Source organism: Butyrivibrio sp. MB2005 (assembly GCF_000424285.1).
In the GTDB taxonomy this organism is placed as follows: Bacteria; Bacillota; Clostridia; order Lachnospirales; family Lachnospiraceae; genus Butyrivibrio.
In genome coordinates, this window is sequence record NZ_AUJP01000022.1 from 1 (window position 1) to 57,671 (window position 57,671).

A 57,671-nucleotide genomic window follows, 5' to 3' on the forward strand; every position below is an offset into this window, starting at 1 on the left:
TGAGGCGCACAGATATCCTTGATCTGCTTGACTACAGAATATCTGTCAGGAAATATCTGTCAACCCTGCGCACGGCGCACCGCAAAGCGGCTTTGGGGTTGACTGATATTTCCTGGCAGATAAAGTAGTCAACAAGCAGACCAAGGAATATAAGCGGAACACAAGGTTCCGCAGGGAACAAACGGCTAGGGGCTGGTAACGGGGGCTTCAGTGCTGTATAATAACGGAGACAAAGTCTGATCTTAAATGATTCCGGGTGTATTCCACCCTTTTGTTTCCGAATATCAATTTACGCTATCCTTCGTTAGAATTTCTTTGACACTTTTGCACAAAATATAGTAGAATACTGATATCTGAGGGGACAGTTTCCATAATTTTTTGTGAAAGGGTTTGTTGGGGAAATCATTATGTATCAAAATTGTCGCAGGTTGTTACTTTCTGTAACAGCCATCTTCTGTTCGCTCATCTTTTTTTATCCAATTCATGTAAATGCATACAATAATATAATGCATGTTGTAGACGCTACCGATACTACCATAACTATAGACTGGAGCATGGCTGCTGATGATGCCTTTGAAGATCAGAAGGCTGACGGCAATACGAAATACAAGTATGATTATTTCAAAGTTGGCTATATGGCTAATCCCTGTGACAGAAATAAAATGAAACATAATATTTCTGTTGATACCAAAAAGCGACAGTATACAATAAAGGGGCTTAAGCCTGATACCGAATATTCAATCGAGGTGGATTGGAAAATATCTCATTCCAGCCCCAAGACAACAGGAAGTACTGTACATAATTTTCAAGTGCTTGATGCTGCCACAACAAGCGGTTCCAACAAGACTGCAAAGTTTGTAGGCTCCACCGGAACAACGGCTACTGTTGAATTTGGCGAAGCTTTAAAAGAGATTGAAAGCGAATGTCGTGAGAAAAATTACACCCCCGGTACATATACAGTCAGTGTTGGATATGCAGATCAGGCAGAGGGCACGGATGCAGCTCTTAAGAAGGCAAAGGAGATTGCAGGAAAGAAATATTACAAGATAGGTAATAAGCAGGCCTTTTACAACATGAGAGGTCTTAAGCCAAAGCATAGCTATACATTTGTTGCAGCTGTGTGGCTTGGTGCCAGTAATGGAAATACCGGTAGTTACAAGAAATTCTTTAAATATGTTCAGTTATCAGATATAAAAACAAAAGACATGGATGACTCTGCAATCTATAACAGTGTTGAGCCGCAGACTAAGTTTGATTCCCGCAAAGACAGTGATGCTGCCGGAAGATATCTTTCTTCTACCTACGACTCCTATGGCGTTACATTAGCAACTACGGTTACTGCAAATACCATTACCATAGACTGGTCTAAACAGAAACAGTCAGATAGGAAGATTAAAGCTGCTAAAGATGAGAAAAAGCTCTGTTTTGCCATAGTTGAGGATGAGCAATACGATGCGGATGCGGACAGACAAAAGTATGGTCCAAACTATAATTACGGACCTAATGTCAGAAAGGCAGCAAAAAAGGCAGATGCGCATCAGTTTCAGGCTGATGTATCCACTAAAAGCTTTACTTTTTCCGGTCTAAAACCTGCTACCAGTTACACAGTTATAATGAAATGCGGCTGGGAGAACAAGTCCGGTTTCAGTGAAAAGATTTATCCTTTCCTCACTCACATCTGTACTGAAGGCGCAAAAACTGATGATGAAATTCAAAGTCATGTGACCAAGGACAAGGTTATCGCATATATGTATGACGGTGTTGTTAAGCATCAGGGTACCGAGGCCCATCTTGATTGGACAAATGCCATCAAGAATTATTGCGGTCAGACCGTGCTTAGTGAATACTGCGCAAGACCCGGAATCGACTCAGTAACTGATATAGGCTATGCCAAGCTTCCGGCTGACTTAAAGAATGCCAATGCTGTAAAGGCAAGCTACAAGGCAGCTGAGAAAATGCTAAAAAATACTGATTACAATGCGCTTGCGGTCAACTATCCATACTCAAATACCAGAATATATAATCTGGACCCCAGTGCTAAGTATGTATTTGCTGTCAGATTCACAACCTACTGGTATTTATGCGGCACAAGGCGCAGCTTTACAGATATTTTTTATGTAGATGAAACAGGAATCAATTATTATAAAGCAAGTAAGATAGGCGCTTCTTATGGCGTCACAAGCAGTGAATCCGGTCAGGGTGGTTCAGGAAGCAGCGGTGAAAGTACCGGCGCTGGTAGCAGTTCCGGTTCGGGTAAGAGTTCCGGCAGTAATGTAAATGCTGAAAATGCTAAGGCAAAAGATCTTGCCCAGATTAGCTGCAGTAGTAATAAAGTATCCCATAAGAAGCTGAAGAAAAAGGCCCAGACTGTAACAATTAAAGTAGATAATTCAAAGGGAAAAATTACTGTTAAGGACGTTTCCTCCAAAAAGAACAGGAAGGTCGCAACGGTCAGTGTTAAGGGAAGAAAGGTTACTGTAAAGTTTAAGAAGGGTACATCCAAAGGCGTTTATAAGTTCAAGGTAACAGTTGGCGCTAAGGATGGTATCAAAAAGACCACCGAGACATTTAAGATTAAGGTCGGCTGATAAGGTGCACAAAAGGCACACCAATAGCAAAGAGTGGTCCTAAGTTTTATTGAATGCCACTAAGCGTCATTTTAGCGAGCTTTAAAATCTTTGCTGCGATTTGTTCCTCAGATTCTGCAAAGCCTGATTTATTCCAATAATCTATTACTCCGGCGCTGCCTGCAGAGATATATGCAAAAAGCACTTCTTTGTTAAGGTCAGGGGCGGAGTCAGCATAAACACTTAGTGCTTCTGAAAAATGATCATAAAACAGAAGCACTAATTTTTTTGAAAATTCTGAGCCGTTTTGGGACATAAAGGACATCAGACTAAGATCATCTTTCATGCTTTCCCTCATATATTTCAGGGTATTGGTTACGAATTCATCGATATTCTCATAGCTTGCAGCTTCCAATTTTGCTGTGATTTCATCTATTACAGCTTCTTGGAGCTTGTCTACCAGATCCGGAACATCCAGATAATGCTTATAGAAAGTCGCTCTGTTTATCTCTGCACGGCTGCAGATAGCTGTGACTGAGATTTTTTCATATCCGATTTCCCGCAATAATTCATAGAAGGCTGTGCGAATGCGCATTTTTGTATAACGTATTCTGCCGTCTTCTTTTTTCTTTGTATCAGTATTGCTTTTCAGTGAATAATTCTTAATTTTCTCTGACATAATCGACACTTTCCTCCAATGTGTTTATTAACTAACAGTTTTGAAAATATTGATGGTTGCCAGCGTTTATGCGGCTTTCTATAATCAACATAAAAATAATAAACAATTGTTGAATAATTTACAAGTGTCAAATATTTGCAGAATGGCATTAGCTATTTGTTGCAAATTGCATTAGGACGGAGATGAGTATATGAAAGATAAGAGAAATAAGATTTATGAAAGTGACAACCTGTGGTGGTCGATCCTTGGAATGGTAATGCCGGCGCTTTTAACCATACTGGTGATCCTCATTTATAACATTGCGGACATGGTATTTGTGGGACAAACCGGAGAAACAGCCCAGGTGGCTGCAGTTTCAATCGTTGGCCCTGTGTTTAACCTCATAATGGCGGTGGCCATGCTTTTGTCATCGGGAGGTACGGTTCTGATTTCCAGGGATCTCGGAGCAAAAGATGAGGAACATGCAAAGCAGGTTTCAGCGGTCTGCATGTGGGGAGCGATTATTCTTGGAATAGCTTCAGCGATACTCATAATTGCGGCACACAAGCCGCTTCTTGGGCTTCTTGGAACTACTGCAGATACCTACGAATATGCAAGAACCTACATGATAATTCTGGCTGTTGGTGCACCGTTTCTGCTTCTAAGCAATATGCTTGGGCAGCTAATGAGAGCAGAAGGAGCGGTAAAATATGGCCTTATCGCAAATTTGTCAGGAACATTTATAAATATAGTGCTTGATCCCGTTTTTATCCTGACTTTGAAAATGGGCGTGACCGGGGCAGCAATAGCAACGGTTATCGGAAATTTCATAGCTACAATGATCAGCCTGTATTACATGAAGAGGAAAGCGGTTGTACTTAATATGAAGCTTTCAAATGCCCTTATCAGACCGCAGCTGGTTTTCTCGGTGATGGCGCTTGGAATTCCAAATGCTGTAAGTACGTTCCTTTCTGGCTTTGCCGGCACTTTTTCAAACAGACTCCTGTCAGGCTATGGGTCTGATTCCATTGCAGCAAACGCAGCGGCGGGTCGTGTGAACATGATAATCGTAATGATTCTTATGGGAATCTGTATGGGAGCTCAGCCGCTTATTTCCTACAACTACGGTGCAAGAAATCTTAAGAAGCTATCAGGCGTCATGAAAAGAATTCTGATCATGTGCGTGACAGTAGGCACGGTAACAACGGCTCTGGTAATTATGTTCAGGCAGACAGCAATTGGGCTTTTCCTGAAGGATGCATCTGTGGCAGCCATGGCGGAATCCATAGTCGTACTTTTGATGATAAGCTCGCCATTCCTTGGCTTTTTCTTTCTTGCGACCAATTTCCTTCAGTCCACAGGAAAGGCCATGTCAGCAACAGTTATGTCTACCCTGCAAAAAGGAGTACTGCTCATCCCGTTACTGTTTATTTTGGAGTATTTCTTCGGCTTTTACGGAATTATTTATGCTTATGTAGTGGCGGATTTTGCCTCCAGTGCAATAGCGGTAGTATTCCTGATCATCAACTGGAAATCAGTAAAGAAGGAACTGAAAAAGGATACGACAGAAAAGAAATTAACCTTTTTGAACTCAGATAATAAAGAGATAAATGCTCGCGCAGTGTGATGCAAGATAATATATGGAGGAGAATTGAAAATGCACGAAATTATTGTAGATATGTTTGTTGGACTTAAGTATTTCCTGATTTATATGTTTTCCCTGGCGGGAGCCGTATTTATTGTCAATAAGGTTGTCCCGTTGCCCAAAGAGTTATTCAGAAAACTACTTCACTTTATAGCCTTTTCGTCTGTGATAGTTATGATATATACAGCAAAAAACTGGATCGCGGCATCACTTGTTCCGATAATGATAATCGTTCTTATGTATCCCGGATTGTTGCATGCAGAAAAAGATAAGCGTTTTACGCAGATGGTTTCACAGAGAAGAGAGGGTGAATTAAAATCCAGCTTATTTCAGCTTTTTCTGACAATAGCGGTCATTATTGCTGTTAGCTGGGGACTTTTGGGACATAAAGAATTTGCTGTTGCGTCGATACTTATGTGGGGCTTTGGAGACGCTGCAGCAGCTCTTATAGGTAAAAGATTTGGCAAACACAAAGTGCTTCGATTTAAGCACGTTGATCATAAAAAGAGCTGGGAAGGAACCGCTGCAATGTCGGTCGTAGCTTTTGCTTTTGGACTGGCAAGCCTTATGATAGTCGGAAATATTCCCATTGAAAACTGCCTTCCGGCAGTTATTATAGCGGCTCCTTTGGCTGCAATTACAGAACTGTTTACTAAAAATGGTTATGATACAGTAACGGTTCCCTTTGTAAGTGTGGCAGCCCTGTTTCTTTTCCTGTAACCTGATGGAGTCATACCATACACTTTTTTAAAGACCTTTACAAAATAATTATTATCTGAGTAACCCACATAGCTGCTGATTTCCTGAATTTCATTATCTGTATCACGAAGGAAACCGGCGGCTTTTTCACATCTTTTGCCGGCTATATATTCAGTTATGGTCTTGCCTGTTTCCTTTTTGAATACCTTAGATAGATGAGAGGCAGAGACGTTTGCTGTGCGGGATAGTTCGTCTATAAGAATTTCTTCACTGAGATGAAAATCTATATATTCAATGACTTTCTGAATTGACGCAGAATAGCCACCCATGGAGAGCTTGTACTCATGCACGGCAGATGTAAGCTCCACTATCATGCTTTCAATGTAACTATGCTGCATTATTGCCTCCTTTACGGAGTCCAGAAGCTGCACATATTTTTGGGTTATAGCATTTATGGTTATAACAGAAAGTCCGGAATCCTCAGCGGCTTTTCTGGCAAGAACTCTGATTATAGCAAAAGAGATTTCGGGTTTTGAGTAGGAAGGATTGTCCTTCATAAGCTCCTCATTGCCCTTGATGTTGGCCATGGTAGAATACGCCTGTTTTACGTTTTCTACATCTCCGTTTTTTATCATGGACAAAAAGCGCCTTTCATTGTCGTAGCGTCTGTAAATATTGCTGAAATTTGTGTTTTCAATCGCAGTTCCATGGGAAACCTCGGAGGATTCCTGAATGAAACCCGACAATTTTCTGTAGTTATAGGCAAGGATACCGGGCTCGAAGGACTGCATTATGGATGTAATTAGCGCCTGTAGCTGACTTGAATAGATTATCTGAAAAGAGGTGTAGTACAGTCTTAAAGCTATGGTGCTGGAGGATGGAACATTATTTTTTATTAAGATCTGTTCAGTTTTTGACTCTGAATACTCGCTTTGTACGTATGGGCCAACCAGTATCATCCTGTCACCAAAGACAAAAAAGCAGGTGCAAACACCAAGCTGGTCAACGATTTCATAGATGGTGGAAGGATCTGCTGAGTTCATCAAAAGTGACAGCGCTTCACGGGTAAACATGGGCTGCAGTGAATTGTTAAAGCAGTATTTTTCTTCAAAGCTGCGAAGATCCTTGTCGTAGTCTGTTATTTCCAAAACCGGAACGTTCGCAATATTTCTGATAAGTCTCAGGAATAATTCAGTATTCATAATAACCTCTTTGATTCAAATATCTTGCATATTATAGTAAAAATCTATTATAAAAATCAAATAATACTATATTTAAAATAAATTATAGCACAAAAATTCTGATACGGAGTAAATAACGAACATATTAATACTATTTTGAACAGGAATATTCTAATGATGCGAAAGGCAAAGTGCTATCATTATTTTGCAAACACATAATTATCATTTGAATTGGAGAAAAGTTAAATGCGTAGCACTTTTTTATGGAACGACAATTGGACTTTTATCAAAGAGAATAACAAAGAGCAGGTGGTGATTCCTCACACCTGGAATGCCGAGGATGGTCAAACAGGACCGCAGCAATATTATAGAGGCACCTGTTTTTATAAGAAGTCATTTGGTAAACCTGTCATGGAAGAAAATCAGAGGTGCTATCTGGAGTTCAGAGGCGTTAATTCTTCCTGTAAGGTTGCAATAAACGGAAGTGACATCTGCTCTCATGACGGAGGATATTCCACCTTTAGATGCGATATTACTGATTTTTTGTCTGATGAAAATGAGATAGAAGTGAGTGTATCCAATGAGCCAAATGATAGGGTATATCCTCAGAGAGCTGACTTCACATTCTATGGCGGAATTTACAGAGATGTATATCTGATAATAGTAGATAACGAGCACTTTGACCTTGATTATTTTGGAGGAAACGGACTGTATGTTACACCTTCAATAGATGGAAAAAATGCAGTAATAGATGTAAAAACCTACATTACTGGCAATCCGGACAGAATTCTGATATCAATCGACGGCATCGGTGAAAAAGAAATTGAGATCTCGGAAGAAAACGGCAAAAAAGTGGCTAAGGGTAGTTTGAAAATAGAGAATGCTCATCTCTGGAACGGATTGGAAGATCCCTATTTATATAAGATCACAGCAACGATGTTCAAGGAATCTGAGCAGGTGGACAGACTCTATGACAGATTTGGAGTCAGAGAGTTTTCCTTTAATCCTGAAAAGGGATTTTTCTTAAATGGAGAAAGCTATCCGCTTCATGGTGTTTCAAGACATCAGGACAGAGCCGGGGTTGGAAATGCTCTTACAAAAGAGATGCATGATGAAGATATGGAGCTGATCCTGTCCATGGGTGCCAATTCTATAAGACTTGCCCATTATCAGCACGATCAGTACTTCTATGATCTTTGTGACGAGAAGGGAATCGTTGCCTGGGCAGAGATTCCATATATCACAGTGCACATGGATGGTGGCCGTGAAAACACCATTTCACAGATGAAGGAGCTCATAACTCAGAATTATAACCATGCATCCATCATGTGCTGGGCTCTTTCCAATGAGATAACACTTCAGGGCGTTACCGAGGATCTTATGGAAAATCACAGGATTCTCAACAATCTGGTTCACGAGATGGATCCCGGCAGAGTATCCGCAATGGCAAATCTTTTCATGCTTGAGACGGATTCACCCCTTGTGGAGCTTCCTGATATCAGAGGCTATAACCTGTATTACGGCTGGTATGTGGGCGATATGGAGGATAATGATAAGTGGTTTGATGATTTCCACAAGGAACATCCAAATACAGTTATCGGCCTTACGGAATACGGTGCGGATTCAGTTATATCGCTGCAGTCGCCAAAGCCTGAAAAGGGCGATTTTACTGAAAGCTATCAGGCAATTTATCACGAGCACATGCTTGAAATGTTCAGCACAAGACCCTATATCTGGGGAACCTATTGCTGGAACATGTTTGAATTTGCAGCAGCCGGCAGAGAGGATGCAGGGGATCCCGGGAAAAATCATAAAGGACTTATCACTTTTGACAGGAAAACAAAGAAGGATGCCTATTACATCTACAAAGCATGGTGGTCAGATGAGCCTTTCGTTCATCTGTGCGGAAGAAGGTATCACGATCGGATAGAAGAAAACACAGAGATTAAAGTGTATTCCAATCTGAATAAGGTGACTCTTTACGTGGATGACAGAGAAGTGGAGACCAAAGAAGGAAAACATATATTTAAATTCATGGTTCCGATTTCTGCAGTACATAGAATCAAAGCTGTGGCAGAGGAACAGAGTGATGAGATGGAAATAGTAAAGGTTTCAGAGCCAAATCCCTCATATTTTATTTCGGCAGACAAGGTTAGAAACTGGTTTGACGAAAAGGATGAGGAAGTGTCGAATGACAGCGAATATCTCTCACTTTCCAGTACCATGGCAGAAGTAAATGCTGTCCCTGAAGGGAAGGCGATACTTGATAATATGATGGCTGCCATGAATTCCAGAACAGCAGGTGGTATGGGAGAAGGAGTGAAAATTCCTAAAGCAATGCAGGCAATAATCGCAAGACAGCCGATTAATAAGCTGCTTAAACAAGGCGGATTTGATGCAGATTCTCCTGAGGTTAAGGCTCTTGAAAAAGCACTTTCTCAGATTAAAAAAGCAAAATAATAACGGGGGTAATTTAGATAAACGGAGGGTAACATGGAAAACTTAAATGTAAATAATTCAGATAAAAATAATGTATATCACAAGGCCAAAACCTGGCAGATAATTCTTTTTGCCTGCAACGGACTTGTGGGTATGAGCCTATATTCACTGATCGGCCTCGCCAGCTATTCAGCCAATGTGGGCTATGGAATCGCAACTGTAGCGGTTGGCGGAATCCTAACATTTACCAGAATTTTAGATGCTATAACAGATCCTCTACTGGCATTTGTCTACGACAGAGTTAATACCAGATGGGGAAAAATCAGGATACTTATCGTCGCAGGCTGGATTATTGAGGCTATCGCACTTTTCTGCATGTTCAGCGGCTTTTCCAGTAAGGGTCACGGCCTTGCAACCTTTGTGGGATTTTACATACTTTATGTAATCGGCTATACCATGACTAACATGACAGCGCTTACGGTACCGAATTTACTTACCAATGATCCCAAGCAAAGACCTACTATCGGTGTATGGCAGACAGTATTTAATTATCTTGTTCCTATTACACTTAGTATTGCCCTCAATGTAATACTTCTTCCGAAATTCGGCGGAACCTACAACCAGGCCTATCTCTCAGCTGCATGCATTCTAACTCTTGCAGTATCAGCACTTGGAGTGGTGCTTGTATGTATCGGTGTGTCTGAATACGATAAACCTGAAAACTTTAAAAACATTACAGCAAACAAAGAAGAAAAGCTCAGTATTAAGGATATGGTCAGTGCAGTTAAGGAAAATAAACCTTTTCAGTGCTATATAGTTGCTGCAGCATCAGATAAAATTGCGCAGCAGGTTGCAAGTCAGTCAATTGTGGGAACACTACTTGCAGGAATCGTAATCGGAAATATGGGACTGTCAACAATACTTAATATGATAGCTATTTTGCCTGCAATTTTATTTGCCGTATTTGGCGCTCGATATGCAGGAAATCACGGAAATAAAGAATCCATTACAACCTGGACCTGGGCATGCATGGGAATTTCTGCGGGACTTATAGCTTTCTTTGGAGTAATTGATCCTCATCACATCGCAACCTTTGGACCCATGATGATAATTTACGTTGCTTTAACACTTATTCTTAACGGAGCAAAGATGTGCGTAACCACAGCAAATTCGGCATTTGTATCAGACCTTATTGATTATGAGCTGGACAGAACCGGTAAATTTATCCCTGCTGTAATGACAGGAACCTACAACTTAATTGATAAGATTGTTTCTGCTTTTTCAGTAGTTATCGCAACAGGCGCAGTTGCTCTTGTGGGTTACACACAGACTCTACCTCAGCCGGGAGACCCGCTGACAAGATCAATTTTTTGGATGACAATGTTTTTGCAGTACGGCCTTGCCATGATCGGCTGGATCTGTACCATCGTTGCCATGAGAAAATGCGACCTCACAAAGGAAGAAATGGTTAAGGTACAGCACAGGATTTCTGAGAAAAAGAAGGCAGCAAAAGAGTGTGCCTGATATTGAAAATTTAAAAGGATTTTTATGACAGAAAAGATTTTTAAAAATGCAAAATGGATAACGCCGGAGAAGAAGACAGAGCCTGATGTAAGGAAAGGCGCAGGATATTTAAGGAAAATCCTGATACTTGAATCCGTTCCGGAAAATGCATTGCTTTTTGCCACGGCCCACGGCCTTTATGAAATATCAGTTAACGGAAAAGCTGTTACGAATGCCAGGCTCACACCGGGATGTACAGAGTATAACGACAGACTTATGTACCAGCAATACGACATTGCAGACCTTTTAAAAGAAGGTGAAAATGAGATTTTCGTTACCTTAGGTGATGGCTGGTACAGAGGCTGCATAGGAATTGACGGAACCAGGAATTTCTTTGGAGAGGATATTTCTTTTATCTGCGAGGCTATAGACGGAGTAGGAAAAGAGCTCTTTGTAACAGATGAATCCTGGGAAGGCTCAGGGCAGGGGCCCATACTTCTTACAGACTTAGAGCTTGGCGAAAACTATGATGCAAGACTTGAGGATATACAGGAATGGAGCCCTGTGAGGACCTTGGATTTTGATATGGAAAATCTGGTTCCGCAGGACGCTCCCTACATTCTGGAGCATGAGATTTTTGAAGGAAAACTCATAAAAACATCTGCCGGTGAGGACGTTTATGACTTTTCACAGAACCTGGCAGGATACACGGAAATTATGATTGAGAATGCTGTGGCCGGCCAGACTATTACTCTAATCCATGGCGAAACGCTGGATGAAAACGGAAATTTTACCATAGCGAATTTTCAGCCGGGAGACCGAAATAAAGCAGGCGGAATCAAGCAGGAAATTAACTATATCTGCAAGGATGGTAGAAACGAGTTTAAGCCTCATTTTTCAATATTTGGATTTCGTTATGCAAAAATCGTAACGGATATTCCTCTCCAAAACATAAGCATTCGAAGCATCGCTGTTTACTCTGATATGAGAGAAACAGCGGACTTTGAGTGCTCAGATGAAGCTGTAAACAAGCTTTTTAAAAACAGCAAATGGAGCATGAAATCCAACTTCTGCGATATTCCAACGGACTGTCCCACCAGGGAAAGAGCCGGCTGGACCGGTGATGCCGGAGTTTTTGTAAAGACCGGATCCTATCTTATGGACTGCGAGGGTGTTTATCGCAACTGGCTTTCCAGTGTCAGGTTTAACCAGCATTCTGACGGCAAGATGGCATATATCAGTCCAAGAAATGGTGTGCCCGGGAGAATTGCAGAAATGTTCTCCGCATCGGTGGGCTGGGGCGATGCTTCGGTCATTGTTCCTTACTTTTTATATAAGAAATCGGGAGATGTATCTATCCTTTCAGAAAACTACGAAATGATGAAGGCATGGGTAGGCTTTCTTGAGAAAAGAGCCGGCAAAAGCAAGCTAAAGAACCGTTTTGGCAAAAATCCCTACAGAAAATTCATCATAGATACAGGCATGGATTACGGTGAATGGTGCGAGCCCGGAACGGATGTTATGAAGACCCTGGCAGCGGCATTTAGAGATGGCCAGCCGGAAGTGGCAACAGCATATTTTTCATATTCATCAAGATTGTTATCAGAGATTGCATGTACCCTCGGTAAGACAAATGACGCAGGCTATTACAGGGATTTGTCTGATAAGGCAAGAGATGCGTACAGGTATCTTGTTTTAAAGGATGGTCATATTCACTCAGAGAGACAGTGTGAATATGTAAGACCCCTGGCTTTTGGACTTCTTGGAGAGGACGAAGAGAAAAATGCAGCGGAGGATTTAAACAGGCTGGTAATTGATAATGGATATCATTTAAACACCGGTTTTCTTTCCACGCCTTTCCTCTGCGAAGTTTTGGCAAAGCATGGATACGTGGATACTGCATATAAGCTTCTTTTACAGCGCACATATCCATCCTGGCTTTATTCCGTTGAAAAAGGTGCAACGACCATCTGGGAGACCTGGGATGGCATAAGAGAAGATGGCACCGTTCACGATTCGCTAAATCATTATTCCTACGGAGCAATTTCCGGGTGGCTGATATCAGGAGTTTTGGGAATAAATTACGCACATGATGCAGTAATTATCGAACCTTTTCCCAGTAAACAATTATCCTTTGCGAAGGGATATTTTGATTCACCTAAAGGCATGATAAGAGTAGAATGGAAGTATAATGATAATGATTGTTCTTTTCATATAGAAATTCCTGACGGAGTAACAGCGAAAATCAGAATACACGGCATGGAAGAAACAGCAGTCTGCGGCGGAAAGTATGACTATACCATCAGTTTAGGTAATTAGTTACGAGCCCCGTATTCGAACGAACTCAGTTAGAAATAGCAAGCAATTATAGAGGAGAAAATGAAATGAGCTACGTTTGCAACCCGATAAACATCAACTACAGATATCAGTTTAATGCTGACCCCAGAAAGGGCGGAGAAATCCAGATTTGCAGAGAAGCTGCGGATCCGTCCATGATCCTTTTCAAGGGCAGATACTATATTTTTGCATCCATGACACTGGGAGTATGGGTGTCTGATGATCTTGTAAAGTGGGAAAATCACAGACTTCCTGATGAGCTTCCTTTATACGATTATGCTCCGGATGTACGAGTAATGGGAGATTACGTATATTTTTGCGCATCAAAAAGAGATGAAAACTGCGACCGCTTCAGAACGAAGGATATTCTGAACGGACCCTATGAGAAAATTCCCGGCAACTTCCCTTACTGGGATCCCAATCTTTTCATAGATGATGATGGAAAAGTGTATTTTTACTGGGGCTGCTCCAATACAGAGCCCATTTACGGATGCGAGCTTGACCCTGAAACCATGCTTCCAAAGGGCGAGAAAGTGCCTATGCTTGAGGGACATCCCACAGAGTATGGCTATGAGAGAGTTGGAGAGGATAATTCTATTTTTCCTGCTTCACAAGAGGAAATTGAGAAGGGATTTCAGGGCTTTCTTGCTATGCAGAACACCACGGAAGATCAGATTCCCGATGACCTTAAGCCACTAATCAAGGGTATGTTCTCCAATATGCCCTATATCGAAGGCGCCTGGGTGGATAAGCATAACGGAAAATACTATCTGCAATATGCATTTGCAGGAACTCAGTTCAATACCTATGGTGATGGCGTTTACGTATCGGATTCGCCCCTTGGCCCCTATAAGCTGGCTGAGAACAATCCTTATTCCTACAATCCCGGCGGATTTTTACCGGGAGCAGGCCACGGCTCAACCATGGAGGATAAAAGCGGAAATCTCTGGCACACCGCTACCATGAGAATAAGTGTAAATCACGACTTTGAGAGACGAGTAGGACTTTGGCCTGCAGGCTTTGATAAGGACGGAGAACTGTTCTGCAATCAGAGATACGGTAACTGGCCCTTTAAAATAAGCGGTGCAAAGCAGGATCCCTGGAAAAATCCGGACTGGTTCCTTCTGAGCTATGGCAAAAAGACAAGCTGCTCATCCGCGCTTTCAGAGAATCCTTCAGAAAATGTTACTGATGAGGATGTGCAGACACTATGGCGTCCCGCATCAACAGGCAAGGATGAATGGATTACAGTTGATCTTGGAAACGTATATAAAGTAAATGCTGTGCAAATTAACTTTGGCGATGGAAAGCTTGATATTCCTATCCCCGGTGAGATCAGAGGAACCACTCAGGCTCGTTTTATCGATGACAAGACCTATTGCACCCGCTGGAAAATGGAAGGATCTGTGGACGGCGAAGATTTCTTTGTTTTAGAGGATAAATCAGAAGCAACAACTGATCTGACTCATGACCTGGTGGTAATGGAAGAAGGCAGGGAGATAAGATATATCAGAGTTTCTAATATTGAAGTTCCATATGGACAGATTCCCGCTCTTTCCGGCATTCGCGTATTTGGAAAAGGCGAGGGCGAGCTGCCAAAAGCTCCTGTTTTCTCTGCAAAAAGAGATTCCGGCATCGATATGAGTGTAAAGATTGAAGCAGGAGATAATGCTGTAGGCCATGTGATTCTCTGGGGAAGCTCACCTGAAAAGCTTTATCACAGTTGGATGGTTCTTGGAGATGATGCTGTAGGTAGCGAGAAGCGCATAGGTGCTTTGGTTACCGGAAGAGATTACTATTTGAGAGTAGACAGTTTTAACGAAAGCGGCATTACTGAAGGAGAGGTTACAAAATTATGATGAATCACACAATTCCTCACATTGAAACAAGAAACAACAAGCAGGTGCTGATAGTTGAAGATAAACCCTTCATTTTACTTGCAGGTGAAGTTCACAATTCAGACTCCTCATCACCGAAATACATGGAGGAAATCTGGGATATCGCTGGTCAGCTTGGGATGAACACGCTGCTCCTTCCTGCAACCTGGGAAATGATTGAACCGGAGGAAGGGTGTTTTAATTTTGAAGTGCCCACAGAGCTTATTAATCAGGCAAGAGAGAGAGGAATGAGGATCGTCTTTCTCTGGTTTGGAAGCTGGAAAAATGCAGAGTGCATGTATGCTCCAGGATGGGTAAAGCAGGACCTTAAGCGATTCCCCAGAGCTCAGATTGAAAAGGGAAAAAACAAGGCAGGCCGGGCAATTTCGCCTTCACTTCCTGTAAAAATCCCTTATACTACACTATCTTATCTTGGAGAAGAGACTGTAAAGGCAGATGCAAAGGCCTTTGCTGCTTTCATGTCTTTCCTTAAAACCTATGACGAAGAACAGCAGACTGTTATTGCGGTTCAGGTGGAAAATGAGACAGGACTTCTTGGAGCTTCAAGAGAGGTGTCAGATGCGGCAGATGCTGCTTTTGAGGCAGCTGTTCCGGAAGCTTTTGCCTCATACATGAGAAGTCATACTGAGACTATGACAGAAGAAATAAGAGAAGCGGTTCTGGCAGGAAAAGAGCAGGGTAGCTGGAAGGAAGTTTTCGGAGACTGCGCTGATGAAATTTTCTCTGCATATTATGTATCTAAATTCGTAAATACTGTGGCTGAGGCCGGAAAAAAGGTATATCCGCTTCCCATGGCAGCCAATTGCTGGCTCGATAAGGGTGATAAGCCGGGAACCTATCCTACAGGCGGTCCTATATCCAAGGTTCATGAGGTGTGGGACTTCTGCGCACCAAATATTGACGTGTATTGCCCGGATATTTACGTACCGCAGTTCAAAGAAGTTTGCGACGAGTATACAAGACGCGGGAATGCTCTTTTCATTCCGGAGAGTGCAACTCACGGCTACGCCGCTCCAAGACTTTGCTATACAGTAGGGCACTATCACGCTATGTGTTATTCGCCCTTTGGCTTTGACGATATTGGTAAGCCATTTACTGCAGTGCAGGCCTTTTTATTTGGAATGGACGTAACTGATCCGGCCTTGAAAACACCTCAGAATTTCGAAGAATATGCGGCTTACGGTCAGATTTTAAAGGAAATGATGCCCATGCTTGCAGAAGCCTACGGCACTGATTGCCTGCAGGCCGTTTCAGCGGAAACAGATTCTCCCGCACCTGCTGCGGATGGGAATCCCTTCGGGGCTCTACCGGCCACTATGAATTTTGGCTCATTTAGCGTAAGCGTAACCTTCAAAAGTCCAGTAAATCCACGCTCAGACGGAGCATGTCTCTGCCTTAAAGTAAGCGATAATGAATGCTGGGTAGTAGGAAACGCCTGCGGAATTTCCTTGAATTCGGCAAATCCTGATGTTCCAAACCTGGATTTTTTAGAGGTTACTGAAGGATGCTTTGAAAAGGGCAGATGGATTCCAGGCCGCAGATTAAACGGCGATGAGGCGGCACAGATGTCCATGAGCAGTCCCAGTGTTTGGCATATTAGATTTTTTACCTATGAATGATAGTAATGAGGTTTTTATGAACGAAGAACAACGTGCAGGTTCTGATTTTTCCGGAGCAGCTGCATGTCCTGTAAAAAAGGGCGTGCAGCAGATAATGCTTGGAAGAGTATGCAAAAATCACGATACCACTCTTGATGCTCTAAGAAGGATTAAGGCTGCAGGCTATGATTACATAGAGCTCAATGATTTCATGGTTCAGAAGTCTTCTTTGATAGTAAAGCTTCTGACAAGCTTTGGAGGCATGAGTATCGGAAACAGCGGAAATCATGACTGGCACAGGCTGATTTCTGAAAGTGGTATGCTGGTCAGTAGCCTCAATTCTAATCTTGGCGCTGTAGAGAACGATCCTGCCACAATTGCTGAGCTTGCAAAAAGCTTTGGCACTGACGTTGTGGTGATTACCGGAATGTACAGGTTTGATTACAGCGATAATACCGAAGTTGAGAAGCTGGCAGAGCGGCTGAACTGTGCAGGAAAAGCACTAAAGGATCAGGGCATAAAGCTTTTGTATCACAATCACAACAGTGAGTTGCAAAAGGTGAGATATGGCGTAACTGCATACGACGTACTTATAGAAAAAACAGACCCGGAGTATGTGAATTTTGAGCTTGATACCTATTGGATGACAGATGGCGGAGCAGATGTGTATGCCATCATTGATAAGCTTGGGCCCAGACTTAGATTCTGGCATATTAACGACAGGGGAAACAGAGAAAAAGGGCCCTATATGACGCCAATTCTAAAGGAAAATCCTACAGAGCTGGGCTATGGAAATATGAATCTTGAAGGTATTTCATGCGCAGTTAAGAAATGCGGCATTGAAGCTGTAATCTTGGAAACTCACATGAACTGGATTCAAAATGATCCTGTAAAAAGCGCTGAAGTAAGCGCAGAATTTATAAAAACGCATTTTTAAGCGCCGGGTTACCGGCGTTTTCCCTTTCATTTACTACATTCATGAATCTCCGATTCATGGGTGTATGACATTTGATGGACAAGGGCGTTTATAATTTAACCATGAACTGACAAACAGTTTTGCACCAGGTGTGGACTAAAATAGCTGCACCTGGTGTTTCTGTGATAAAGTAATTACATGGTAACTTATATGAATGATCCAAATACACAAACAATAATGGTGCTTAATTTGGCACTTATAGCGCAGCTCGTTGGCGTTTCACTGGCTGTTATGCTCGATCCCTATATCAAAAAGGAGAATAGGTATAGGGTTTATGCAATTGTTGCTATCGTTGCTTTTTTAATTTTTGAGCCACAGTTCAGTATAGATTTCGCTGATGTTTTTTATAAAAACAATCTGCCTTTTTGGCTTACGTTAACAACATCTGTCAGCTACGTACTTCGTGCAATAACGCTGTACCTTTTTATCAGATTATCCGGGATTAACTGGGGTAAAAAATTCCTCTACGGAGTTTTGATTGTCAATGCGGCCATCTGCTTTACAGCCTTCTTTAAGCCCTGGGTTTTTGCCTTCGCAGAAGACGGTTCCTGGTGCAGAGGGCCCCTTGGTTATGAGCCTTTTATTGCCAGTGCCATTCTGATTGTTGTTCTTGTGGTAGGCGCTTATAAACGTTATAAGGGACATCGCCGGGCAGAAAACTTTGTGCCGCTTGTTATTTCGCTGTTCGTTGTAGGTGCGGTTTATCTGGATCTATCGATGAATTTCGGTCCCCGCGTTTCGTTTCTTACAGTGGCAATGGCTGAAAGTACCGTATTTTTCTATATCTGGCTACACCTTCAGTTTGTCCGTGAGCATGAGGACGCACTAAAAGCAGAGCAGAGAATCAGGATCATGATGTCACAGATTCAGCCCCACTTTTTGTTTAATGCGCTGTCCACAATTCAGGCATTGACTGAGACAGACCCTGAACGTGCATCGAAGGTTATAGAAGAATTCGCTATGTATCTGCGTCAGAATATCCATTCCCTTAATCAGGAATCCCTTATTCCTGTAAAAAAGGAAATTGAGCACACCAGAGTTTACTCCGATATTGAGCAGGTAAGATTCCCGTCCATCAGGATTGATTATGATATTGAGGATGAAGATTTCATGATTCCTCCTCTTACGATTCAGCCTATGGTTGAAAACGCAATACGTCACGGCGTCAGAGGAAATAAGCACGGATGGGTATCCGTCGACACCTACAGGGACGGGGATGACCATGTTATTTCCATTCGTGATAACGGTACGGGCTTCGATGTGGATGAGATGATAGAAGCCACAAAAAACGGCGATCACATCGGACTAAGAAATGTTCGAGACAGGGTAATAAACATGACAGGAGGTACTTTCTCCATAGAAAGCGTGATCGGAGAAGGAACGTCCATAACCATAAAGATACCGGGGTAAAATTATATGAATGCGATATGTGTAGATGATGAGGAGCTTATCCTTTCAAGGACAGCCTCTCTTGTGAAAAAAACAAATATTTTTGATTCAGTCGAAGCCTTCATGGATCCCACTGAGGCAATAGCTTATCTGGATGAAAAGAAAGTGGATCTGGCACTTCTTGATATCGATATGCCGGGGATGGGAGGCCTTGAGCTTGCTACCAATCTGAAGCAGAAAAATCCCGAGATCAAGGTGATTTTCCTTACAGGTTATTCGGAATATGCCATAGATGCTTATGCAATGCATGCGACAGGTTATCTTCTTAAGCCCATTGGCTATGATAAGCTGGTTTCAGAGCTTGAATTTGCCTTGGGACCCGAATTGCAGGAAAAAGAGGAAAGCACAGCTACCCAGGAAAAGCCCAAAGTAAAGGTTGAAACCTTTGGATATTTCAATATTTTGGTGGATGACAAGCTTGTGGTTTTCAAGCGAAACAAGGCAAAGGAGCTTATCGCCTGCCTTGTGGACCGCAGGGGACAGTTCATTTCCAGAAAGGATCTGTTCTATATTCTCTGGGAAGACGATGATTATGACAGAGCAAAACAGAAATATCTGGATACCATAATAAGAAGTCTGAAGGATACTTTGGAAGAATACGGCATCTTAGATATTTTCGATGTAGAGAGCGGAATGATGCGCGTGGTTCCCGAGAAGCTGGACTGTGATTTATACAGGTTTCTTGATAATGACAAGGCAGCCATCGAGAGCTTCAGAGGAGAATATATGAGTTCCTATTCCTGGGCCAGCGCAACAGAAGGCTATCTGACGGACAGAATATAATTAAACTTCATTTTGGATAAGGTTTATATTTGACAAAAAGAGCGCAAGATACGACAAGCCTCCGTGATTTTTATGTGCAATAATATAAAAATCTCGGAGGTAATTTTATGCGTAGCTTTAGTTTATTTGAAAATGGAAAAATAGCAGACTTCCTCATTGAGAAGGAAGCCTTCGAAGGAATAAAAATAATCGGAAAAACCGTGGCAGAGGATATAGAAATCGTCACAGGAAAAAGACCTGAGATTCACGATGAGCTTTCAGAGATCACTTCTGAAAACCTGATCATTGCAGCTACTATTGGTAAAAGTCCTGTCTTAGACAGACTTATTTCTGATGGAAAAATATCTGTAAGTGACATAGACGGGAAACGCGAAGTTTATAAGATGTCTCTTGTGGAGGCGCCTTTCCCGGAGTATGTCAGTGTTAAGAAGCTTCTGGTAATCGCAGGAAGTGACAAGCGCGGAACTATCTATGGCATGTTTAGTCTGTCAGAGATGTGCGGCGTATCACCGCTTGTTTTCTGGGGTGATGCAGCGCCTGCCAAAAAAGCCGAGCTGGTTTTAGATTTTGAAAAAAAGATTGTATCAAAGGAGCCTTCAGTTAAATACCGCGGATTTTTCATCAATGACGAGTGGCCTGCCTTTGGAAACTGGTGTACTGAGCGCTACGGCGATGTTAATGCCAATGCCTATGAGGAGATTTTTGAGCTGCTGCTTAGACTGAAGGGCAACTATATGTGGCCTGCCATGTGGAATTCTTCTTTTTCAGAGGATGGTCCCGGGACACAGAGTGCAGAGCTGGCTGATACCCTTGGCGTAATTATGGGAACATCACACCATGAGCCCCTTTGCAGAGCAGGTCTTGAGTGGCAGAGACAGTACAAAAAATATAGTGATGACAATGCCTGGAGCTTTATCACCAATGAGAAGGGCATCAGAGAATTTTGGAAGGACGGCGTAATTCGAAATAAGGACTTTGAAAACGTCATTACAATCGGTATGCGCGGTGAGTCTGATTCCAAGCTTTTACCTGAGGATGCCACACTTAAGGACAATATTGATGTAGTAAAAAAGGCCATTAAGGCTCAGGATGATATTTTAAGAGAGCAGATGAATCCTGATCTTACCGGTATTCCTCGTATGCTTGCAATCTACAAAGAGGTGGAGGATTACTACTACGGTGATGAGAATACAGAAGGACTGAAGGATTGGGATGAGCTTAAGGATGTTATTTTCCTTCTAAGCGACGATAACCACGGTCATGTGAGAGCACTGCCCACAAAAGAGGAAGCAAAGCATCCCGGCGGTTTTGGAATGTATTATCACTTTGATTATCACGGCGCACCCATAAGCTATGAGTGGGTAAACTGCAACAGACTTTCTAAAACCTGTGAGCAGATGAGCCTTGCATACGAGGCAGGGGTAAGAGATATGTGGATCGTGAATGTGGGCGATCTTAAGATGAACGAGTATCCCCTTAGCTTTTTCATGGCTCTTGCTTATGACTATGATGCCAATAAAGATATGGATAAAATCGAAGATTTCATCAGGAATTGGATTGATACTCAGCTTGGAGATGGCGCATCAAATGCTCAGAAGGATGATATCTTCGAGGTTTTGACAGGGTATTCTACATGGAATTCTACAAGAACTCCTGAGACCACAAATCCCAGAGTGTACAATCCTGTAGATTTTATGGAGGGTGACAGAGTTCGTAGCGAAGTAAGTCGTATTTTGGAAAAAGCCACAAAGCTTGATAAGGAACTGGCTGAACCTGCACTTACAACATATAGAAGTATGATTTTCTATCCTGCGGCAGCTTCACTTAACAATATTCTTATGAATGTGGAAGCAGCCATGAACAGAGAGCTGGCAGAGAGAGGCTGCGTGTATGCTAACCACTATGCGAAATCCGTTATGGAGAGAGTTCGCGCAGATATAAAATATGTGGCAGATTTCCACGGCTTTAATGGCGGAAAATGGAATCATATGATGAGCTCAGCCCACACAGGTTTTAGAAGCTGGGATGCCTATAACTGGTCATATCCTACGGTTTCTTTTGTTTCGCCACTTTATGAAGCAAAGGCTATCATATCATTTAGAGGATCAAGACGGCTGGATCTTGGCACGCACTGGCAGGGAAGTCCCGCTCTTATGAGCGATGCTTTCACAAGACCTGACACTGAGCAGGTTCTGCTTGATATAGACAGCAGAGGAGAGATTGGATTTACTTACGAGATTGAAAGTGACTGCGAATGGCTTATCTGCAATGAACCTAAGGGCAGAGTGGAGATAGCTGATAATGCTCTTGAAATTGCCGGAAGTATGACGGCGGGTGCATCTTCAATTGAAACAGGTGCTACAGAATCCGCAGAAGGCAGAAAAACAGTTGTGTTTACTGTGAACAGAGATGCTATTTCCGGGAAAGATACCGCCGAAGCCAGGGTAAAGCTCACCTTTGATAACGGCACTGTGTCCGAGACAAGTCTTTCATTTGAAGCTGATAATTCTGATATGTCAGAGCTTCTTGCAGGCCTTAACGAGGATTTACAGACAACCGGTAGCTCTAATGCCGCTGATACAACTCATAAAAAGAACGTCTTTGTAGAGCGTCAAAACCTTATCGTTATCGGTGCAGAAAACTTCACAGAGAAATCAGATGTTGAAGCTGCAGGCTTTAAGGTTATAGCACACCTTGGAAAAGCCGGAACATCAGCAATCAAGGTAATCCCTGCGACGGAGAGCTATGGCGTAGAACAGATTAAGTCAGGTGATGTGCCCTGCGTTAAGTATGCGTTTATTGCAGAGGAAAGCGGACTTTATGATATAGTTTTCCATTGCACAATGAGAAATCCCATTATCCGCAGCGGCCGTCTTAACTTTGGCTATGCCGTAAATGATGGGGATGTATGCATTGCTCATGGTGTAGGTGATGGCTATTTTACAGATTACCAGTGTGCTGAATGGGACAAGGCAGTCCTTGATCACGAGCATGTTGCTACCGCTAAGATTGAACTGCGTAAAGGCCTCAACACATTGTCAGTATATGCCGGAGATGCAGGCTTTGTGCTTGAAAAACTCGTAATGCACAAAGATACCTATGAGCTTCCGCAGACATACCTTGGCCCTGTAGAGAGCTATTCAATTTAATGATATAGGTGTCAAAAGTCAAAAATGCGTACATGCTTGCATGTTAAGCATTTTGACTTTATGACCCGAACAAATATGAGGAATTAGCAATTTACGCAGTAAATTAGCGGTTTCCGAATATTTGTAGAATTGCGAGAGTCTCGAAGAAACGGAGCAATTCGTATATCATATGGTGTCAAAATTTACTTTTGACACCTACATCATTTAATAAGTTGTAAACAAAGATTAAGGCAGGGCGATGACACCCTGCCTTGATTTTTTCTATATTATTTTTTCACCAAAATTTTCTCTGAAATAGTTCTGTTGAAGAACTGAATGAATGGACCAAAACCAAAGGCAGAAACCAGTGTTCCGATTCCAACGATGCCGCCTGCCAGGAAGCAGATCAGTGCACAGATGGCATCGCACATGATTCTTGCAAGGAAATACTGGATTTTGGGAAATCTTTCATTGATTATAAGCGCCAAAGCGTCGTATGGAGCAACACCAAGGTCTGCGGTCTGATAGAGGGATAATCCCAGAGAAATAGCCAGAACGCCCATAAATACTATAAACAATCTGAGCACAAAGCCCTGGGGTTCACCTACGATTCCAAAGAGCAGATTGTAGAAAAATGTTGCAATATATCCAAGGAAAAATGCGTTTATCACTGTTCCGAAACCGATAAGCCTTCTTCCAAACAGTATCTGAATTACAAAAAGAAGCAGGTTTACAATTATCTGCAAAACAGGGTAGTAGATTCCTGTAACCTCGGCAAGAGCCATGTTCATACCATCAAATGGATCGTTTCCCATCATGGAAAGCTTGAAGATACCTACCCCAAGACCCACAAAAATATTTCCAATGATTACGCCGATAAGTGTTCTTTTCATGCCTGCATCGGCAAAGTATTTTTTCAAATTCATCTTTTCATTCCTTCTAAATCTCTATTGATAGCAGATTCTGCCTGCAACTATCCTGCAGAAAAAAACCATACACTACAGTATAACATTTTAATTATTTGTTTTGTTGGACTTTTGTTGGACTTACAGTGTTAAGGTGCTTGTGTGGAGATAAGTCAGCGATATATGTTGGAAATCTGATTATTTCCGGGCTAAATATTTCGATTTAATTATGAGGGAGAGATATTATGAAAAATAAGATGGTAATGTTAATCACTTTATTGACAGTATCCGCTGCCGGCGTTATGGGATGCGGCAGCACAGCAGGTGCACCGGTTGAGCCTGAAGCCCAGGAAACTTCAGAAGCGGCTGCTGCAGAGATTTCTGATGAGGACGTGGCTCAGGCAGATGCTGTTGAAGCAGCTTCTACATCAGAGGAGGAAAACACAGTTGGAATGGCAAATCCATGGGTAGAGATCACAGAAGGTGAGGCTCAGGGATGTTGCGACAGATTGTTCAAAGCTCCCGATGGCGCTCAGGATCAGGTTTGGATGAAATGCGAAGAACTTGGTAATCCTGATAAAGGTATCGGGCCTTTGATTCAGCTTGGTTTTTCTCTGGATGGTATGAATTTTACAGCAAGAGCTCAGCAGGGTGCAGCAGAGGATGCAGATATTGCAGGCAATTACGTTGAGTGGACAGTAGGCCCTGACGAAGCGACAATGGCTAACTGGGGCGGTGGAAACATGGTCGGCAAAACCTATCGCAGTGTAAATGATACAGGTTATGTTGACATGATCACCTGGTATGATATGGAAATAGGAATTGCATATTCCCTTTCAGTTGCTGCAGCAGATCTTGATGGCTTTGATATCCAAGCAGTGGCTGAGCAGATGTATTCAGAGGACAATGAGCCCTTTACGAATATGCCCAACGATTTCCTTGAGGAACAGTCAGGAAAAACATCTTTTGAATCCTATGATGAAGTTATTTCTGAGCTGACCGAGGGACAGGGATATGCTTACATTAAGCTTACCGGTTGTGAGGATGAGCTCCTTGCAGTAACCGATCTTGTTTTTGAATATGATCACTCTGCATATCAGGCTTCTATCTATGGCAAGCAGAATGGGGAAGTAGTATATCTTGGTCAGGTTACGGGCAATGGTTCTTCATGTCCGCTCAGACTTGAGGATGGCATTATCTATGCCGGCACAAACCATACCTATGAGACTTACTTCATTTCAGATGAGTACAACTCTGTTATGATGAAGGATATGATCTCAGATGGTATTGATAGCGGAGCCAATGAATTCAGCGGATTCACAAGAGAAAACAATTCTTATGAGGATACTTTAGAATATACCGGCGGTCAGGAGGAGTTCGACAAGCTCATGTCTGAGAGAGAACATAAGCCCATTATTGAATTCACACCCATTGGTGAATAATCATCATAAAAAGGTGGCTGCGTACGCTGATTAAGCGACGTGGCCACCTTTAATTTTTTTATGAGTTATTTTCTACATACAGAAATCTTTGCCTTGGTTTTGACGGCCTTGGGCTTGCTCCAATCGGAGTAGGTCTTTGTGCCGCCATTTTTCTTGAAGGTACGAATTCTTACGTAATACTTTCTGCCGGGCGTAAGCTTTTTGATGGTTTTAGAAGTTGTCTTTGCCTTGCTTACAGTTACTGTCTTTACATTCTTTGTAAATGACTTGTCCATGCTGCACTGGATTTCATATCCGGTGATTCCTTTTTTCTGTTTTTTCCAGTTCAAAGTGATGGATGTCTTTGTTGATTTTGTCTTAGTAAATTTAGCCTTTTTCTGAGTCTTATCGATGTTTTCTGCAGCCTCGGTTTTTGCAGGCTCAGTCTTTTCAGGTTCGCGCTTTTCATAGGTAACAGTGCCGTGAGCAGGCTCCTGCTTGGGCTTTTCCTTAGGAGTTTCCTTCGGTTCTTCAGATGATTCTATACCATTAAGAATTCTGAAAACATATTCGTGATACTCGGGATGTTTAGCTGAATAATCATCGCAGGTCTCCACTGTAAGATGGGTGTTTTTCGGCATATCACCCCAAAAATCCACATAATCAGGCGCAAACCATTTTGCACAGGATGAAAGATCATATTCATCTCCGGGCTTTATATGTGCCTCATAGGCCCAGTTAGGTTCCGGATCGTCTTTAATATAATATGCGTATGGAGCACCCACTAAAGCAATATACATGGGCTTATTGCCGCCAAGAACAAATTTTGCAGTTTTCAACTCTTCCAATGTAAGCTCCCCACCATCGGAAACAGTGCGTCCGTCTGCCAGTTTAATAACGTTGCCGCCTGATCCCCCTGCGGCCATAGTGTGAATACTGATGCTTGAAAAAATAACAAGCGTCGCCATTATCATAATAATGGCATTTTTAAAACTTTTTTTCATACACTCACCTCTAAGAATTAGATTTAGAAGTCTAGAACGCGATCAGTCTCCACCCCACAAAAAATTTATCACAAAAATACAGTGTAAAACAAGCTATTTTCAGTGGAAATACCATTTAGATTTCATTATTATTTATACTGTTAACAGAGTAAAGAAAAAGAGGATTTTCGATAATGAAAATAATAATCCATGACCTTGATGAATCTTATAATGAAAAGCTTAAAGCGGTGTGCGACAGAGTGGTATGTGCTGACGGAAAATACGCTCCCTGTCAGGGATGTTTTAATTGCTGGACCAAGCATCCCGCTACCTGCAGCATGTCCGATTCACTGCATGAAATGTGCAGAATTGTGGGACAGGCAGATGATCTTGTCATAATCACGGATAACACCTATGGCGGCTACAGTTCAAACGTCAAGAATCTCCTGGACAGATCCATCGGAGCATCAACACCCTTTAGCACATATCGCGGATGGCAGATGCATCATACGCTTAGATATGGTCGCAAGGGTAACTTCAAGGTCATTGTCTACGGTGATATCGCTGATAATGAGAAAAAGACCTGGGAACTGATGATAGAAAGAAACAGATTGAATCACGGATACACATCCACTGAGCTTAGGTTCACGGATTCTATAGATAAACTGGAGGTATCAGAGATATGAAGACATTATTCATAGATTGCAGCCCCAAGAAAAAACTCTCTGCTTCCGGATTTTTAGTGGATATGACAAGCCTTTTTGTGCTTGGAAGCAAAAAGAAAATGAAGCTTCGCACAAGGGCAGAGCATGAAGAGATACTGAAAGAGCTTGAGGATACCGACACTGTGGTTTTCACAATGCCGCTTTATGTAGACGGCGTGCCTTCCCACATTATTCCTTTTTTAAAAACAATGGAGGCGTGGTGTAAAGAGCACAAGCCGGATCTTAAGGTCTACGTTATAGCAAATAACGGCTTTATCGAAGGCAGACAGAATGAGCCGCTTATGCAGAACATGGAGAATTTCTGTATAAGAAGCGGTATAAAATGGTGCGGCGGCCTTGGAATCGGCGGCGGTGTAATGATGAATGTTATGCGGATCATGATCGTGGTAGTATTCGCAATCGCTGTTTTGAATCTCGTCATAACAGGCATGAATACAGGAAATTTCTTAGATAAAAATATAGTCATTGGATTCCTTAAGGATCTCGCAGAGGTTCTGTTTTTTGGCTGCGGAATCATTACTTTTGATATATGGCTTGCGGCCTGCATTAACCGTAAAAAAGAATATGGAAAGCATTACACCAGAATAATGCTGCCATCATTTATATTTATTCTTGGCGCAGATTTCTTTTTCATTGTGCTTTCAATACTTAAGGGCGGCGTGTTCAGGGGCTGGCTCTCCAAAAAGAAGCCTACTTTACCTTAGTTTTGAAGCACTAAGCTTATCAAACCACGCTGTGGTGAAATCCAGAAAGAGCTTTTCCTCTTTGTTCAGCTTCTTGCCTTTGGGATAGGCAAGGACAAGAGTTCTCGTGGGATGACCCTTTAGCGGAATAAGAGATGTATAGCTGGAAGATGTCTGCATCCAGGAAGTGCCGGGAACAAGTGCAATCCCGTTACCTGCTTCTACCATGGAGCGGAGGGTTTTCATATCATCTGCTTCAAAGGCGATATCCGGAGAAAATCCCGCTTCTTTACATAAAGAAGTTGTGTGGATTCGTAGCTGATTCTTCTTGTTATATGCGATGAAGGATTCGCCTGACAAAGCCTTTAAGTCAATTTGCTTTTTCTTTGAAAGATGATGAGACTTTGGCATAACAACCATGATTTCATCCTCCATTAAAACTACATAATCATATTTTTTTTCATCCACAGGGAGCTGATAGAAAGTAAAATCAGCTTCCTTATTTTTTGCTGAATTGCCCTGCAGGAAAAATACCCTTATGCCCGGATTTATCTTTTCAAAATCGGGAACAAGGTAGGTCATGAAATGTATGCCACTCTGAATATTTATGCCGATTCCTGTTACGGAAGGCTCACGAAGGGAATTGATTCCGGCATCCAATGCGCTTAAAGATTGGTCCACGGCCTCAAGAAAGCGCTTGCCCTTATCGTTTAAGCTTATGGCTTTACCTGACCTGTCAAAGAGTTCGCACCCCAGTTCCCGCTCAAGCTTTTTGATGGTTACGCTTATGGCAGACTGCGGAATAAGATGATGTTCTGCAGCTTTTGAAAAATTTTCCATTTGTGCAGCGGTTCTGAAATACCGCAGTTCCAGCAGGTTCATAGGGGAGCACTCCTTTTTGCATATATATATTTATATATATGATTATATAGGTTTTCATATTTTTAATCAATTTATCCCTCAGATATACTTCATATTGACAGCGATTAGTGGGTAAACAGTAACGAAATCCCTGGGGATTTTTGCTGTCAGATCCGCAGGTGGAGGAAAAGGAGAAACCTATGTATATGGGAGGAAAAAGGCCAAAAAGGAGAAGTCCCAAGTGGAAAAGACTTTTTGCAAAGCTCATGCTGACGACAGTCCTGACAACGACTGTTCTGGGGCAGGGCGGGGTGACATCACTTGCTGCTGAGGACCAGACTGCAGCAGAATATGCCGCAGACATGGATGTTTCAGTGGATGATGTGACAAATGAACAAAATGAGCAGGAACTTGATGAGGTTAATGAGATAACTCAGGAAAATCCGGAAGCTCAGACTGATGAAAACACTTCAGAAGAAGGAGAGCAGGCAGAGGAAAACAAAAGTGATGAGCTGCCGGAAGAGACTTCTGAGGAAACTGCGACAGAAGAAGCTGATTATTCTGATGTCGAAGAGGATAACGCTACAACAGATATTACTGATATTGAATATCCTGAGACTGAGGTAATTGAAGAGGCAGATGAAGCTGACGCCGGGCTCGAAGTTATGGCCCTTGAAGAAGCCGAAGAAGCTGATGGAGCTGCCGCAGATACAGTAAAGATTCTTATGGTTGGTAACAGCCTTACAAGATACAACGACGTTGCCGGCAAGCTTCAGACACTTTTCGCACTTGATGGAATTGATGCTCAGGTAGATACAAGAACTCAGATGGGAGCTTCTTTGTTTGACCAGGCTGACATTCTTAAGGAGAGCACAAGAGCAGCAATCGTAGACGGTGACTATGATTATGTGGTACTTCAGGAAAAATCCTCAGGTTTTTCCGAGGCACTTCTTCGTCAGGGTGCTGAAGCATTCTATCCCTGGATAGAGGAAGCTCCTTCACAGCCGCAGCTGGTATTTTACATGCCTTGGGCTAATGAAGACGTACTTAAGAGCATGCAGACAACAGTTACAAATGCTTATGTTTCTGTAGCAAAGGATTTTAATGCCAAGCTTGCTCCTGCAGGTGAAGCATATTACGAGCTTTATTTTGACAAGAATAAGAAATGGTACAGAAAAGGCGACAATGTGCATGGTAATGATCTTGCAAGTCTTATCTCTGCAAGCACCATTTACTACACAATGACAGGAAAAGACAGTGCATTCAGCTTTACTTCAGAAGATAAGGATGCGCTTACAGCTCTGGTTGAGAGTGCAGACTACAAGAACAACAGAGTTTCCTATAACGCTGATACAGTTAATCTGATCGAAGAAACTGCACTTAAATACACAGGAATTTACAGTGATCTCAATAACGTTCCTGATCTTGAGGGCAGAGGAATGGATGGCAATACCAACCTTGCCAAGGGCAAGCAGGGAAGCGCTTCCTCTAACGGCAGAGGCTCAACAAGAGGTATCGGTGCAAGAAACGTAGGTAATCTTACTGACGGAAGCTATACTTCATTTTTAGTTTCACACGAAGAGGATCCTGATATCTGGTATCGTGTTGATTTTGAAAAGAGCACAAAAATCGACGAAGTAATTCTGTATTTTGGCGGAACAGGAACCTATGTAAATACTGAGAACGCAGTATTTACAGTGGAAATGTCCGACTCCCCGGATAGCGATTATTTCGTTGTTGCAAGCGGTGAAAGCACATCCACAGAGCCCATGGATATTAAATTCGATGAAGCTCAGGGAAGATATTTAAGAGTTCATGTATCATCCTTCTCAGGTCCCTATGTAAGTATGTTTGAGATCGAGGCATATTATCAGAAGCCTGAGACCATAGAAGATGAGAACGGTAATGATGATCCTGCAGAGACAGGCGATGAGAATGAAAACGGCGAAGACGAAGGCCAGGGTTCCGGTAATCAGGAAGATCCTTCTGAGGAAGATGAGTTTGATGGTATCGTTAAGGCTTTCCCCGGAGATTTCCTGCAGGTACGTGTAGGCGAAAACACCGCAAACATGGCACTTTATGACGGAAACATGTATGAAGCTGTTCTTCCTTTCAGCGCAGGTGAAAATACCGTCAGCATTCTGGTAAACGGAAAAGTAGTCAAAGAAAAAGTATGTAATGCATCAAAGGCTTCACAGGATGTTATCGTCAGATATTTCGCTTATAACGACAAGGTTGTAACAGGTTTTGACACACACAAGGATGGAAACGGCAACGTTGTACAGGATATTAAGAAAATCGCAAATTGGACAGGTAACTTCTTTAACAGAGCAGGCATAAATGAATTCAAGGAATTTGGCGGCTGGGATCAGGCAAATGTATTATCTCGTCTTGATTATATCGGCGGTGGCGTATTCAAACGCACATTTACTTATACCGTTCCTGAAAGTTCAATATCCTACGAGTTCAAGATTAATTTTGACGGCGTTTGGAGCAATGGCGAAGTTCCTTCATCAAATGCCACAGTAACATTCCCTGCAAGCGAAAAAGAGACCGATACTTTCGTTCTTTTTGTAAATTCCACTACAGGCGAGTGGTTTGATTCCATAAACTCAGGAAAAATCGCTTACAAACTGGCAGATGGAAGCGTATATGAGCAGGAAGCAGGTAAGGCAAAGGTGGAAATCGCATTAGGCGGTGAAACTAAGGAGATGGTACAGACATCTAAAACCGGTTACAGACTTACAGATTATCTCACTGCAGGTACTTATAACGTCAGCATCTATGCTGATGGTCAGCTTGTTGAAGATACAGAGCTTACACTTAAGGGTTCATCCTCAGTAACTGCTGTTTATGACACTAAAAAAGGTCTTGAGATCATCAAAAATGACAGCATTCCTGAAGAGACAGGAAATGATGATACTAACGAAAACAGCGGTAATACCGGCAGCGAAGCTGGAAATAAGTCTGAAAATACATCATCTGAAACCTCTGAAAAGGTAACAACAGATAACGAAACACCTACGACAACCACAGAAGAGGCACCTGCAGAGACAGTAGATAAAAAGCAGAAGAAGTCTTCTGTTTCTAAGCTCAGCGCAGGAAAGAAGACACTTACTGTGAAGTGGAAGAAGGTAACTGCTAAGGGCATCAAAGGCTACGAGATTCAGTACAGTACTGATAAATCCTTTGAGAAGAACGTTAAGACAGTCACTATTAACAAGACAAAAACCACCACAAAGACTTTCAAAAAGCTTAAGTCAAAGAAAAAATATTATGTAAGAATTCGCACCTACTCCAAGAAGAACGGCGAGAAAGTATATTCCAACTGGAGTAAGGTAAAGAGCATAAAGGTTAAATAAAAAAGTCATCTATCGGATGTAATAAGTATGAAGGCGCTATGTGTAATTGAGCACATAGCGCCTTTTTCATGGTGGCAAATTTGGGGCAGATAGTGTAATTGATTGATCAGGAATTCTTCCCGCGTGTTGATGTTAAAGGGGTATTATGGGAAAATATGAAATATATTTATAGAGAGCGCCAAACAGGAGGTTTTAACCAGCGATTACTATGAGTACAATACGTTTTAGCGGCAATTCCGACGGAAGAAAAAGCATATTGGAAATCATGAGAGATAAAGGCAGCCGTATCCATGCGGACTGCGGTGGTCGTGGCACCTGCGGAAAATGCAGGGTGCGATTTATTTCTGATGCTCCAAAGCCGCTGGATATAGAGAAGGAACACTTGTCAGAAGAAACCCTGAGAGAGGGCGTTCGCCTTGCATGTCAGACAAGGGTAAGCGGAGATTTCACAGTTGAGATAGACGATTCAGACGAAGCCATGGAAATTGCAGCCATCGCGGAGGAAGATTTGGGCGAAATGCCTCTGAATCCCGTGGTGGCAATAGATATAGGAACAACTACTTTGGCTGCAGCACTCCTTGATCCTGACAGAAAGAAAATCATCAAGACGGAAACAGGAGTCAACCATCAGCGCAGCTTTGGTGCAGATGTAATATCCAGAATTCAGGCAGCCAATCAGGGAAAAGGCGAGGAGCTTAAAGAACTGATACGCGGGGATATTAAAGAGTTGTTGTCCTCATTTGGTGTAGCTGAAAGCGTCCCGGAGATCATCTCTGCCAATACTACCATGCAGCATCTATGGCAGGGGCTTCCCTGCGAAACTCTCGGCGTAGCACCTTATACTCCTGTGGACATAAGCTGCCGCAGCGTAGAGGGCTGTACCTTGCTTCCCGGCATAAGTACTTATGTGGGAGCGGACATAGTCAGCGGTATTGTGGCAGTGGGCATGGATCAGGCGGAAAAGCCCTGCGTTTTGATTGATCTAGGCACCAACGGTGAGATGGCCATAGGAAATAAAGACAAAATCATGGTGGCCAGCACCGCGGCAGGCCCTGCCTTTGAAGGTGGAAATATATCCTGTGGCACGGCCGGAATTCCGGGAGCTGTAAGCAGTATCACCATCGAAGATGGAGCCGTAAAATATGACACAATCGGAAATCAGCTACCGGTGGGACTTTGCGGCACCGGAGTTATAGAGATAGTCTATGAACTTTTAAAGAACAAGTTTATTGATGACACAGGTCTACTTGATGAAGATATAGATGAAGAAGGCTTTAAGATCGCGGATCAGGTCTTTTTTTCACAGAAAGATATTAGAGAAGTTCAGCTTGCCAAGGCCGCAATAAGAGCCGGTTTGGAGACCCTGTTGCAGGCATACGGCATCAGCTACGACCAGGTGGGGGCTGCCTATTTGGCAGGGGGCTTTGGCCTAAAGATCAATCTGGAAAAAGCCTGTGGAATCGGCCTTCTTCCGGAGGAACTTTTAGACAGAACTCGTGCTGTTGGAAATACTTCTTTAGAGGGCGCCGTTAAGTATGCCTTTGATGAAAGTATACTCAGCAGATTTATAGAGGTTGCTTCCACCGCCGAAGAGGTCAGTCTCGCTGACAGCAGTGTTTTTCAGGACCAGTACATGGAGAGGATGTATTTTTAGATGATACTCAACACAGGGCAGAGAACAGATATCCCTGCCTTTTACCCCAAGTGGCTTGCAAATAGAATAAAAGAGGGCTTTGTATGTGTGCGCAATCCCTATAACCCGGTTCAGGTTAGCAGATACGTGATAAATCCTGAGGTTGTGGATGCTATTGGCTTTTGCTCCAAGAATCCTGAGCCTTTCTTTCCATACCTTGATCTTGTTAAAGATTTTGGGCAGTTCTGGTACGTTACCATAACTCCCTACGGAAAGGATATAGAGCCAATGGTTCCTGATAAGGAGCGGGTCATTGAGTCTTTTAAATTTTTGTCAGGGAAGGTTGGAACCAAGGCTATAGGCTGGCGTTACGATCCAATATTTGTAAGCGATAAGTATACAATAGATTATCATTTGAAGGCCTTTGAAAAAATGGCTTCATCTCTTGAAGGCTATACGGAAATTGTAGTTATCAGTTTTATAGATCTCTATGAGAAAGTAAAAAGAAATTTTCCGGAAGTAAGGGCTGTGTCAGAAAACGACAAGCTATTTCTTGGAAAGGAAATCATAAGAATAGCAAGAGAGCACGGCATGCTTGTAAAGCCCTGCGCCGAAGGAGATTTTCTTGAAAAATACGGTGCAGATTGCAGAGGATGCATGACAATCGCCGATTATGAGCGTGCCATCGGAAATAAACTGAATGCTCCCAAGCATAAAGGGGCCAGGAGTGAGTGTGCGTGCTACTTATCCGGCGATATTGGTGCTTATGATACTTGCGGACATCTGTGCAGATATTGTTATGCCAACAATGACGTTTCCCTTGTAAAAACCAATATGAAGAATCACGACCCGGACTCACCTTTTTTGATAGGAAATTACAGACCGGATGACAAAATCAATGATGTGGCGCAGAAGTCCTGGATTAATGGGCAAATGTCCATTTTTGATTTTGTGTAAATATAAATGGACCAGGGGACGTGGTTCATTTTTGGGTCCACTAACCCCGTCCCCTGTGGTCCAATTTGGAGATAATAGTATTGGACATCTAAAACGTTTCTTTCTATAGTATATTAAGAATCTTAGATTAGGTAATGTAATGAATATATTAAATGTAGAAAACGTTTCAAAATCATATATGTCAAAGCCTGTTCTTAGCGGAGTTTCCGTAGGAATAAGCGATACAGATAAAATCGGAGTAGTGGGTACCAACGGAACAGGAAAATCCACGCTTCTTTCTATTGTTGCAGGAAAGACTACTCCGGACAGCGGACAGGTAATAGTAAGTAACGGCCTTCGTATATCATATCTTCCCCAGAACCCTGTTTTTGATATGGATAAGACACTTCTGGAGAATATTGCGGGTACCATTTACGCAGGCGGCGATCATTGGGACAAAATCGGAGAAATAAAGGCAACTCTGTCAAAGTTTGGAATCGATGATCCTGAGTGTAATCCGTCTATTTTATCCGGAGGACAGAAAAAAAGAGCAGCTCTTGTTGCAGCTATCATGACACCTTCAGATCTTCTGATTCTGGACGAGCCCACTAACCATCTCGATTCTGACATGATCGAGTGGCTTGAGGATTTCCTTCAGCATTTCAGAGGTGCTCTGCTTATGATCACCCATGACAGATATTTCCTCGATGAAGTAACGAATCAGATTCTGGAAATTGATAAGGGCAGTGTGTATCGCTACGAGTCCAATTATTCGGGATTTCTTGAATTAAAACAGCAAAGACTTGATTACGAACAGGCCGCTGAGAGAAAGGCTGCAAGTCTTTACAGAAAAGATCTTGCATGGATGCTAAGAGGCGCAAGAGCCCGCTCAACCAAGCAAAAAGCCCACATTCAGAGATTTGAAGAGCTACGTGACAGACAGCGCCCGGAAGAGGAGAGACAGGTAGAGCTTTCCTCACTTCCCACAAGAATGGGCAATAAGACCATTATTATTGACGGGATTTCTAAATCCTATGAGGGTAAGCTCCTTTTCAAGGATTTTTCATATATTTTTGGCAAGCTGGACCGAATAGGAATCATTGGGCCTAATGGCTGCGGCAAGTCCACACTCCTTAAGTGCATTGTGGATGCGGTGACTCCCGATTCCGGATTTGTTGAAATAGGGCAGACCATTAAAATAGGCTACTTTGGTCAGGAAAATGAAGCCCTGGATGAAAGCAAGAGAGTAATCGACTACATAAGAGACACTGCAGAGTTCATAAGAACCACTGATGGTCTGACTTCAGCGTCTGTCATGTGCGACAGGTTTCTTTTTAATCCGGAGATGCAGTATGCTCCGATTTCCAAGCTTTCAGGCGGTGAAAAGAGAAGATTATACCTTCTTAAGGTCCTTATGGAGCAGCCAAATGTAATCATTTTAGACGAGCCTACTAACGATCTGGACATTCAGACCCTCAGAATTCTTGAGGACTATCTGGACGGCTTTGCAGGAATCATCATCACCGTAAGTCACGACAGGTATTTCCTTGACCGCGTGGTTACAAGGATTTTTGCTTTCGAAAAAGACGGAACACTGTATCAAAGCGAGGGCGGTTATTCAGATTTTCTCATTCATAAAAAGGAAGCTGCAGGTGTATCAGAGGTTATCTCTAATCCCAAAGCGTCCACAGCAGAAGATAAATCCGCCAAGGGTAAGTACCGCGCTCCGAGGGAGAAGACAAAGCTCTCATTTAAAGAGCAGAGAGAGTACGATAATATCGAATCTGAGATAGAAGCTCTTGAAGAAAAGAGTGCTGAACTGGAGTTGCAGATTGGGGAAGCAGCAACGGATTATCCAAAGCTTATGGCACTTAGTAAGGAAAAAGAGGAAGTCGATGCTGAAATAGAGAGAAAAATGGACAGGTACGTTGAGCTTCAGGAGATGGTGGACAGCTTTCAAAATGACTGACGTATAGTCCATATAAACTCTGGGGAAAAAGGGGAATTGGTGTGAAAAAGTTTTTTGGGGTAATACTTAAAATCATCGCCATACTTATTTTGGTTGCTATTGCCTTGTTTGTATGCAATAAAATCATGAAGGTTCTTGACCGCAACAGGGCAGAGAAGAACGCTATAAGCTACGTTGAAAAAAAGTATGGCTTTACTCCCGAAGTTCTAAGTAGCAAAAAAGATTATGATGTTCATGTAAATGCTGATATTTTTATCAGCTATTCCAAAACCCCTACCGGTAACTATCAGGTAAAAATGCAGCATGACGGTAAAGATTTTACTGTATATATTCCCTACAAAAAGGCTTCTGATGAGGGAACGGATGACTATCAAAGCGACGAAATAGCTTCGGCTATACAGGCTGAAGTTTCGTCATGTTTTGATGGTAAGGTAATGGCTATTCATAATTATCAGGATAGTCGAATGGGTTTCCGGTATATAGAAGCTGGATATTTTGACGGATCAGACACCGAGAAATTCTATCGCGAAAATGCATCCTATTATGTCTATACCGTTGGATGCGATCTAAAATCTCTTGATTTAAAGGGAATCCTTAAGAAATTTCACGCAAGTTCAATATATGTTTTTGACTGTGTTTCGGAAGAAGCATTTAACGATTTTTATGGGCAAAATCCATTCGATATATTGCAGCCCGAGATGGACGGCATATCTATAGATGCATTTCGCCCTTATTTGGATGAGTGCGCAATTCAGAAGGCAGACGAAGAGAAGGAATATTTAAAGCCTAATATGCGAGAATATGGCGACTTTCTTTATGACACTGTCTTTGGAGGAAATGTGGAGTTTACGCCAATCGAAGGTATAGATCTGCAAAATTGGCGCGGGAACAAGGCAGACTCTACAGCATCCGGTTATTCTGTAAAATCTGCTGAAAAAACTTTCATTTTTGTACCCAGGATAAAATTAAATGGTGTCGAAAAGCAGATTTACCTGCTTTATTCATACACTGATAAAAACGGTGAGACCAAATACTCCTACGGGCATGATGTGTCAATTAACGATTATTATCGCATGTTTAGCATTTATGATAGCGAATTGAAGGATTTTGAGTTTACAATAGTGAGGGAGAAATGAGGAGGTGATCAGGATGGATTATGAAAAAGCTTTTGTTGAATTTGAAGCAGATGATCCGCAGTTTTTTCCGGACATAGTAGAATTAAATATCGTTAGCGGTGGAGTTCATCTGTATGGGTATCTTCTTTCACCGGATAAGAGAATGCCCTTATTAACCAGCAGGAGCTGAGCATCCTCAACAGATATGAAGACTTATTAACCAAAAATGTTCTGTTTGTGGAAGCATCCTATGACACGATAGCTCCACCTGATAAGATGCTGAAACCTTTGGCAGACAAGCTTGAAGAAGCCGGGGGAAAAATCGTGTATGAAAAAATCGCCAGCAACCACAGTTTTATCGGACAGCGCATGAAACTGACTCAGATCGTCGGAAAATGGATTCAGTCAGTTGTGGATTAGAATAGAGTTCATCAATTTGGAGGTAAATAATGAAGACCTTATTTAAAAGAGATTATGTACTGGTTTTATCTATGATGTTGGTAATGGGGATGCTGACTTTAATGCCTGAAGTGGCTGTGGCAGCGGGAAACCATATTCACGATGATATCACTTTTGAACCATGGAATAATTCTACAAGTATGCCGCAAGCATCTGATTTTAATGTGGAGCATCCGGAGTATCCCCTGAATATATACCTGACTTCTGATGTGACTCTGACTGATAGCGGCTGGACGGTTCCGTCCGGAAAGACAGTCAACCTATGTCTTAATGGAAAAAAACTCAAATACACCAGCAGTACTTCTGACGATAGTGTAATAATTGTGCCGACTGGTTCCACTATTAATATCTATGATGAAGAAAATAAGGGAGAAATCACCGGTGGTACAGGACATGGAAGTAATAAATATGGTGGTGGCATTTATATTGAAGGTACTGTTAATTTATATGGTGGGAAGATATGCGGCAATCAAACAGTGAACGCTGCTGGTGGAATCTACATTCTTAATGGTACCTTAAATATGCATGGTGGTGAAATATGCAATAATAGTTCTGGGTTAGGTGGTGGAGTTGGATTATATGACAACGCAACCTTTAACATGAGTGGTGGAAAAATATCCAATAACAAGGCAAACTCAGGAGGAGGTGTCTACGTTAGTTCCGGTACTTTTACACTGAATGGCGGTGAAATAAGTGGCAATATTGCAGAAACCTCCGGTCGAGCATCCGGTGGTGGCGTCCTTTCCAATGGCGACTTCATTATGAATGGCGGAAAGATATGTGGAAACCAGGCTACCGCCAGCATCGGTGTAGGTGGAGGAGTCAGTCTCGGAGGTGGAAATTGCACAATTACTGGAGGTCAGATTACTGATAACCAAATTACCGGCACAAGTAATTTTATTGATACCGCCGGCGGTGGAATATATGTTAATTATCAAAATGATAGCCACTGCTTTAAAATCACCGGAAATCCCAAGATTAGTAACAATACTATGGTCCGTGGTGGCAATATCCCTAATAACGTATTTCTGAATGAAGATTGTAATATTACCGTAGAAAATATTGGTGCAAATGCGTCAGTAGGTGTGAGTTTGGATGTGCCCAGAGTCTTTACCACCGGATTAAGTGGAGCAAACCTGGATCCTGCTAAGTATTTTGTAAGTGACAATCAGTATTATAAGGTGGTTAAGGATGCTGCTACAGGAGAAGCAACGCTGACACCTAATAAAATAACAAAGACTGTGACCTTCAGAGTTGTAAATGGCTCCTGGAGTGACGACACAATAGAAGATAAACGAGTAACACTTTCAGGATATGGAAGTGATGTGTTAAAGCTGACTAACAGCCAGATTCCCAAGGTCGGTGACAAGCCCGGTAATGGCTATAAAGCAGGAAGTTGGGACGTGACACCCGGTACAGGTATGGCGATCACATCAGATAAAACCTTCACTTACACATATATAGCTGAAAACAACTCTGAAAATCAGCTGGAGACTTACAGTTTTAATACGAGTCTTAAGATAACCCAGAAAAAAGGAAAAATAAAATTTTCCTGGGATAAGACAGCAGGAATAGCTAAATATGAAGTATATGTAACCTATTATGGAAAAAAATTCCAAACAAAGCCCACAAAGGTTGTTAAATCTAACTCCGTGACGATCAAAAAGATCAAAGGCAAAAAGATAGATTTTACAAAGAACATAAAGCTTTATATAAAAGGCTATGACAGCAATAACAAGCTTCTCGGTGAGACAGTGACTGCGGTCTTTGCAGGGAAGGACAGTAAAAAATATAAGAACCCTAAACAAGTGAAGCTTTCCACCAAAACCATAACTTTGAGCAAGGGTAACAGCGCAAGAATCAAGGCATCTGTAAAGATGGAAAAAGGAAAGAAAAAGGCGCTTCCTGAAAAATATGCAGCCAAGCTTCGATACAGATCTGACAATCCAAACGTAGCAACTGTCGATAAGAAAGGAATGGTAACAGCAGTTAATTCCGGAAGCTGCAGCGTATATGTATATGCTAAGAATGGCCTTGCAAAGAAAGTCGCGGTTACCGTTAACTGACAGGTGCGAAGTTTTGATTTATTGTTATTTCGGAAGTAGGTAGTGTTGATTAATGTTTAGAAATTTTGTAGTAAAAGAAAATAGAACGACCAGAGCTATAGTTGCAAATATGTTTCTGGCAACGATAAGTTTATTTGTTAACGGTTTCGGCGTATATCTCACAATTCAGGCAAATATCGGTGCCGGTCCCTGGGATGTACTTAATCTTGGTTTGTCGAATACACTGGGAATACTATACGGAACAGCATCGGTGGCTGTTTCTTATGCGATTCTGGGAATAGATATTGCGCTTAAGGAACCCATTGGCATTGCCATGTTTATAGACGCTTTTGTTGTAGGCAAGGCAGTTGATCTTTTTAATAAACTGAATGTCGTACATAAATGCGACTCCCTGTGGACCGGTATACCTGTAATGATCATTGGACTGGTGATTATGGCGTATACCCAGTACACGTATATGAGTGCTTCTCTTGGCTGTGGCCCCAGAGATACACTGCTTGTTGCACTTGCAAAACGTGCAAAAAAAATTCCTATTGGAATTGTCAGCATTACACTTCTTAGTCTTGCAACTTTTATCGGATGGCTATTGGGAGGCCCTGTAGGAATAGGAACACTTATCTGTGCCTTTGCAACAGGCCCTATTATGCAGATGGCTTTTGCCTCGGTAAAGTTTAATGCTACCAAAGTTCATCATCAGCATCTGGCAACGACTATCAAAATATTTATGAATAAAGAAGCAGCCTGAGAACACCTGGTTTGAGGGTTGGAAAATATGAAGTTCGAATAAATGATGTTGATTGTGATGGTAATCCAAGTCATCTGGGACATAAGAAAAAGTTAGGAATTATTTTTCAATTGATTTGAGCAGCGATTTCCTTTTTTATGTATTCGTTGATTTCGATTTTATCAAGTAATGATAAAGCAATGCTCTTCATATTATTAAGCTCAGGATCGTTATGATCAGAGTAAAGCCTTACCATGACAACTGACATGTTTAGAAGCTCATCCTGAGGTACAAGAGAAGATAATTTATCATAAAGCTCTTTGGCCTTTTTGAGATCTCTGGTATGCGTTGATGCTTGAAAATACTGGATCCAAACAGGGATAGAGGCAGACTTATCGGACATTATGCGCTTTGCGTTATCATCTGATTCAATAATTAAGATGATTTCATCATAACAGTTGAGTATCAGTAAAACTTCAAGATAAATGTAAAGAGTCTCAGAATTTGGCTCATTTGCAAATGCATTCTTGGTCTCAGCCCTGACATTTTCATAATCTCCGCTCATCAGGCGCAGCAAGATAGCCTGCATTATCAATGGCGTTTTCTTTGAATCGGATGCAATTTCCAATGCAGTATTTGCAGAATCCAAAGCTTTATTTATAGAATCTCTGGCTCTTTGGAGGTAGAGATGACTTTTTAGAGCATAAAAATCCGCTTTTTCAATTTCATCATACTCAGAATCACAGAGCATGCTTTCAATCACAGAAGAAGCAGCATCAAATGAATGATCATCCTTTAACACAGAATATTTTAGTACCATATCCTTTACACGCTGCGCATCAGTCATGTCGAAAAGATAGTCCAAAGAAACCTCAAAAAGATTAGCAATTTTAGGGATCAGTGAAATATCAGGAGATCCATTTCCTGATTCCCATTTTGATATAGTTTGCGGTGCAACAAAAAGATACTGAGCCAACTCGTTCTGGGTAATACCTTTCTGTTTTCTAAGATTGTAAATTTTTCTTCCAATACTGTTATTCATATCTCTCACCTTTTCCTTTGAAAGACAACTTTTTATCCACTAATATAACTATATCTGTCTCAATAGTAATATGAAAGCAACGAAAGGTGATGTTTTTGTAAGCGAAGAGTTGAGTAATCTGTTGGTCTCATATGCTTTTCTTGGAATAATAATGAGTATTTACAAATATAAAACAGCTTATCCGCAGCATATGGATATCGATATCCGCGGAAAGATAAAGCTTGGGAAAATAGAATTCATCAAGAATTGATATATTTTGGGTAATGCAAAAGGGTTTTCTTAAATATACCAGAAACATATAAACCGGCTCTTGTTATAATCATACAGATATTTTCTTTATAGAAATCGAAGTAAATAATGACTTTATAAATCTTAATTAACGGCGGAGAAGAACTTAGGAACCATGTGTCTTTTCCGTCGTTTTTAGTAATGTACAATTATTATTTTTGTTCTCAAAGACAAGCCGCTACGTGGTGGCTAGGTGTGAGCATTGGCTCGAAATCTATAAACAAAAAATTGCGCATTGTTCATATAATCACCATATGTTGTTGTTTTTGTTCTTGAATTATACAATAATTTGTCTTCTTTCTTGACAAAATGATAATTCTAATGATAATTTTAAGATATAACAGTGATGATGGTACGGAGGGAGAATATGGCTACTAATACAATGGGAGAAAGAATTCGTGAAATGCTGGAACAAAAGAACATAACACAGAAAGATCTTGCAAAGAAAGCAGGGATTACTGAGGCTGCAATGTCACATTATATAAAGGGTGATAGAGTGCCAAGATCAACAGTATTGACAAAGATTGCAATTGCACTTGATACTACACCGGAGTTTTTACTGGAAGGCATCCCTAATGATGTAAAAGGTGAACTTGGATATGCGAGACGCCTTATAGCAAGAAATGTAGAGCAGATGTCAAAGAAGGAAAAGATGGAGCTTATCAACATTTTGATGGGAGACGAAGATGAAAAAAGGTCTTAGATTACCGGATGAAATCTATGAATTTATTAAGGGAGAAGTCATTTTTCTTTTTGTTCAATTGGGGATCAAATCAATTCCCATAAACGGTTTCGAAATAGCGTATAAAATGGGAATTGTGCTGGTGCCTTATTCCTCGCTAAGCAAAAGGAAGTATCGAAAGGTTAAAAAGGAAAAAGAAGGCTTTTTTATCGAAGGAAATGGTGTTGAGTATATTTATTACAACGATATTGATAGAAGTTATGAGCGTATAAATATGACTATACTTCATGAAATAGGGCACTGTGTTCTTGATCATAGAGGTGTCAATTCAGAGATTGAAGAGGCAGAAGCCAATTTTTTTGCTAAATATGCGATTGCACCACCTGTTTTAGTGGAGAAGATTAATCCTGCTGGACCAGAAGATATCTACGAAGCATTTGATATCAGCTTTGATGCAGCATGGTATGCATGGAACTATTATAAGCTATGGAAAAAATTTCATTATGCTTATGGTGGATATACAGATTACGAGCAGGCATTGATAAAGATGCAGGAGTCTGCTTGATTAGACATGGAGGTGATAATTTACGAAAATCGTTTGAAAACTGAATAGAAAACTGAATAATGAACAGGACCCCGGGATAAATCTGAACGACCAATCAGAGAAATCCTATAACAAATCTGGGGATACGAATGCTCTCCAAACAAGTAAAGGCTTTGTATCTCCATACAAACTATGATAGGAGGAAAGCCTATTATGAAGAGTTATGATTTTAGAAATAATCCACGTTTCTTAAGAAACGAATTTGAAGTAGATGGAAAGTTTCAAATGCCGATAATAAAGAAGCAGGACTTTACCATTGAAAATGTTGGGTTGATAGCAATATCAGATACAAAGTATAACGATAAGGAGATCAATCGCAAAAAGGGAGTTCATTTTTTCGTTGATGATTATAAATTTGAATCAGTTTATAAAAATCCCGAACAAGCATTGGTTCGTTTATCTCAATACGCTTTCTTATGTACCCCTGATTTTTCTACTTATACTAATATGCACTACTGGAGACAATTAGAAAGCGTTGCACATAGCAGATGGTGTGGAGCATTCTGGCAGGACCAAGGACAGAATGTGATTCCTACAATCAGCTGGGGGTTACCCGATTCCTACGAGTTTTGCTTTAGTGCTATTGAAAAACATTCGATGGTTGCAATAGGGATGATAGGATGTAAGCACTCTAAAGAAGATTTTTTGACAGGATATGAAGCCATGCTGAAAGCCATTGAACCTTCTAAGATATTATGCTTTGGAAACCCTTTTGATGAGATGGATGGAAATATAGTTACTGTAGACTACATTTCATCAAGGAAGGTGGTGCGCTGATGGGAGGAAGAGGAAGCAGTACAGGTATTAGTACTAAAGGTATACCATATGGCTCAGAGTACAAGTCGCTACTGACATATGGAAACATCAAATTTGTAGTGCCAAGAGATGGTAATACAACGGCTCCAATGGAGACAATGACAAAAAACCAGGTATATGTAACATTGGATTACGAGGGGAATCCAAAATTTATTTCTTATTATGATAAAGATAATAAGAGACGGAAGCAGATCGACTTGGATGTTCCACACAAAGGAATGCTACCTCATACTCATCATGGATACTTTCATAATGAGTATGACAATCCTAAGGGTGCGACAAATTCTACAAGTAAAGAAAAAGAACTTATCACACAAATCAATAAGGTTTGGAAGGAGAAAAAGGCTAATGCATGGTCCAGATGGCAATCACGTACGTAAAATGACAATCGACGAATATTCGAAGTGGCAAAGATGGGATGAATGGCCTGAGCGATCAGGCAATCCGCCCTTAACGGTAGAAACCGTTTTTTGGTACAAGGAAAACAAGTATATGGTGACCAGTTTGCGAAATGAGTATGTTATAGTAGCTCAACCAGATTTTACTGAAGTAATCTGTAATGAAAATTTCAAAGATTTGCTGGATATGCCATTTGTTGATGGGAAATCATTTAGAGCATTGATGCCAGAATTACTGTTTGAAGTATAAAAATATCCCCTTAAGTGCGACCAAACACTTAGGGGGATAATATTTGAGGATACGAATACCCTCCAAACAAGTACTTTAGATTATAGTCTAATGAATAAAAAACAGTCAAGTGTAATATTTAAATCATATATATAGAGAGAATTGATATCAAAAAAGGAGATTCTATGGCTAAAGCATAAATGAAGATAAAGAAAAGTATCTCAGCATATGATTAAGACAGGCATCCTGCAGAACTAGGGGATTTAATTTAAGTTTCACACATTTTACAGCCGATATAAAGTATAATATAAGTACGAAAGGGATAGAATGGAAATAGATATTATTATAGATTCATTAACCAACTGCCTGGTGGATTCGCTTACCGGAGAGGAGTTGGATACCGAATATAGACTTGTTAAACAGACTATTACAAAGAGCGATGCAAAAAAGCTTAAGGATGAAGGATGGAAGTTTGATTGGAGTATTCCACATTCAAATGGTTATGAAATCTATCAGTTGTTTTTAAAAGATGATGACCATGTTCAAGGGATGATTGCTTTCAAGCATTATAGGGATCAGCTATATACACATGTTGATATTGTAGAAGCTGCTCCGGAGAACATAGGTAAGTATGGTAAATACAAGGGCGTTGGTGCCCATCTGTTTGCAATTGCATGTAAGCATAGCTGGGATGCAGGAAATGAAGGCTATGTTCAGTTTACAGCAAAAACAGATCTTATAGAGCATTACGAGAACACTTTAAATGCTCATCTACTGGACTGGCATACATTATATATCGATTCATATGGAGCTTCCGATTTGATTCATAAGTATTTTAAGGAGCAGTGAATATGATAATTGCAGAGAAAACAGAAAAATTAAATAGTATTGATTATGATAGCTTTGGAGAAGAGATGCAGGACGGCAGACTTACAGAGCCTTCTGATGGAAAGAGATACAGACTAAGAGAAGCTATTCTGTATTCAAAACGGCTAGGAAGGCCATTGACTGATGAAGAAATGAGTCAGTTTGAAATCTGAGCAAATAAAGAATAAACTTTTATTGTCAGATTAACCTAAAAGTGTAAAATTCGAAGTTCGTGGAAAGCCCATGTTTCAGGGCTTTCTTCTTTTTGCCTTTTTACAAAATATAGACATGTATAAAAAAATATGTACATGTCTATAATTTTTTCTGTAACATTTTCTTACTTCAATTGTTATATATATGAAAGAGTAAAACGGGAGGAAAGTATGGAAAAGCACTTGCTTTATAAGCTGTACAGCACATATTATACTGAGCTTTTTCTATATCTATACTCTCTTTGTCACGATCATGAGCTGGCGGAAGATATGACTCAGGAAGCATTTCTTAAGGCAATCATGTCTCTTCCCGATGATCATTCCAACGTAAGGGCGTGGTTTTATATGGTTGGAAGGAATCAGCTATTTAATGCATTGGCCAAGCAGAATAGAACGGAGCTGAAAGCCGACATTGAAGACTACGAGTTTACGTGTGATGAAAGCATTTTGGATGGTCTTATTCAAAATGAGAGCAAGAAGATTCTCTATGAAGCCATAAATCACTTGGATAAGACTAAGAGGGAAATACTATGCATGCAGTATTTCTCAGGTTTTTCACAGAAAGAAATAGCTGCCATGCTGCATATGACAACTGAAAATGTAAGGGTGCAGGCGCACAGAGGCAAGAAACTCTTAAAAGACTATATGGAGGAAAAAGGGGTATGAAGTATCGAGATCTGTTACAGGAATACAAGAACGGAACCCTGGATGAGGAAAAGAAAAAAGAAATCGAGGCGGATATTGAGAAACAGGATGCCATAAGTGATTTTCTTTTTGAAAACTCCGAGATTCCTGGGTTGGATGATATTGCAGATAGTGAAGCCATTCCGGAAGATAATAAAGAAATGAAGCCATCAAGTGAGGCAGATGATTTCGCTAAACTAATAAACTCAAGGATCCGTAGAGCATTTATAAAAGTCGGAATAACCACCGCATTGGTAACTCTGGCGATTGTCGGTTTTGTCATGTTTGTACTTCCCAAGATTGTAGATGGACAGTATTATAATCCGACTGAAGAGATCGGAAGCGGATTTGAAAAAAGTAACAGGCTGACCGTGGATGTTGCAACATACTCTGAACTGTTTCTTCCGACGAGAAATATATGGAACTGTGATGCAGTAAGCAGGGGATACGGAAAATATTATATATCTCTTTATAGAATGGAAAACAGTTATGCAGGAACACTGGAAAAGGGAGACTTGCGTTTATACTATCCTGATATACTGAACAGAACGATAAAGCTTGCATTCACTTCAGATGAAAATGGACAGAGCACATGCCTGTTAACAAGTCCCAAGGGTAGTTTCGACTATGAGCCCGATATTATCTCATACTTGAATGAGTACAATGTATATCAGGCATCTGTAACAATGACGAAATCTATGAGATATGATGATTTTGTAAAATGGTGCGAGCAAAATGATATTTATCCAGACTGGTGTGCCATATCAACTTATGTTCAGGGTGGGGATCCGGAAAATCTGCCACTAATGTATAGCGGGATAGAGCATGACGCTTATACGAATGAGCCATGTATTGGCTTTGGAGTATATTCATATATGAGAGTGAATTATGATCAGGAGAAATATCCAAATCTGAGTGCCTGGGATACATGGCAGGCTATAAGAGATGGCGCATCTGAGTATGACGTTACTTTTGAACATGTTACAAGTATGCTTGATTACCTTATAGATAATCCACAAATAATCTATATGATACCTGATGGCAATGCTGATCCGGATACACTTAGATCATATAAGAAGCATATTGAAGCAAACGGACTTTATGTCTATGGCTTTGTGTGTGCAGATAATAAAGAAGGATTTGAAAGAATGCAAAATCTTGATGAAGTGGCACATATAGTCGTGGATGTTGAATAACGCATGGTACTTGTAGGCTGTGCTGAATGAATCATTAGAAAATGTAGCTTATATAAAAACTGAATTGCTATGAACAGACCTCTTTCATGGTCGTAAAATTTATATTTTTGGTACTTGGTCGCAAAACATTTAATATAAATAACTTCATTTTGTATCAAGGTCGCTTTTTGTGTTATTATGGAATCATGATATGTATGTAGCAAAATCCTTAGATTTATTCCGCATTTACACGTTTTATTGTATCACAATTCGTACCTTGGGAGGATTTCATGGAAAGAAAAAGCCGTTCAGATCAGATTGAATCACTTCTTGAAGAAATGCCGGAATTCGTTTCTGTTTTTATCTACAATTTTGGCAAGGTCGACGCGCATAACACAAAGCTCGAATATTGTCGTGACATCAAGCGTTTTCTGGATTTTATCGTGAATTGTGTCCCTGAATATAAAAAGAAGAAAATCTCTGTGGAGGATTTGACCCTGGATGATCTGTCAAATTTGGACGTGCTTTACATAAATAATTATCTGACAGATATGGCTGAAAACTACGAAAACACCACTGCAAAACGTCGCAGAGCCAGTGTTGCCAGCATGTACAGTTATTTCATGAAAGCCGGCAAAATCAGGCTAAATCCTATGGCTATATCTAAGCGAATTGATCTTCCCAAAAAGGATGTTATTTTTTTAACAAATGAAGAACAGTCCAAATTATTGGATTCTGTCCGCAATGGTACGGGACTTTCCACCACACAGGCAAATTATCATAATCTGTACACCAAGCGAGACTCAGCAATGATCTTGCTTTTCCTTGATACCGGACTTCGTGTGTCCGAGCTTGTAAGTACTGATATGGACGACTTTGACCTTGCATCAGGCAGCGTTGTTGTAACTAGAAAAGGCGGCGATACACAGACTGTCTATTTTTCAAATGAATGCTCAGGGTATCTTCTTGATTATTTCACCACGCAGAAAGCCAAGTTCAATCTGAAGCAAACCAGGAACTTCCCCGCTTTCACTGCCCTCTCCGGCGAAAGAATCGGTGTTCGCGCCGTTGAGCGCCTTGTAAAAAAATACGTAAGAGCTGCCCTCCCGGACAGCTCCAATGTTGACAAAATCACACCTCACAAGCTCAGATCCAGCTTCGCCATGAGCTTCTATGAGGCCACAGACCACGATATACTCAAATTGCAGAAAAAACTCAACCATAAGAGTCTTAATACTACTAATATCTACGCAGAATCCGCCAAAACTGACATGAAAGAGACAAGGAATGTGCTTGAGGGGCTTAGGTGACCTATCAGTTTTTTGTAAGTTGATTGTCATAACATATGGGAATAGCGTAAATTGAATTTAAATCGACCATTGAATTCCAGACAGCGTAACAAAAAATGACAGCAGATAATATCAGATTATCTCAATATCGTAAAACCGAATCTCTGCGCTGATATTTCCGGAAGTTTCAAACAAAATGCTTTTTGATTCAATGGGTGTATAAATCATGGATGACATGGCCTGCATTCCGTGATTAGCAAAAACCTCTATACCGTGATGATCCATTATAATTCTTAAAGCTACCTCATTATCATTAACATCAATTTTGCAGGTTCTTTTACTTACGATATCCCTTCTTCCTCCTGAGCAGGCTCTGTCAAAGGTCATGGTTTTATTGCTCAGGTCTACCGTAAGTGTAGTCTCGTATTTTTCAGATTTTGCAAGGCTTATCTTTATTTCTTTTTTGGTATCCCTGCCTGGCGCCTTTATATCCAGTTCCATATCGAAAACACGCCCGCTGACATCATCAAAAGTAGCGTGATAACATCCCGGATCAATAGTATGAGTTTTTGCCTTGCTTCGATAGCTTATCAGCTCACTTACAGGATACTGGCATAGTCTTCCATCAACAATACTTAGTTCTCTGGGAAATGTCATCTGCCCGTATATATTTCGATCTTCATGATTCTGATTACAGGTATCCCAGTTCTGCATCCAGGCTATCATTACCCTTCTTCCGTCAGGAGTAAGAAGAGTTTGAGGCGCATAAAAATCAAGGCCGTAATCAATTGCGCCTGCACTTTCACGTACAAATCTTTTCTCTTCTCCTGCATGTCCGATAAGTACCACAGTGCCGTTTCCTGCATGGAATTCATACCCATCAGCCTCCATGTCTTGGGGACTAACGAGAAGAACCTCCTTACCATCCAATCTGAAAAAGTCAGGACATTCCCACATTCTTCCGTATCTGTTTTCGCAGCTGTCAATTGTCTGATCATACTTCCAGTCTTCGAAATTGCTGCTTTCATATAATAGAATATCCCCACTTCCATCGGATGCCCTGTTTCCTGCTACAAGATAATACTTTCCGTTCTCTTTCCATATTTTAGGATCTCTGAAATCTATTTTGCTTCCATCACCCGGAATAAGCTCAATGGGAATAATCGGGTTTTTATCTATTTTTTCGTAATTAATGCCATCTCCGATTGCTGCACACTGCTGCTGAATGTCAACATCTTTACCATCATGAAAAGCCTCGGAAGCCCCAGTGTATATCAGAAGTTGTCTTCCGTCGTCAAGCTCAATGGAACTCCCGGAAAAACAGCCTTTGTTGTCATATTCTTCGTCAGGTGCAAGTGCTACAGGAAGCCTCTCCCACTTTACAAAATCCCTGGTTTTAACATGTCCCCAATGCATCGGCCCCCAAAAAGTGGAATATGGATGATACTGAAAAAATAAGTGATATTCTCCTTTGTATACCGAAAATCCATTAGGATCATTTATCCATCCTACCAGTCCTGTAACATGAAACTCCGGTCTTTCCTGGCTTTTAGCCTTTGCGCTGTTTTCACATTCATATTCTCTGGCTCTTTTTAATGTATATTCACTCACAAGTTCACTCTCTCTTCTATATTTCTTATTTTTGACTTCTTGCGGACAAAAGCAAAAAAATCTGCAAGAAGTCATAGGCTGTCCTATCTGCCTTTAACTGTTAAACAGATATCCCCATCACCATAAGCAGAAATGATATATCCTTTTTCATAAGAGTATTTTCTTAAGGTCATACTCTTTTTATTATTCAGGTAAATTTCTATAATCGAATGATCAACAATAATATCCATTTCTATGGAATCATCTTTTATGTCAACTTCGTCCATAGTGCCTCTGAATATGGATACTTCCTTATTTGTACTGATATCTACTGCATAAAATCTGCATATATTTCTGTCATAGCAGATTTTATATCCGCCTTTTTCATCAGTCAGTCTAATCTCTAGCGTATCGCCGGGCGATGATACCAAAACTCTGTTTTCCAGAAGAATACTGTCTTTATCACATTCCTTTGGGAAATAGTTGCTAAGTTCCTTAACAGGCATTACACAAAGCTCACCTTTTCGCAGATAAAGCTCAACCGGCATTCCGCCGTTATGTGCCCAGCCTGCTTTATACTCGTCAGGTCCGCGTCTCCCCTGCGCTATGGTGAAAAGAACGCTTCGTCCATCAGGAGTAACAAAACCGCTTGGTCCTGTAAACGTACCATGACCCAGATCTATAAGCCTTGGTTCTTCATGTAACTTACTAAACCTTCCGGTGCTTTCATCAAAATGCCCCAGATAGTAATATGTTTCAACGAGAGCATTTTCTACCTGGCATGCACAAAGTAAGAGAATATCACAGGCATGCTCACCCTTTTCGTTTCGAAGAGGCAAAAGCACCGGCAATTCCCATACATGCCCTACTTCGCTGAATTTTTCATAATCATAGTCAGTCAAAAAGCCAAGCTCTTTAAAATACTTTAAATCTGTGGTTTCGTACACAAGAGCATTTCCACCGCCGTTGTTTTTATCACCGGTTCCAACAAGAACAAAATACTTATCGCCCCGTCTAAATACGAATGGATCACGGAATTCTCCCAAAAAGCCGCTACCCGGATTTTGCTCTATAGCCACTCCCAATTTGTTCCATTTTTCAAACTTAATATCAGAAGTATCAGAAGGAACCGCTTTTGCTACACTTTGATTTGGAAGTTTGCAATTATTACCTGCTGTATAAAAGATCACAGGATTCCCAGAATAATCAATGCATGCACTCCCTGACCAGCAGCCATCGGGATCTATGTCATTATCATTTTCATCGTCAGGATTTAAGGCTATTCCCGCATATTCCCACATGACCATATCCCTGCTCACAAGATGTCCCCAGCAGAGATTATCCCAGACAGGGGCATGAGGATTGGACTGATAAAAAATATGGTATAGCCCTTTATAAAAAAACGGAGCGTGAGGCTCATTCATCCATTTCCCCGGAGGCATAAGATGAAATGCAGGCCTGTAGATATCCTTTGCAACCGCGTCTTCATTGTATAAACATATTTTTTTCTCGGGGATCAGAATTTTTTGATGACTTTCCATAACCTTTTGATATGGTATATAGTCATTGAAAAAAAGAAAGCTGTGAATGCTTCCGTGAAAGTATCCTCTTTTTGTATCTTTAACAAAAAGTTCTCCGTCTACGTATTTTCCAAAAATATATTCAGTTTTCGGGAAAATAATCTCTGTATGCCTTGGGAACTGTAATCTTCCTGCAAGTACTCCGTTTATGCATAGATCACACCATCCGGCATCCGACCAATAGGAAAATGTTATTACATTTACTTTTTGATACAGTATTTTTGCATTAACATTCTCTATGCTGTAAACATTTTTCCCGGTTCCAAAGATTACCTTTACTTTGCCTCTCTTCCCAATAGCTATGAGCAGCCCCTCCTTCCCCACTCTGTTAAAGCAGGAAAAGAGGCCACTAAGAACTGTCTCATATGTAAAAGGGGTAACAACCAAAGTGATGGTAAAGTTTGGTGACATTTTTTCCAAAGTTCCAACTGTATAGTTGGTATATCCATCAAATGTCTGCATATTATTTTGCTGCTTCTTCGTATCTGTCATAAGCTGACTGCCATGCTGCAACTACATCATTCATTCCCATGTCCTCAAGCTGCTTAACATAGGCATCAAACTCTTCATCTGCTCCGCCACCGGTAATCCATCCGGCACTTGTTTCCTTAACATATTCATCAATATCACTTATGAACTCATTAATTGTTTCTGTTTCTTCAAGTGTGTATACAACGCTGGGATAAGATTCAAAATTGGTTACTTTTTCAAACCATACATTTGCAAGATCATCAAGTCTCTGCTGAGCCCTGTCTTCCATATGGTAGTAGGTCTGGAAATCTGAATTGAGCTGACGGCTGGGAGCTTTAAACTCAAGTCTTGCTTTTAAATCTCCACCTGCCTCGGGTTTTTCAACATAGAAACCTTCTGCATCAGGCTCATCTTCAAAGTATTCACCAATAGGTCCATAAATTATCTGCATACTTGTAATCGGATCATATACCTGATCAACCCATTTCATGAGCAGTTCAGGATTTTTGCAGGCACTGGTAATTGCATATAGGCCATGTCCTGTAGTACCCTGCTCGTTGAGATTTACACCGATTTTGCCATCTGCGCCGGACAGGAAAGTAAGATATTCATACTCATCAGCATGGTCTCCCGCTACTTCCGGAATCTCCCACCATGCAAATACTCCGAGTCTGTCGTCTGCACCCTTGGCAATGTACTGGCTGTCTGTCTGAGAAAATACTTCGGAGTCAATAAGTCCCTCTGTATACCAGTTGTGGAAATACTCCATAGCATCTTTATAATTGTCAGTTGCTGCCTGGAAATATACTTTTCCATCCTGGATTGCGCGGTGATCAGCATTATAGTCTGTAAAGCCAAATGCTGAGAACAGTGAAGTCATGTTTGCGCACCAGTGTCCCCATTCAAAAGAAAGAGGAATCTCATCTGTGGTATCACCATTTCCGTTACAATCATTTTCCTTAAAGGCTGTAAGAACATCGTGAAGCTCATCAATTGTTGTGGGCATCTGGAGTCCAAGATTATCAAGCCAGGTCTTGTTAATAGCCATAAACTGCGGGATGGCACCTATGAAATATTGCTTTCCATCCTTGTAGTCGAATCCCATCTCACTGATGTTAGGAAGTGAATAGATGTGACCATCAGGCATTGTACATGTAGCAAGAAGCTCCGGTCTTTCCTCAATAAGCTTCATAAGATTAGGAGTTGTTTCTTCATTTATGTAGTTTTCCAAGGGAATAAATATACCATTTGTGCCATTTGTTATGATCTCATAATCAGTAAGATCGGCGCCCATGAGAGCATCGGGAAGCTCATCTCCACCGGCATTCAGAATCAGATTCTTCTTCTCTGTAAGTGTATCACCTGAAACGCAGTTCCAGTTTACAGTTACACCCATGTTCTCATTCATCTTCTGCACCACAGGTTTTTCTGCATTATCTGCAGATAATGCACTGATTCCCGCAAAGATATTGAAATCCTTTACACTGTTGTCAGAGGTTGCTGCTTCGCTATCGCTTTCATTTTCTGTACTAACTGCAGATCCTGCTGATGAGCTGTTTCCTCCGCATGCAGCAAGTGAGAATACCATTGAAGTAACCAATGTGCATCCTAAAATTTTCTTGATCATTTTACTTTTCATTTTTCCTCTCCTTTATAAAATACATATTAGTAAGGCTATCAGCCTTTAACTGCCCCAATCATGAAACCTTTTTCAAAATACTTCTGAACAAATGGGTAAATAATAAGCATCGGTGCCGCACCTACAACAATAGATGAAAACTTGATCAGCTCTGTGATTCTGTTAGCCTCTGCATATCCACCGTCCATTCCGCTAAGTGCACTGGCAAGGGCCTCACTTTGTACCAATATCTGTCTAAGTGCAAGCTGCAGTGGATATTTCCCTTTATCGTTCATATAGATCAGCGCTGTAAACCAGTCATTCCAAAATGCCACCATTGCAAATACAACCATTACTGCCATAACAGGCTTGGATAGCGGAAGAACTATATCTATAAATGTCTTTAAATATCCGCAGCCGTCTATTTTCGCAGCTTCCAGAACGTCACCCGGAATACTGCTCTCAAAGTAAGTTCTTGTCACTATCACATTGAATACGGATACTCCACCGGGCAGAATCAAAGCCCACATGGAATTAAGGAGACCTGTTTTGGAAACAACTATATAAGTTGGAATGAGACCACCTGTGAAATACATAGTTATCAGATAAAATATCATTACCAGATTTCTTCCCGGCAGTTCCCTTCTTGATAAAGGAAATGCTGTTATAAAAACCAGAGCCGTGGTGACTATAGTTCCAATTAGTGTGTACAGAATGCTGTTAATGTAACCTTTAAATATGGCACTTTCTCTAAAAACCTTTTCATATCCCTCAAGGGTAAACTGCGAAGGAAGAAAGAATGTTTTTCCGGCATATACGTCGTATGGATCTGATACAGATGCGACCACAACATAGTAAAGTGGATACAGCACCGTTATTACTATCAGTAAAATCACAGCGAGCATTATAATCTCTATTACTTTGTCACTGCCTCTCATCTTTGTTTTCTTAATCATTTGCTGCAATACTCCTTCCCATTAGATAAAGCTGATTCCTGCAGCCTTTTTGGAAATGCGGTTTACGATAATCAGTAAAACTATATTTACTATCGTATTAAACAGTCCCACCGCTGTTGAAAAGCTGTACATACTCTTGAGCATACCCTGCTCATATACATAAGTAGCTATAATCTCAGATGAAGCCGAGTTAAGATCAGTCTGAAGAAGAAAAGCCTTTTCAAAACCTACATTCATCAGATTTCCAAAAGACATTATCAGCTGAATCATTATCATAGGAACTAGCGCCGGAAAATCTATATGGATGATTCGCTGCCATGTATTGGCACCATCCACTTTAGCTGCCTCATGGAGAGCCGGATCTACTCCTGAAAGAGTTGCCATGTAGATTATCATTCCCCAACCGGCATCCTGCCATATTGATGAAGCTATGTAGATTGTCCTGAAATATTCAGGTCTGTCTAGAATTCCTACCGATAAATCTGCCCCAAGCGCAGAAGCAATCATTGATATAAGTCCACCATATGGAGAAAGGAAAATCCTAAGCATACCACATACGATCATTACTGAAACGAAGTGTGGTGCATAGAGAATTGTCTGAGACACTTTCTTGAACTTTTCAAATCTAAGCTGGTTCATCATAAGTGATAATATTATTGGAATCGGAAATGTCCATAATATGCTGTAAAGACTTATCAGAACCGTATTCTTTATAAGTGCCATACATTTATAGTTAGTGAAAAATTTTTGAAACCACTTGAATCCTACAAAAGGGCTGTTCCAAAACCCCAAGGATGCATTGTAATCTCTGAAGGCTATCTGTACGCCATACATTGGAATGTATTTATAGATTACTGTGAGAAGAATCCCCGGTATCAGGAGCAAATACAATTGCCAACATGAAGCCATTCGTTGTAATAGGGTCTTTTTGTGAATCATGGTCATATTATTAGATGCTTTGGTACTCAAAATCTCGCCGTCCTTTCATGTAACGTTTCACGGAATGTCATTATAATATATTTCTCAGATGTTTCCGTCAAGAGAGTTTGAGCAATTTCTGCTGTAAAAAGCAATATTTGGTGAATTCAAACGAAATATTATATGACTTTTTTGTAGAATATATGATAATTATTTCATGAATATATCTGCATTATTTCATGAAACATCTTGCCTTTAGCATTTTTATTGCATATAATAGAAATGAAGTAATGAAATGACTATGGAAAAGAGGTCTTACTATGTCAAATCCCACAATGAAAGATGTAGCACGAGAAGCCGGTGTAGCACTTGGAACTGTTTCTAAAGTAGTAAATGGACTTCCTGTAGGAGAACCCTACAAGTCGAAAGTTGAAGCAGCTATCAAAAAGCTGGATTACAGAATTAATACATATGCCAGAGGACTTAAGAACAACAAGACTTATACTATAGCTGTTCTTGTTCCTAATCTCCTTGACCCTTTCTTTGGAAAGCTTGCATATTATTTGAATACTTCACTTGCTGCCTGCGGATATCAGATGCTTATTTACAGCACAGACTTCGATCCTGAAATTGAACAAAAATATATTATTTTGGCAGAACAGAAGAAGGTAGATGGAATCATTTGCCTGTCTTATAATCCTGGTCTAAAAATATCAGAAGGAATGTCTTTTGTTTCAATTGACAGACATTTTGGCTCTTACCCTTGTGTCTGCTCCGATAACTACAGTGGAGGCCGCATTGCTGTGCAACAGCTATATAATAATGGTTGCAGAAATCTCGCATTTATGCGAACCGGTTCCAGGCTTTCCAGCGAGCCCAACAAACGTAAAGATGGATTTGTAAACGCATGTGAAGAGCTTAATATCAGCTACACCATGTGCATTTTGAATGACAATAGTTCATTCTCAGAATTTGATGCATTTCTGCATGATCACTATCATAAGGGAAAACTTGATTTTGATGGTATTTTTTGCGTAACAGATACCATTGCCTATAAAGTCATCAGCTACTTGCGGGCAATGGATCTGAAAGTTCCGGAAGATGTTCAGGTAATTGGTTTCGATGGCATAAGGCATTTTGGTACCCTTGAATACATTTGCTCTACTATAGTTCAGCCTGTCGAAACCATAGCCAAAACCTGCGTAAGTCTTGTCCTTAGTGAAGACAGCCCTTATACATCTCCTCTCATATGTCTTCCTGTCGAATTCGCTTACGGAGGAACTACCGCTTCATAAGAAAAATGCCAAAACGATCAGCGCGCTGACAAGTACGACTTCTTAATACCCCTTTATCATAATTGGTACAACAAAGAACGCCAAAGCAATCAGCACTCCGACAAGTAAATATTTTAGCCTGGTTCTGTCAAATGAACACGTATTCATATGCACACTATACCGATATAATATTTACTAATTATACCAGAATATTAGGTTAAATTTACTTGTCAGTATTATGCGTAGCAATAACAAAAAGCAAAAATAGGAACCCA

General features: G+C 41.1%; 46 protein-coding genes. 35 read left to right on the forward strand and 11 right to left on the reverse strand.

Annotation, left to right across the window (positions count from 1 at the left end; translation table 11 throughout):
- The first annotated feature begins 407 nt into the window (after window positions 1–407).
- Complete coding sequence (locus tag G610_RS0112465) at window positions 408–2,588, forward strand: fibronectin type III domain-containing protein (RefSeq protein ID WP_026525068.1); 2,181 nt, start codon at window positions 408–410, stop codon at window positions 2,586–2,588.
- Window positions 2,589–2,634: 46 nt separating this feature from the next.
- Here the strand turns inward: G610_RS0112465 and G610_RS0112470 are convergent, their stop codons facing one another.
- The gene (locus G610_RS0112470; RefSeq protein ID WP_026525069.1) at window positions 2,635–3,246 is read right to left on the reverse strand and encodes a TetR/AcrR family transcriptional regulator; all 612 of its coding nucleotides are present in this window, start codon (window positions 3,244–3,246) and stop codon (window positions 2,635–2,637) included.
- Window positions 3,247–3,436: 190 nt separating this feature from the next.
- Between G610_RS0112470 and G610_RS20795 the strand changes: the two genes are divergently transcribed.
- Both G610_RS20795 and G610_RS20800 read left to right on the forward strand, forming a co-directional pair.
- A complete protein-coding gene (locus G610_RS20795; RefSeq protein ID WP_051197975.1) occupies window positions 3,437–4,852 on the forward strand; it encodes an MATE family efflux transporter in 1,416 nt (471 codons plus the stop codon).
- A gap of 30 nt (window positions 4,853–4,882) precedes the next feature.
- Complete coding sequence (locus G610_RS20800) at window positions 4,883–5,590, forward strand: diacylglycerol/polyprenol kinase family protein (RefSeq protein WP_051197976.1); 708 nt, start codon at window positions 4,883–4,885, stop codon at window positions 5,588–5,590.
- On the opposite strand, the gene G610_RS0112485 is transcribed toward G610_RS20800, so the two are convergent.
- Window positions 5,533–6,771 (reverse strand): AraC family transcriptional regulator, encoded by a 1,239-nt coding sequence (locus G610_RS0112485; protein WP_026525070.1) that lies wholly within the window; start codon window positions 6,769–6,771, stop codon window positions 5,533–5,535. The genes G610_RS20800 and G610_RS0112485 overlap by 58 nt on opposite strands.
- Before the next feature lie 225 nt (window positions 6,772–6,996).
- Here G610_RS0112485 and G610_RS0112490 point away from each other — a divergent pair, with 225 nt between their 5' ends.
- The 9 genes from G610_RS0112490 to G610_RS20810 all read left to right on the forward strand — a co-directional run bounded on the left by G610_RS0112490 (window position 6,997) and on the right by G610_RS20810 (window position 22,882).
- Window positions 6,997–9,210 carry a glycoside hydrolase family 2 protein gene (locus G610_RS0112490; protein WP_026525071.1) on the forward strand — a complete coding sequence of 738 codons (2,214 nt, stop codon included), beginning with the start codon at window positions 6,997–6,999 and terminating at the stop codon, window positions 9,208–9,210.
- A gap of 33 nt (window positions 9,211–9,243) precedes the next feature.
- Window positions 9,244–10,713: an MFS transporter gene (locus G610_RS0112495; protein WP_026525072.1), complete on the forward strand. Its 1,470-nt coding sequence runs from the start codon at window positions 9,244–9,246 to the stop codon at window positions 10,711–10,713.
- 24 nt (window positions 10,714–10,737) lie between these two features.
- A complete protein-coding gene (locus G610_RS0112500) occupies window positions 10,738–13,011 on the forward strand; it encodes a family 78 glycoside hydrolase catalytic domain (RefSeq protein ID WP_035797518.1) in 2,274 nt (757 codons plus the stop codon).
- Window positions 13,012–13,076: 65 nt separating this feature from the next.
- Window positions 13,077–14,888 (forward strand): family 43 glycosylhydrolase, encoded by a 1,812-nt coding sequence (locus tag G610_RS0112505; RefSeq protein WP_026525074.1) that lies wholly within the window; start codon window positions 13,077–13,079, stop codon window positions 14,886–14,888.
- Window positions 14,885–16,546 (forward strand): GH35 family beta-galactosidase, encoded by a 1,662-nt coding sequence (locus G610_RS0112510; protein ID WP_051197977.1) that lies wholly within the window; start codon window positions 14,885–14,887, stop codon window positions 16,544–16,546. Before G610_RS0112505 ends, G610_RS0112510 begins: the two co-directional genes overlap by 4 nt.
- A gap of 16 nt (window positions 16,547–16,562) precedes the next feature.
- Window positions 16,563–17,462: a sugar phosphate isomerase/epimerase family protein gene (locus tag G610_RS0112515; protein ID WP_051197978.1), complete on the forward strand. Its 900-nt coding sequence runs from the start codon at window positions 16,563–16,565 to the stop codon at window positions 17,460–17,462.
- A gap of 189 nt (window positions 17,463–17,651) precedes the next feature.
- Window positions 17,652–18,911 carry a sensor histidine kinase gene (locus G610_RS22275; RefSeq protein WP_196809843.1) on the forward strand — a complete coding sequence of 420 codons (1,260 nt, stop codon included), beginning with the start codon at window positions 17,652–17,654 and terminating at the stop codon, window positions 18,909–18,911.
- A 6-nt stretch (window positions 18,912–18,917) separates the two neighbouring features.
- Entirely contained in the window at window positions 18,918–19,733 is an 816-nt protein-coding gene (locus G610_RS0112525; protein WP_026525077.1) for a response regulator, read from the forward strand.
- Between the two features lie 107 nt (window positions 19,734–19,840).
- A complete protein-coding gene (locus G610_RS20810) occupies window positions 19,841–22,882 on the forward strand; it encodes a glycosyl hydrolase 115 family protein (RefSeq protein ID WP_051197980.1) in 3,042 nt (1,013 codons plus the stop codon).
- Window positions 22,883–23,148: 266 nt separating this feature from the next.
- On the opposite strand, the gene G610_RS0112535 is transcribed toward G610_RS20810, so the two are convergent.
- A complete protein-coding gene (locus G610_RS0112535) occupies window positions 23,149–23,787 on the reverse strand; it encodes a YczE/YyaS/YitT family protein (RefSeq protein ID WP_081667457.1) in 639 nt (212 codons plus the stop codon).
- Between the two features lie 224 nt (window positions 23,788–24,011).
- On the opposite strand from G610_RS0112535, the gene G610_RS0112540 reads away from it, so the two are divergent.
- Entirely contained in the window at window positions 24,012–25,208 is a 1,197-nt protein-coding gene (locus G610_RS0112540) for a hypothetical protein (RefSeq protein WP_026525079.1), read from the forward strand.
- Between the two features lie 65 nt (window positions 25,209–25,273).
- Here the strand turns inward: G610_RS0112540 and G610_RS0112545 are convergent, their stop codons facing one another.
- Complete coding sequence (locus G610_RS0112545) at window positions 25,274–26,191, reverse strand: fibronectin type III domain-containing protein (RefSeq protein ID WP_026525080.1); 918 nt, start codon at window positions 26,189–26,191, stop codon at window positions 25,274–25,276.
- 173 nt (window positions 26,192–26,364) lie between these two features.
- Between G610_RS0112545 and G610_RS0112550 the strand changes: the two genes are divergently transcribed.
- Window positions 26,365–26,856 (forward strand): NAD(P)H-dependent oxidoreductase, encoded by a 492-nt coding sequence (locus G610_RS0112550; RefSeq protein WP_026525081.1) that lies wholly within the window; start codon window positions 26,365–26,367, stop codon window positions 26,854–26,856.
- Entirely contained in the window at window positions 26,853–27,599 is a 747-nt protein-coding gene (locus tag G610_RS22280; RefSeq protein ID WP_051197981.1) for a hypothetical protein, read from the forward strand. Before G610_RS0112550 ends, G610_RS22280 begins: the two co-directional genes overlap by 4 nt.
- On the opposite strand, the gene G610_RS0112560 is transcribed toward G610_RS22280, so the two are convergent.
- Window positions 27,591–28,460, reverse strand: a complete 870-nt coding sequence (locus tag G610_RS0112560) for a LysR family transcriptional regulator (RefSeq protein ID WP_026525082.1) — start codon at window positions 28,458–28,460, stop codon at window positions 27,591–27,593. The two genes, G610_RS22280 and G610_RS0112560, sit on opposite strands and share 9 nt — an antisense overlap.
- A gap of 185 nt (window positions 28,461–28,645) precedes the next feature.
- Here G610_RS0112560 and G610_RS0112565 point away from each other — a divergent pair, with 185 nt between their 5' ends.
- From G610_RS0112565 to G610_RS0112605, 9 genes are all read left to right on the forward strand, one after another.
- Complete coding sequence (locus G610_RS0112565) at window positions 28,646–31,801, forward strand: discoidin domain-containing protein (protein WP_196809844.1); 3,156 nt, start codon at window positions 28,646–28,648, stop codon at window positions 31,799–31,801.
- A gap of 208 nt (window positions 31,802–32,009) precedes the next feature.
- Window positions 32,010–33,455: an ASKHA domain-containing protein gene (locus tag G610_RS0112570; protein ID WP_026525084.1), complete on the forward strand. Its 1,446-nt coding sequence runs from the start codon at window positions 32,010–32,012 to the stop codon at window positions 33,453–33,455.
- Window positions 33,456–34,391, forward strand: coding sequence for a DUF1848 domain-containing protein (locus tag G610_RS0112575; protein WP_026525085.1), 936 nt, complete (start codon window positions 33,456–33,458; stop codon window positions 34,389–34,391).
- Between the two features lie 139 nt (window positions 34,392–34,530).
- The gene (locus G610_RS0112580; RefSeq protein WP_026525086.1) at window positions 34,531–36,339 is read left to right on the forward strand and encodes an ABC-F family ATP-binding cassette domain-containing protein; all 1,809 of its coding nucleotides are present in this window, start codon (window positions 34,531–34,533) and stop codon (window positions 36,337–36,339) included.
- A 41-nt stretch (window positions 36,340–36,380) separates the two neighbouring features.
- Window positions 36,381–37,475 (forward strand): hypothetical protein, encoded by a 1,095-nt coding sequence (locus tag G610_RS0112585; RefSeq protein WP_026525087.1) that lies wholly within the window; start codon window positions 36,381–36,383, stop codon window positions 37,473–37,475.
- A gap of 13 nt (window positions 37,476–37,488) precedes the next feature.
- A complete protein-coding gene (locus G610_RS23110) occupies window positions 37,489–37,644 on the forward strand; it encodes a hypothetical protein (protein WP_155831026.1) in 156 nt (51 codons plus the stop codon).
- 98 nt (window positions 37,645–37,742) lie between these two features.
- Entirely contained in the window at window positions 37,743–37,874 is a 132-nt protein-coding gene (locus tag G610_RS23705; RefSeq protein ID WP_255345877.1) for a hypothetical protein, read from the forward strand.
- A 29-nt stretch (window positions 37,875–37,903) separates the two neighbouring features.
- Window positions 37,904–39,979, forward strand: coding sequence for an Ig-like domain-containing protein (locus G610_RS0112600; RefSeq protein ID WP_026525088.1), 2,076 nt, complete (start codon window positions 37,904–37,906; stop codon window positions 39,977–39,979).
- A 52-nt stretch (window positions 39,980–40,031) separates the two neighbouring features.
- A complete protein-coding gene (locus G610_RS0112605) occupies window positions 40,032–40,724 on the forward strand; it encodes a YczE/YyaS/YitT family protein (protein ID WP_026525089.1) in 693 nt (230 codons plus the stop codon).
- Window positions 40,725–40,830: 106 nt separating this feature from the next.
- Here the strand turns inward: G610_RS0112605 and G610_RS22285 are convergent, their stop codons facing one another.
- On the reverse strand, window positions 40,831–41,745 hold the full coding sequence (locus G610_RS22285; RefSeq protein ID WP_051197982.1) for a helix-turn-helix domain-containing protein: 915 nt from the start codon (window positions 41,743–41,745) through the stop codon (window positions 40,831–40,833).
- Window positions 41,746–42,400: 655 nt separating this feature from the next.
- Here G610_RS22285 and G610_RS0112620 point away from each other — a divergent pair.
- The 10 genes from G610_RS0112620 to G610_RS0112665 all read left to right on the forward strand — a co-directional run bounded on the left by G610_RS0112620 (window position 42,401) and on the right by G610_RS0112665 (window position 49,010).
- Window positions 42,401–42,736 (forward strand): helix-turn-helix domain-containing protein, encoded by a 336-nt coding sequence (locus tag G610_RS0112620; RefSeq protein ID WP_026525090.1) that lies wholly within the window; start codon window positions 42,401–42,403, stop codon window positions 42,734–42,736.
- A complete protein-coding gene (locus G610_RS0112625) occupies window positions 42,720–43,280 on the forward strand; it encodes an ImmA/IrrE family metallo-endopeptidase (protein WP_026525091.1) in 561 nt (186 codons plus the stop codon). The genes G610_RS0112620 and G610_RS0112625 overlap by 17 nt, the downstream gene beginning before the upstream one ends.
- 192 nt (window positions 43,281–43,472) lie before the next feature.
- Window positions 43,473–44,096: a DUF4417 domain-containing protein gene (locus G610_RS0112630; RefSeq protein WP_026525092.1), complete on the forward strand. Its 624-nt coding sequence runs from the start codon at window positions 43,473–43,475 to the stop codon at window positions 44,094–44,096.
- Window positions 44,096–44,515: a hypothetical protein gene (locus G610_RS20825; RefSeq protein WP_051197983.1), complete on the forward strand. Its 420-nt coding sequence runs from the start codon at window positions 44,096–44,098 to the stop codon at window positions 44,513–44,515. The genes G610_RS0112630 and G610_RS20825 overlap by 1 nt, the downstream gene beginning before the upstream one ends.
- Complete coding sequence (locus G610_RS0112640; RefSeq protein ID WP_026525093.1) at window positions 44,484–44,783, forward strand: hypothetical protein; 300 nt, start codon at window positions 44,484–44,486, stop codon at window positions 44,781–44,783. The genes G610_RS20825 and G610_RS0112640 overlap by 32 nt, the downstream gene beginning before the upstream one ends.
- 306 nt (window positions 44,784–45,089) lie before the next feature.
- Window positions 45,090–45,611: a hypothetical protein gene (locus G610_RS0112645; RefSeq protein ID WP_026525094.1), complete on the forward strand. Its 522-nt coding sequence runs from the start codon at window positions 45,090–45,092 to the stop codon at window positions 45,609–45,611.
- A gap of 2 nt (window positions 45,612–45,613) precedes the next feature.
- Window positions 45,614–45,802, forward strand: coding sequence for a hypothetical protein (locus G610_RS0112650; protein ID WP_026525095.1), 189 nt, complete (start codon window positions 45,614–45,616; stop codon window positions 45,800–45,802).
- 210 nt (window positions 45,803–46,012) lie between these two features.
- Complete coding sequence (locus G610_RS0112655) at window positions 46,013–46,507, forward strand: RNA polymerase sigma factor (protein ID WP_026525096.1); 495 nt, start codon at window positions 46,013–46,015, stop codon at window positions 46,505–46,507.
- The gene (locus tag G610_RS0112660) at window positions 46,504–47,721 is read left to right on the forward strand and encodes an anti sigma factor C-terminal domain-containing protein (protein WP_026525097.1); all 1,218 of its coding nucleotides are present in this window, start codon (window positions 46,504–46,506) and stop codon (window positions 47,719–47,721) included. Before G610_RS0112655 ends, G610_RS0112660 begins: the two co-directional genes overlap by 4 nt.
- Window positions 47,722–47,990: 269 nt before the next feature.
- Entirely contained in the window at window positions 47,991–49,010 is a 1,020-nt protein-coding gene (locus tag G610_RS0112665; protein WP_026525098.1) for a tyrosine-type recombinase/integrase, read from the forward strand.
- A 111-nt stretch (window positions 49,011–49,121) separates the two neighbouring features.
- Here G610_RS0112665 and G610_RS0112670 read toward each other — a convergent pair whose 3' ends face one another.
- The 5 genes from G610_RS0112670 to G610_RS0112690 all read right to left on the reverse strand — a co-directional run bounded on the left by G610_RS0112670 (window position 49,122) and on the right by G610_RS0112690 (window position 56,173).
- A complete protein-coding gene (locus G610_RS0112670; RefSeq protein WP_026525099.1) occupies window positions 49,122–50,600 on the reverse strand; it encodes a glycoside hydrolase family 32 protein in 1,479 nt (492 codons plus the stop codon).
- Window positions 50,601–50,683: 83 nt separating this feature from the next.
- On the reverse strand, window positions 50,684–52,651 hold the full coding sequence (locus G610_RS20830) for a glycoside hydrolase family 32 protein (RefSeq protein WP_051197984.1): 1,968 nt from the start codon (window positions 52,649–52,651) through the stop codon (window positions 50,684–50,686).
- Window positions 52,623–54,269 carry an extracellular solute-binding protein gene (locus G610_RS20835; protein ID WP_051197985.1) on the reverse strand — a complete coding sequence of 549 codons (1,647 nt, stop codon included), beginning with the start codon at window positions 54,267–54,269 and terminating at the stop codon, window positions 52,623–52,625. The genes G610_RS20830 and G610_RS20835 overlap by 29 nt, the downstream gene beginning before the upstream one ends.
- A gap of 38 nt (window positions 54,270–54,307) precedes the next feature.
- The gene (locus tag G610_RS0112685) at window positions 54,308–55,204 is read right to left on the reverse strand and encodes a carbohydrate ABC transporter permease (protein ID WP_051197986.1); all 897 of its coding nucleotides are present in this window, start codon (window positions 55,202–55,204) and stop codon (window positions 54,308–54,310) included.
- A gap of 21 nt (window positions 55,205–55,225) precedes the next feature.
- Window positions 55,226–56,173: an ABC transporter permease gene (locus G610_RS0112690; RefSeq protein WP_242829649.1), complete on the reverse strand. Its 948-nt coding sequence runs from the start codon at window positions 56,171–56,173 to the stop codon at window positions 55,226–55,228.
- Between the two features lie 269 nt (window positions 56,174–56,442).
- Here G610_RS0112690 and G610_RS0112695 point away from each other — a divergent pair, with 269 nt between their 5' ends.
- Window positions 56,443–57,417: a LacI family DNA-binding transcriptional regulator gene (locus G610_RS0112695; RefSeq protein WP_026525102.1), complete on the forward strand. Its 975-nt coding sequence runs from the start codon at window positions 56,443–56,445 to the stop codon at window positions 57,415–57,417.
- Window positions 57,418–57,671: the final 254 nt, after the last annotated feature.

What these genes read in the sequence shown, in the direction of transcription:
- G610_RS0112465 (WP_026525068.1), top strand. Translation starts at nt 408, where the DNA reads ATGTATCAAAATTGTCGCAGGTTGTTACTTTCTGTAACAGCCATCTTC.
- G610_RS0112470 (WP_026525069.1), bottom strand. Translation starts at nt 3,246, where the DNA reads ATGTCAGAGAAAATTAAGAATTATTCACTGAAAAGCAATACTGATACA.
- G610_RS20795 (WP_051197975.1), top strand. Translation starts at nt 3,437, where the DNA reads ATGAAAGATAAGAGAAATAAGATTTATGAAAGTGACAACCTGTGGTGG.
- G610_RS20800 (WP_051197976.1), top strand. Translation starts at nt 4,883, where the DNA reads ATGCACGAAATTATTGTAGATATGTTTGTTGGACTTAAGTATTTCCTG.
- G610_RS0112485 (WP_026525070.1), bottom strand. Translation starts at nt 6,771, where the DNA reads ATGAATACTGAATTATTCCTGAGACTTATCAGAAATATTGCGAACGTT.
- G610_RS0112490 (WP_026525071.1), top strand. Translation starts at nt 6,997, where the DNA reads ATGCGTAGCACTTTTTTATGGAACGACAATTGGACTTTTATCAAAGAG.
- G610_RS0112495 (WP_026525072.1), top strand. Translation starts at nt 9,244, where the DNA reads ATGGAAAACTTAAATGTAAATAATTCAGATAAAAATAATGTATATCAC.
- G610_RS0112500 (WP_035797518.1), top strand. Translation starts at nt 10,738, where the DNA reads ATGACAGAAAAGATTTTTAAAAATGCAAAATGGATAACGCCGGAGAAG.
- G610_RS0112505 (WP_026525074.1), top strand. Translation starts at nt 13,077, where the DNA reads ATGAGCTACGTTTGCAACCCGATAAACATCAACTACAGATATCAGTTT.
- G610_RS0112510 (WP_051197977.1), top strand. Translation starts at nt 14,885, where the DNA reads ATGATGAATCACACAATTCCTCACATTGAAACAAGAAACAACAAGCAG.
- G610_RS0112515 (WP_051197978.1), top strand. Translation starts at nt 16,563, where the DNA reads ATGAACGAAGAACAACGTGCAGGTTCTGATTTTTCCGGAGCAGCTGCA.
- G610_RS22275 (WP_196809843.1), top strand. Translation starts at nt 17,652, where the DNA reads ATGAATGATCCAAATACACAAACAATAATGGTGCTTAATTTGGCACTT.
- G610_RS0112525 (WP_026525077.1), top strand. Translation starts at nt 18,918, where the DNA reads ATGAATGCGATATGTGTAGATGATGAGGAGCTTATCCTTTCAAGGACA.
- G610_RS20810 (WP_051197980.1), top strand. Translation starts at nt 19,841, where the DNA reads ATGCGTAGCTTTAGTTTATTTGAAAATGGAAAAATAGCAGACTTCCTC.
- G610_RS0112535 (WP_081667457.1), bottom strand. Translation starts at nt 23,787, where the DNA reads ATGAATTTGAAAAAATACTTTGCCGATGCAGGCATGAAAAGAACACTT.
- G610_RS0112540 (WP_026525079.1), top strand. Translation starts at nt 24,012, where the DNA reads ATGAAAAATAAGATGGTAATGTTAATCACTTTATTGACAGTATCCGCT.
- G610_RS0112545 (WP_026525080.1), bottom strand. Translation starts at nt 26,191, where the DNA reads ATGAAAAAAAGTTTTAAAAATGCCATTATTATGATAATGGCGACGCTT.
- G610_RS0112550 (WP_026525081.1), top strand. Translation starts at nt 26,365, where the DNA reads ATGAAAATAATAATCCATGACCTTGATGAATCTTATAATGAAAAGCTT.
- G610_RS22280 (WP_051197981.1), top strand. Translation starts at nt 26,853, where the DNA reads ATGAAGACATTATTCATAGATTGCAGCCCCAAGAAAAAACTCTCTGCT.
- G610_RS0112560 (WP_026525082.1), bottom strand. Translation starts at nt 28,460, where the DNA reads ATGAACCTGCTGGAACTGCGGTATTTCAGAACCGCTGCACAAATGGAA.
- G610_RS0112565 (WP_196809844.1), top strand. Translation starts at nt 28,646, where the DNA reads ATGGGAGGAAAAAGGCCAAAAAGGAGAAGTCCCAAGTGGAAAAGACTT.
- G610_RS0112570 (WP_026525084.1), top strand. Translation starts at nt 32,010, where the DNA reads ATGAGTACAATACGTTTTAGCGGCAATTCCGACGGAAGAAAAAGCATA.
- G610_RS0112575 (WP_026525085.1), top strand. Translation starts at nt 33,456, where the DNA reads ATGATACTCAACACAGGGCAGAGAACAGATATCCCTGCCTTTTACCCC.
- G610_RS0112580 (WP_026525086.1), top strand. Translation starts at nt 34,531, where the DNA reads ATGAATATATTAAATGTAGAAAACGTTTCAAAATCATATATGTCAAAG.
- G610_RS23110 (WP_155831026.1), top strand. Translation starts at nt 37,489, where the DNA reads ATGGATTATGAAAAAGCTTTTGTTGAATTTGAAGCAGATGATCCGCAG.
- G610_RS0112600 (WP_026525088.1), top strand. Translation starts at nt 37,904, where the DNA reads ATGAAGACCTTATTTAAAAGAGATTATGTACTGGTTTTATCTATGATG.
- G610_RS0112605 (WP_026525089.1), top strand. Translation starts at nt 40,032, where the DNA reads ATGTTTAGAAATTTTGTAGTAAAAGAAAATAGAACGACCAGAGCTATA.
- G610_RS22285 (WP_051197982.1), bottom strand. Translation starts at nt 41,745, where the DNA reads ATGAATAACAGTATTGGAAGAAAAATTTACAATCTTAGAAAACAGAAA.
- G610_RS0112620 (WP_026525090.1), top strand. Translation starts at nt 42,401, where the DNA reads ATGGCTACTAATACAATGGGAGAAAGAATTCGTGAAATGCTGGAACAA.
- G610_RS0112625 (WP_026525091.1), top strand. Translation starts at nt 42,720, where the DNA reads ATGAAAAAAGGTCTTAGATTACCGGATGAAATCTATGAATTTATTAAG.
- G610_RS0112630 (WP_026525092.1), top strand. Translation starts at nt 43,473, where the DNA reads ATGAAGAGTTATGATTTTAGAAATAATCCACGTTTCTTAAGAAACGAA.
- G610_RS20825 (WP_051197983.1), top strand. Translation starts at nt 44,096, where the DNA reads ATGGGAGGAAGAGGAAGCAGTACAGGTATTAGTACTAAAGGTATACCA.
- G610_RS0112640 (WP_026525093.1), top strand. Translation starts at nt 44,484, where the DNA reads ATGCATGGTCCAGATGGCAATCACGTACGTAAAATGACAATCGACGAA.
- G610_RS0112645 (WP_026525094.1), top strand. Translation starts at nt 45,090, where the DNA reads ATGGAAATAGATATTATTATAGATTCATTAACCAACTGCCTGGTGGAT.
- G610_RS0112650 (WP_026525095.1), top strand. Translation starts at nt 45,614, where the DNA reads ATGATAATTGCAGAGAAAACAGAAAAATTAAATAGTATTGATTATGAT.
- G610_RS0112655 (WP_026525096.1), top strand. Translation starts at nt 46,013, where the DNA reads ATGGAAAAGCACTTGCTTTATAAGCTGTACAGCACATATTATACTGAG.
- G610_RS0112660 (WP_026525097.1), top strand. Translation starts at nt 46,504, where the DNA reads ATGAAGTATCGAGATCTGTTACAGGAATACAAGAACGGAACCCTGGAT.
- G610_RS0112665 (WP_026525098.1), top strand. Translation starts at nt 47,991, where the DNA reads ATGGAAAGAAAAAGCCGTTCAGATCAGATTGAATCACTTCTTGAAGAA.
- G610_RS20830 (WP_051197984.1), bottom strand. Translation starts at nt 52,651, where the DNA reads ATGACAGATACGAAGAAGCAGCAAAATAATATGCAGACATTTGATGGA.
- G610_RS20835 (WP_051197985.1), bottom strand. Translation starts at nt 54,269, where the DNA reads ATGAAAAGTAAAATGATCAAGAAAATTTTAGGATGCACATTGGTTACT.
- G610_RS0112685 (WP_051197986.1), bottom strand. Translation starts at nt 55,204, where the DNA reads ATGATTAAGAAAACAAAGATGAGAGGCAGTGACAAAGTAATAGAGATT.
- G610_RS0112695 (WP_026525102.1), top strand. Translation starts at nt 56,443, where the DNA reads ATGTCAAATCCCACAATGAAAGATGTAGCACGAGAAGCCGGTGTAGCA.